Source organism: bacterium, from assembly GCA_028820935.1.
Lineage (GTDB): Bacteria > Actinomycetota > Acidimicrobiia > Spongiisociales > Spongiisociaceae > Spongiisocius.
This window is the reverse complement of the sequence record JAPPHZ010000031.1, coordinates 1-57671: the sequence shown is the minus strand read 5'-3', so window position 1 is coordinate 57671 and position 57671 is coordinate 1. Positions and strand designations below refer to the sequence as shown.

The 57671-nt window shown below is 65.7% G+C and carries 53 protein-coding genes and 1 riboswitch (1 of these 54 running past the window's edge); of the genes, 24 read left to right on the top strand and 29 right to left on the bottom strand.

Annotated features, from left to right (window positions below; all coding sequences use genetic code 11):
• Positions 1–361, top strand: the 3' end of a protein-coding gene (locus OXM57_08725) for a DEAD/DEAH box helicase (protein MDE0352763.1). Its footprint begins 956 nt before the window's first position; only the last 361 of its 1317 coding nucleotides appear in the window; the start codon falls outside the window, past its left edge; its stop codon occupies positions 359–361.
• Positions 362–432: 71 nt separating this feature from the next.
• On the opposite strand, the gene OXM57_08720 is transcribed toward OXM57_08725, so the two are convergent.
• The 7 genes from OXM57_08720 to OXM57_08690 form a co-directional block, all read right to left on the bottom strand.
• Positions 433–1437 (bottom strand): amidohydrolase family protein, encoded by a 1005-nt coding sequence (locus OXM57_08720; protein MDE0352762.1) that lies wholly within the window; start codon positions 1435–1437, stop codon positions 433–435.
• The gene (locus OXM57_08715) at positions 1434–2225 is read right to left on the bottom strand and encodes a nucleoside phosphorylase (protein ID MDE0352761.1); all 792 of its coding nucleotides are present in this window, start codon (positions 2223–2225) and stop codon (positions 1434–1436) included. The genes OXM57_08720 and OXM57_08715 overlap by 4 nt, the downstream gene beginning before the upstream one ends.
• Complete coding sequence (locus OXM57_08710; GenBank protein ID MDE0352760.1) at positions 2222–3031, bottom strand: ABC transporter ATP-binding protein; 810 nt, start codon at positions 3029–3031, stop codon at positions 2222–2224. The genes OXM57_08715 and OXM57_08710 overlap by 4 nt, the downstream gene beginning before the upstream one ends.
• Positions 3028–3936, bottom strand: a complete 909-nt coding sequence (locus OXM57_08705; GenBank protein MDE0352759.1) for an ABC transporter ATP-binding protein — start codon at positions 3934–3936, stop codon at positions 3028–3030. The genes OXM57_08710 and OXM57_08705 overlap by 4 nt, the downstream gene beginning before the upstream one ends.
• Positions 3933–4769, bottom strand: coding sequence for an energy-coupling factor transporter transmembrane component T (locus OXM57_08700; GenBank protein ID MDE0352758.1), 837 nt, complete (start codon positions 4767–4769; stop codon positions 3933–3935). The genes OXM57_08705 and OXM57_08700 overlap by 4 nt, the downstream gene beginning before the upstream one ends.
• An 86-nt stretch (positions 4770–4855) precedes the next feature.
• Positions 4856–5458 carry an ECF transporter S component gene (locus OXM57_08695; protein ID MDE0352757.1) on the bottom strand — a complete coding sequence of 201 codons (603 nt, stop codon included), beginning with the start codon at positions 5456–5458 and terminating at the stop codon, positions 4856–4858.
• A 100-nt stretch (positions 5459–5558) separates the two neighbouring features.
• Positions 5559–5873 (bottom strand): hypothetical protein, encoded by a 315-nt coding sequence (locus OXM57_08690; protein MDE0352756.1) that lies wholly within the window; start codon positions 5871–5873, stop codon positions 5559–5561.
• A gap of 122 nt (positions 5874–5995) precedes the next feature.
• Here OXM57_08690 and OXM57_08685 point away from each other — a divergent pair, with 122 nt between their 5' ends.
• The 4 genes from OXM57_08685 to OXM57_08670 all read left to right on the top strand — a co-directional run bounded on the left by OXM57_08685 (position 5996) and on the right by OXM57_08670 (position 9433).
• Complete coding sequence (locus OXM57_08685; protein ID MDE0352755.1) at positions 5996–7564, top strand: ABC transporter substrate-binding protein; 1569 nt, start codon at positions 5996–5998, stop codon at positions 7562–7564.
• Complete coding sequence (locus OXM57_08680; GenBank protein ID MDE0352754.1) at positions 7552–8343, top strand: ABC transporter substrate-binding protein; 792 nt, start codon at positions 7552–7554, stop codon at positions 8341–8343. Before OXM57_08685 ends, OXM57_08680 begins: the two co-directional genes overlap by 13 nt.
• A 270-nt stretch (positions 8344–8613) precedes the next feature.
• Positions 8614–8991 (top strand): hypothetical protein, encoded by a 378-nt coding sequence (locus OXM57_08675; GenBank protein ID MDE0352753.1) that lies wholly within the window; start codon positions 8614–8616, stop codon positions 8989–8991.
• 13 nt (positions 8992–9004) lie between these two features.
• Positions 9005–9433: a cupin domain-containing protein gene (locus OXM57_08670; protein ID MDE0352752.1), complete on the top strand. Its 429-nt coding sequence runs from the start codon at positions 9005–9007 to the stop codon at positions 9431–9433.
• Between the two features lie 95 nt (positions 9434–9528).
• On the opposite strand, the gene OXM57_08665 is transcribed toward OXM57_08670, so the two are convergent.
• From OXM57_08665 to OXM57_08655, 3 genes are all read right to left on the bottom strand, one after another.
• Complete coding sequence (locus OXM57_08665; protein MDE0352751.1) at positions 9529–10356, bottom strand: cyclase family protein; 828 nt, start codon at positions 10354–10356, stop codon at positions 9529–9531.
• 70 nt (positions 10357–10426) lie between these two features.
• On the bottom strand, positions 10427–11281 hold the full coding sequence (locus tag OXM57_08660) for a hydratase (protein MDE0352750.1): 855 nt from the start codon (positions 11279–11281) through the stop codon (positions 10427–10429).
• Between the two features lie 4 nt (positions 11282–11285).
• The gene (locus tag OXM57_08655; protein MDE0352749.1) at positions 11286–12128 is read right to left on the bottom strand and encodes a cupin domain-containing protein; all 843 of its coding nucleotides are present in this window, start codon (positions 12126–12128) and stop codon (positions 11286–11288) included.
• A gap of 118 nt (positions 12129–12246) precedes the next feature.
• Here OXM57_08655 and OXM57_08650 point away from each other — a divergent pair, with 118 nt between their 5' ends.
• The 9 genes from OXM57_08650 to OXM57_08610 all read left to right on the top strand — a co-directional run bounded on the left by OXM57_08650 (position 12247) and on the right by OXM57_08610 (position 22773).
• Positions 12247–12777 carry a carboxymuconolactone decarboxylase family protein gene (locus OXM57_08650; protein MDE0352748.1) on the top strand — a complete coding sequence of 177 codons (531 nt, stop codon included), beginning with the start codon at positions 12247–12249 and terminating at the stop codon, positions 12775–12777.
• A 159-nt stretch (positions 12778–12936) separates the two neighbouring features.
• On the top strand, positions 12937–14103 hold the full coding sequence (locus tag OXM57_08645) for a M24 family metallopeptidase (protein MDE0352747.1): 1167 nt from the start codon (positions 12937–12939) through the stop codon (positions 14101–14103).
• Between the two features lie 271 nt (positions 14104–14374).
• Entirely contained in the window at positions 14375–15307 is a 933-nt protein-coding gene (locus tag OXM57_08640; GenBank protein ID MDE0352746.1) for an NAD(P)-dependent oxidoreductase, read from the top strand.
• Between the two features lie 57 nt (positions 15308–15364).
• A complete protein-coding gene (locus OXM57_08635; GenBank protein MDE0352745.1) occupies positions 15365–16561 on the top strand; it encodes a pyridoxal phosphate-dependent aminotransferase in 1197 nt (398 codons plus the stop codon).
• The gene (locus tag OXM57_08630; GenBank protein MDE0352744.1) at positions 16558–17535 is read left to right on the top strand and encodes a hypothetical protein; all 978 of its coding nucleotides are present in this window, start codon (positions 16558–16560) and stop codon (positions 17533–17535) included. Before OXM57_08635 ends, OXM57_08630 begins: the two co-directional genes overlap by 4 nt.
• A complete protein-coding gene (locus OXM57_08625; protein MDE0352743.1) occupies positions 17532–18914 on the top strand; it encodes a hypothetical protein in 1383 nt (460 codons plus the stop codon). Before OXM57_08630 ends, OXM57_08625 begins: the two co-directional genes overlap by 4 nt.
• A 26-nt stretch (positions 18915–18940) precedes the next feature.
• Complete coding sequence (locus OXM57_08620) at positions 18941–20185, top strand: amidohydrolase family protein (protein ID MDE0352742.1); 1245 nt, start codon at positions 18941–18943, stop codon at positions 20183–20185.
• A gap of 44 nt (positions 20186–20229) precedes the next feature.
• The gene (locus OXM57_08615) at positions 20230–21615 is read left to right on the top strand and encodes a dihydroorotase family protein (protein ID MDE0352741.1); all 1386 of its coding nucleotides are present in this window, start codon (positions 20230–20232) and stop codon (positions 21613–21615) included.
• A 75-nt stretch (positions 21616–21690) separates the two neighbouring features.
• A complete protein-coding gene (locus tag OXM57_08610; protein MDE0352740.1) occupies positions 21691–22773 on the top strand; it encodes an adenosine deaminase in 1083 nt (360 codons plus the stop codon).
• Between the two features lie 297 nt (positions 22774–23070).
• Here OXM57_08610 and OXM57_08605 read toward each other — a convergent pair whose 3' ends face one another.
• The 13 genes from OXM57_08605 to OXM57_08545 all read right to left on the bottom strand — a co-directional run bounded on the left by OXM57_08605 (position 23071) and on the right by OXM57_08545 (position 39205).
• Positions 23071–24216 (bottom strand): M24 family metallopeptidase, encoded by a 1146-nt coding sequence (locus OXM57_08605; GenBank protein MDE0352739.1) that lies wholly within the window; start codon positions 24214–24216, stop codon positions 23071–23073.
• Between the two features lie 243 nt (positions 24217–24459).
• Complete coding sequence (bmt, locus tag OXM57_08600) at positions 24460–25485, bottom strand: betaine--homocysteine S-methyltransferase (GenBank protein MDE0352738.1); 1026 nt, start codon at positions 25483–25485, stop codon at positions 24460–24462.
• A 92-nt stretch (positions 25486–25577) separates the two neighbouring features.
• A riboswitch (SAM riboswitch) is annotated at positions 25578–25656 on the bottom strand.
• An 86-nt stretch (positions 25657–25742) separates the two neighbouring features.
• Entirely contained in the window at positions 25743–26942 is a 1200-nt protein-coding gene (locus OXM57_08595) for an amidohydrolase family protein (GenBank protein MDE0352737.1), read from the bottom strand.
• The gene (locus OXM57_08590; protein ID MDE0352736.1) at positions 26942–28573 is read right to left on the bottom strand and encodes a hydantoinase B/oxoprolinase family protein; all 1632 of its coding nucleotides are present in this window, start codon (positions 28571–28573) and stop codon (positions 26942–26944) included. The genes OXM57_08595 and OXM57_08590 overlap by 1 nt, the downstream gene beginning before the upstream one ends.
• 4 nt (positions 28574–28577) lie before the next feature.
• Positions 28578–29603, bottom strand: coding sequence for an ABC transporter ATP-binding protein (locus OXM57_08585; protein MDE0352735.1), 1026 nt, complete (start codon positions 29601–29603; stop codon positions 28578–28580).
• Positions 29588–30574 (bottom strand): ABC transporter ATP-binding protein, encoded by a 987-nt coding sequence (locus tag OXM57_08580; GenBank protein ID MDE0352734.1) that lies wholly within the window; start codon positions 30572–30574, stop codon positions 29588–29590. The genes OXM57_08585 and OXM57_08580 overlap by 16 nt, the downstream gene beginning before the upstream one ends.
• Positions 30571–31440, bottom strand: a complete 870-nt coding sequence (locus OXM57_08575) for an ABC transporter permease (GenBank protein MDE0352733.1) — start codon at positions 31438–31440, stop codon at positions 30571–30573. Before OXM57_08575 ends, OXM57_08580 begins: the two co-directional genes overlap by 4 nt.
• Positions 31437–32444 (bottom strand): ABC transporter permease, encoded by a 1008-nt coding sequence (locus OXM57_08570; protein ID MDE0352732.1) that lies wholly within the window; start codon positions 32442–32444, stop codon positions 31437–31439. The genes OXM57_08575 and OXM57_08570 overlap by 4 nt, the downstream gene beginning before the upstream one ends.
• Before the next feature lie 353 nt (positions 32445–32797).
• Entirely contained in the window at positions 32798–34528 is a 1731-nt protein-coding gene (locus OXM57_08565) for an ABC transporter substrate-binding protein (protein ID MDE0352731.1), read from the bottom strand.
• A 98-nt stretch (positions 34529–34626) separates the two neighbouring features.
• Positions 34627–35370, bottom strand: coding sequence for an aspartate/glutamate racemase family protein (locus OXM57_08560; GenBank protein MDE0352730.1), 744 nt, complete (start codon positions 35368–35370; stop codon positions 34627–34629).
• Positions 35371–35480: 110 nt separating this feature from the next.
• Complete coding sequence (locus OXM57_08555; GenBank protein ID MDE0352729.1) at positions 35481–37502, bottom strand: hydantoinase/oxoprolinase family protein; 2022 nt, start codon at positions 37500–37502, stop codon at positions 35481–35483.
• 169 nt (positions 37503–37671) lie between these two features.
• The gene (locus tag OXM57_08550; GenBank protein MDE0352728.1) at positions 37672–37890 is read right to left on the bottom strand and encodes a tautomerase family protein; all 219 of its coding nucleotides are present in this window, start codon (positions 37888–37890) and stop codon (positions 37672–37674) included.
• A 46-nt stretch (positions 37891–37936) separates the two neighbouring features.
• Positions 37937–39205, bottom strand: a complete 1269-nt coding sequence (locus OXM57_08545) for a hypothetical protein (protein ID MDE0352727.1) — start codon at positions 39203–39205, stop codon at positions 37937–37939.
• Positions 39206–39348: 143 nt separating this feature from the next.
• Here OXM57_08545 and OXM57_08540 point away from each other — a divergent pair, with 143 nt between their 5' ends.
• Positions 39349–39945 carry an XRE family transcriptional regulator gene (locus OXM57_08540; GenBank protein MDE0352726.1) on the top strand — a complete coding sequence of 199 codons (597 nt, stop codon included), beginning with the start codon at positions 39349–39351 and terminating at the stop codon, positions 39943–39945.
• A gap of 17 nt (positions 39946–39962) precedes the next feature.
• On the opposite strand, the gene OXM57_08535 is transcribed toward OXM57_08540, so the two are convergent.
• Positions 39963–41573: a VWA domain-containing protein gene (locus OXM57_08535; GenBank protein MDE0352725.1), complete on the bottom strand. Its 1611-nt coding sequence runs from the start codon at positions 41571–41573 to the stop codon at positions 39963–39965.
• A 140-nt stretch (positions 41574–41713) separates the two neighbouring features.
• Here OXM57_08535 and OXM57_08530 point away from each other — a divergent pair, with 140 nt between their 5' ends.
• Positions 41714–42505, top strand: a complete 792-nt coding sequence (locus OXM57_08530; protein ID MDE0352724.1) for an NUDIX domain-containing protein — start codon at positions 41714–41716, stop codon at positions 42503–42505.
• A gap of 180 nt (positions 42506–42685) precedes the next feature.
• Here OXM57_08530 and OXM57_08525 read toward each other — a convergent pair whose 3' ends face one another.
• Positions 42686–43489: an alpha/beta hydrolase gene (locus tag OXM57_08525; protein ID MDE0352723.1), complete on the bottom strand. Its 804-nt coding sequence runs from the start codon at positions 43487–43489 to the stop codon at positions 42686–42688.
• Between the two features lie 182 nt (positions 43490–43671).
• On the opposite strand from OXM57_08525, the gene OXM57_08520 reads away from it, so the two are divergent.
• The 3 genes from OXM57_08520 to OXM57_08510 are packed head-to-tail and all read left to right on the top strand — an operon-like array spanning position 43672 to position 46322.
• Complete coding sequence (locus OXM57_08520; protein ID MDE0352722.1) at positions 43672–44421, top strand: SDR family oxidoreductase; 750 nt, start codon at positions 43672–43674, stop codon at positions 44419–44421.
• A 37-nt stretch (positions 44422–44458) separates the two neighbouring features.
• Positions 44459–45511, top strand: coding sequence for an aromatic ring-hydroxylating dioxygenase subunit alpha (locus OXM57_08515; GenBank protein ID MDE0352721.1), 1053 nt, complete (start codon positions 44459–44461; stop codon positions 45509–45511).
• A 58-nt stretch (positions 45512–45569) separates the two neighbouring features.
• Positions 45570–46322: an SDR family oxidoreductase gene (locus OXM57_08510; protein MDE0352720.1), complete on the top strand. Its 753-nt coding sequence runs from the start codon at positions 45570–45572 to the stop codon at positions 46320–46322.
• Positions 46323–46356: 34 nt separating this feature from the next.
• Here OXM57_08510 and OXM57_08505 read toward each other — a convergent pair whose 3' ends face one another.
• Both OXM57_08505 and OXM57_08500 read right to left on the bottom strand, forming a co-directional pair.
• Positions 46357–47772: an amidohydrolase family protein gene (locus OXM57_08505; GenBank protein ID MDE0352719.1), complete on the bottom strand. Its 1416-nt coding sequence runs from the start codon at positions 47770–47772 to the stop codon at positions 46357–46359.
• A gap of 31 nt (positions 47773–47803) precedes the next feature.
• Positions 47804–49213: an amidohydrolase gene (locus OXM57_08500; protein ID MDE0352718.1), complete on the bottom strand. Its 1410-nt coding sequence runs from the start codon at positions 49211–49213 to the stop codon at positions 47804–47806.
• A 332-nt stretch (positions 49214–49545) separates the two neighbouring features.
• Here OXM57_08500 and OXM57_08495 point away from each other — a divergent pair, with 332 nt between their 5' ends.
• The gene (locus OXM57_08495) at positions 49546–50466 is read left to right on the top strand and encodes a BMP family ABC transporter substrate-binding protein (GenBank protein ID MDE0352717.1); all 921 of its coding nucleotides are present in this window, start codon (positions 49546–49548) and stop codon (positions 50464–50466) included.
• An 84-nt stretch (positions 50467–50550) separates the two neighbouring features.
• On the opposite strand, the gene OXM57_08490 is transcribed toward OXM57_08495, so the two are convergent.
• On the bottom strand, positions 50551–51441 hold the full coding sequence (locus OXM57_08490) for a peptidylprolyl isomerase (GenBank protein ID MDE0352716.1): 891 nt from the start codon (positions 51439–51441) through the stop codon (positions 50551–50553).
• A 97-nt stretch (positions 51442–51538) separates the two neighbouring features.
• A complete protein-coding gene (locus tag OXM57_08485) occupies positions 51539–51943 on the bottom strand; it encodes a hypothetical protein (GenBank protein MDE0352715.1) in 405 nt (134 codons plus the stop codon).
• A gap of 251 nt (positions 51944–52194) precedes the next feature.
• Here OXM57_08485 and OXM57_08480 point away from each other — a divergent pair, with 251 nt between their 5' ends.
• From OXM57_08480 to OXM57_08465, 4 genes are all read left to right on the top strand, one after another.
• Complete coding sequence (locus OXM57_08480) at positions 52195–53799, top strand: NAD(P)/FAD-dependent oxidoreductase (GenBank protein ID MDE0352714.1); 1605 nt, start codon at positions 52195–52197, stop codon at positions 53797–53799.
• Between the two features lie 164 nt (positions 53800–53963).
• Positions 53964–55151 (top strand): BMP family ABC transporter substrate-binding protein, encoded by a 1188-nt coding sequence (locus tag OXM57_08475; GenBank protein ID MDE0352713.1) that lies wholly within the window; start codon positions 53964–53966, stop codon positions 55149–55151.
• A gap of 45 nt (positions 55152–55196) precedes the next feature.
• The gene (locus tag OXM57_08470) at positions 55197–56723 is read left to right on the top strand and encodes an ABC transporter ATP-binding protein (GenBank protein ID MDE0352712.1); all 1527 of its coding nucleotides are present in this window, start codon (positions 55197–55199) and stop codon (positions 56721–56723) included.
• Positions 56720–57671: ABC transporter permease (locus OXM57_08465; GenBank protein MDE0352711.1), on the top strand; the 952-nt coding region annotated here is incomplete at its 3' end. The genes OXM57_08470 and OXM57_08465, both read left to right, overlap by 4 nt.

Sequence of the window (57671 nt, the reverse complement as noted above, 5' to 3'; positions counted from 1 at the left end):
CAAGGCCTACCTCCACAGGTCAGGCCGCACCGCCCGAGCCGGCAAGGACGGCGTCGTGGTCTCGCTCGTCCCACCCGATCAGGTCAGAGAACTCCGACACATGCAACGCCGGCTGGGACTGCGGCAGCCGGTCACCGATGTGGACCTCACCGCCATCCAGCCGCTCGACGGAAAGGTCCGCCGTCGCAAACCCCGCAGGGCCCCCGTCGATCCGAGCCGGCAACCCACGGCCCGCAGGAGGCAACACGGAGGTCCGGGACGTCCGACCAGCAAGAGCCGGTCTCGGCACCCGCGCAGCAACCGCAAACGGCGGGCATCCAAGAGTCGCAATAAGCGGGCACCAGCCAGGGCGAGAAGCTGACCTGAACCCGGCCAAGTCTTCGAAGCATGCCGAGGGTAGGTTAGGTGCCCGATTGGAACTTGCTTCGATCCTCAGGTCAGGGCGAAGAGAGCCGAGGCATTGCCGGCGAAGATCGAGTGGCGGGTCGTGCCGTCGACTGTTTCCATGGCGTCCATCGTGGCGCCGGCATCCTCGATCGAGAAGGGGTGATCGGTGCCGAACATGACCCGGTCGCTCCCGACCATGGCAATCGAAGCCTGGAACGGGCCGGCGGCGTACGTGATGGCGTCGATGTATAGGCGGGCGATTGACTTGGACGGGAGTTCCGGAAGTCTGGTCCGGCCGATCTCGTCCGATCGCCAGGCGGCGTCGAGGCGGCCTACCAGGGCCGACAGCGTTCCACCACCATGGGAGACGATGATCTTGAGATCGGGGTGGTTGTAGAGCACGCCGCCGAACACGAGCCGGCTCACCACCGCGGTGGTCTCCATCGGGAAGCCCACGCCGACGGGTAGCACGTGTCCGTAGCCCTCCAGGAGGTCGAGGGCGATGCCGTCCTGGGGGTGGAGCAGCAAGGGGAGTTGCCGGGACTCGAGTGCCGCCCAGACCGGTTCCAGTTCCGGGTCGTCAAGCCGGAAGTGGGCGATCCTCGGGCCCGTCACGATCCCGCGCAGGCTGGGGTGGGCGTCTATGGCCTCGATCTCGTTCAACACCTCCGGGACACCGGTGGCGGGAAGGGCGCCCAGGCCGACCAGCCGGCCCTCCGTCTTCTCCTCCAGCGTGCCCAACTCGTCGTTGACCACCCTCGTGAGCTCGACTCCGTGCTGTCCCTCGAAGGGCTCCATCCAGGGGTTGCCGAGCGAGATGACCGATCGTGAGATGGCGTTCTCGTCCATGAAGCCGACTTTGCCGGGGATCGTCCACCAGCCGTCCTCGATGGGGCGACCGATGCGCGGGTCGGCTTCCTCCTCCGGGAAGATCACGAAACGCCGGACCTCGCCGTCCCGGTAGACGCGCGGCATTTCACGTCGCTTCTCCAGGCCGGCCAGGTAGGACGTGGGGTAGAAGTGGGTGTGGACGTCGATTCGTGTGGTCATCGAGTGCTGCCTCCCGTGGCGTTCGATCGGTCGAGAACCAGAGCGTCGAGCGCGGCGGTCACCACCCTCTCGACCAGGCGCTCCGATTCTTCCGGCGTCAGCCGGGTGGAAGCGTCATGGGAGCTAGCCACCAGGCAGATGGATCCGGTCCTGACCCGGAGCATGGACCCGAGAACGAACAGGGTGGAGCTTTCCATCTCCGAAGCTAGCGCGCCACCCGCCTTCCAGGCCGCCCGCTTGCCCCGCATCTCCCGGGCCACCGGGAGCCGGTCAGGATCGCGGTGGGAGTAGAAGGAATCCTTCGAGTGGAGCACCCCCACCCGAACCGGCAGGCCCAGCGTCTCGGCCGCCGCCCGCAGGCAGTAGGTCAGGTCGAGGTCGGCCACGGCCGGGAACTCGATCGGGAGGTAGGACGTTCCGGTTCCTTCTTCCCGGATCGCGGCCGTACCGACGATCACCTCACCCGGCCCCACGTCGGGACTCATCGACCCGCTGGTCCCGGTTCGTATGAGGGTCTTGGCGCCCACGCTGGTGAGTTCTTCGATCGCGATGGCCGCAGACGGGCAGCCGATACCGGTAGACGTGACGGACACCGGCATGCCCCGGTAGGTCCCGGTGTAGGTGGTGTACTCTCGATTGGTGGCGACGTGGCGGGCATCGTCGAGAAGGCCCGCGATCAACTCGGCTCGCTTGGGATCGCCCGGCAGGAGTACCCGTTCGGCGACGTCACCGGGCAGGCAACGGATGTGGTGCTGGGACCTGTCGGTGCTCAGCGGATCATGCTTCATGGGGTCCGACCTCCTGCGCCTTCGAGATATTCTTCCAGTTCATCAACCCCGCGCGCCGGCGGGTCCAACCCGATGCCACCGGAGATCTGATGCATGGTGGAGGGCTCCACCCCGGCTCTGGACAGGAGCGGGTCCCCGAGCACCGACATCGGACTGCCCTCCAGGTGGATCTTGCCGTCCCGGAGCACCACGACCCGGTCGGCGCAGTCGAAAGCCAGATCCACATCATGGGTGACCACGACGCAGCCGTGGCCGCGGCGGCGCGTGTCGGAGATGAGGTCGGTGAGGACACGGGTCCCGTCTGCGTCCTGCCCGCCGGTGGGTTCGTCGAGCACCAGGATGGGAGTCCCCATGGCCACCACGGACGCGATGGCAACCCGCTTTCGCCACGAGAGCGTCAGGTCGTAGGGGTTGTGGTCCGCGACCGACTCGAGGTCGAGCAGGGCCATCGCTCGCTCGTGGCGCTCGGTAGCGTCGTCATCTCCCGAGCCGTTCTCGGCGCCGAAGGACACCTCTTCGGAGACCCGGTCCCGGAACAACTGCGCGTCAGGATTCTGGAACACCAGCCCCACGGTTCGCGAGAGTTGGGCGGGCCTCACCTCCCTCGTGTCGGTGCCGTCGACCGTGACCGTCCCCGAACCGGGCTTGAGCAGCCCGTTGAACAAGCGGAGCATCGTCGACTTGCCGGCCCCGTTATGGCCCAGGACGAACAGGGTCTCGCCCATGGACACGTCCAGGCTGATTCCCCGGATCGCCTCTGCTCCTCCCTTCGGGTACGTGTACCGGACTTCGCTCAGGTGGATCACGGAGTCGGCTCCCGCTCCCTACCAAGGCTCCGAAGGGAGCTGACCAGTTGGTCGGTGGTCAGCGGGGGAGTGTCGCCCAGGGCGATCCCGCGCCGGCGCAGGTCGGCCCAGACGGCGACGCAGCGGGGAACCAGGATCGTTCCCTCGAGGAGGTGAGGGTCGGCCAGCAGCGTTGCCGGATGCCCGTCGGCGGTCACCCGACCTTCATCCAGGATGACCAGCCGATCCGCCATCTCGAGCCAGTGGCCCAGGTCCTGCGCCACCAGGACGACTGTGGTGCCCGCATCCCGGAGCGTCCTGACCAGCGAGACGACCTCCTCCCTACCGGTGGGATCGAGTTGGGAAGTCGGGTCGTCAAGAACCAGGATCGGCTTCCTCTGGGCCAATGCGCAGGCAATGGCCAGCCGCTGTGATTGGCCACCCGACAGGCGGCGGGGGTGCCGACCGGTCATCTCGGCCAGTCCCACGCTCTCCAGGGCCTCCAGTGCTCTTGCCACGATCTCGTCCGGCGGGAGGCCCTCGTTCTCCAAGGCGTAGGCGACCTCGTCGAACGCCGTGCTCGTGGCGGCGGTGAGTTGATCGAACGGGTTGTCGAACACGACACCGACCGACTCGGTAAGCGCGTGTGGTGGAGCGCTCTCCACATCATGCCCCAGCACCTGTGCCGTACCCTCGAAATTCCCTCCGAGCGGTCGCGGGATGAACCCGGCCACAACCCGGGCCAGCGTCGACTTGCCACCTCCGGACGGCCCGGAGATCAGCGTGAGCTGATCAGCACGCAGTCCGAGAGTCAACCTCGTCAGTGTTGGCTCGGAGGCGGTGTCGTAGGTGAAGGTGACCTCCTCGAAGGAGGCGAAGGTGGAGGCGGTCAGGCTCGCGGATTCCGGCAGGCCGGCGCCGCTCACCAGATGACCGCCAGGACGAGCAGAGGGATCGAGGCCAGGAGCAGGCTCCTCTGGAGCAGCCTTCCCCTCTCCCGGACCGCGACCGCAGCGGTCCGCCGGCCGGGCAGGGAGAACCCGCGGGACTCCAGGGCGAGCGTCCTCATCTCGACCCCGATCAGCGAACTCACCAGCAGCGGTTTGAGCAATGCGAACAGAGTCCTGAGGCGCCTTGGCAGGCTCCCCTTCGTGTCGAAGCCGCGGGACTGCTGAGCCTCGAGAATCTGTGTGGCCCGAAGCCTCATCTCCGGGATCAACTCGGCTCCCGCCAGGTAGGCGTAGGCCAGCTTGTGCGACACGCCTCGCTGGATGAGAGCGGTGGCGAAGATCTTGGGGTGGACGGTCGCCATAGCGGCGGTCACTGCGATGACGAACACTGCTATCCGCGCCGCGGTCGTCCCGGCAAGGGCAAGGCCGCCGGCGTTGACCGAGATGGGGCCCCAAGCCACAAGAGGCTCCGTGTCGTACGGGCGGACTATCCCATGGATCACGACCAGGGCGAACGTCATGGGCGCCATCAGCCGGAGGGACTTGAGGGCGATGATGCCGAGGCGGGACACGACCAGGGTCAGCACCGCCGCCGCCAGGAGGATGGCCGGTACCAGTACGGTGTCCCCGGCAAAACCTGCCACCGACAGTGGAAGCACCGCGGCCAGCTTGGTCAGGGGATGCGCCCGGTGAAGCCAGGTGTTCCCGATCTCGTATAGCTCGGCGACCCGAGCCGGGGACCAGGTGGCCGTATCGGCTTCCACTACACCCGTGTCAGTGTCGTCGTAGCGGCCCGTCTGCAAGGACAACTCGGCGTGCTCTACTGGCCATCGGCGTCACTCGCGGCGTTCCGCCCCGAGTGACGCCGATGCATCACAGGCAGACCACTAGCGGGTCAGAACGGTATGACCTCTCGGCCGAACGGTGGCCGGTAGCGCTGGGGGACGCCCTTGATCAGAGCGAATGCCAGGAGCACTGTCAGCACCTTGTCGCCCGGTGTCGTGAGCAATTGCTGACCGAGCACCGACTCGACCATGTTCCTCCCGGAAGCCGCGAAGAAGCCGGTAACGGCATCGACGCCGGATCCTGAAACGCCTTCGAACACGAGAACCACGAGGGGCATGGCGGTGATGATGGTGATGGCGGTCAGGCAGAGCATCATCACGATGATCTTGCCCGTAGAGCGAAGGAAGCCATGTGCCGCCATAACGCCGGCCACGATTCCGATGGCCGCGTTCACGATCCCGAAGGGGATCGAAGTCGCCTCGAGCGTGAGTCCGATCACCAGGTTCGTGAGCACTCCGGCGACCGCCGCTACCCACGGCCCTGCCAGGAAGGCTGCCATGGTGGTGCCGATGGTGTCGAGGAACAAAGGCAGGTTCAAGGTCTGGGTGAAGAACCTTCCGATGAGGTTGATCCCGATAGCCACCGGGATGAGTACCCATGCCGTTGTCGTGAAAGCTGTCTTGAATCGGAGACCGTCTTTGATCGCGCTCATGCTCTATCGCCTCCCGTCTAGCGCTTCCCGTGGAAGCCTATTTGACGGGAGCACCCGCCGTCGGAGAAACCGGGTATTTTGTCCCCTCTTCACCCTCTATTCACTTGGCCCTGAGCGACCACGACACCTGATGAGGCCGGTGCGACGGCGCCTGGAACCGGACCAAGGCCAGGCGGACGCTGCGGGCCTGTTGGGTGTGGTCACGGGACGAGACGTGGAAGCCGACCCCTGACCGGTAGGACGCCGGCGGCCAGCACGGCCGGTGGCCCGGGACCGCACCATGTCGACGGTCGGCCGCCGGGCCAGCTTCGCCCATTGCTGCGACACCCCCGAACACCGAAAAGTCGGCCACCCCGGCGACAACACGACCCGACACCACCAGGACACCCAACCACCAAGCCGCCAAGCCCCGCACTAGCTCAGCACCCTCCTAGGCACCGTAGAGTGTCCGTGATATTCTGGTCCCCTACCCGACATCGATAGGGGGAGGGCGAATTGAGTCGCGTGGCATCCAGGCCTACGGTAGTTATTGCTATTATGGTGATTTTGGCATTGTTAATGGGGCAGACCAATCCGGCCGCTGCCCATACGACTCTGCCGGCGCATGTCAACTTTTCGGTAGTCGATGGGGATGAACCCGGGGAGGCTCTCATAACATGGGACGCAGTGCCGGGGGCCACCGGCTACAGCGTTCGCTGGATGAATGTGAACGCCGCCACGCTCCTCCAGCGCCTCGGAGGACCATGGCAGGACATTATTGAGTCCATCGACATCGCCGAACGCGGCGAGGATGGTTACACGCTGACGCTCAAGAACCTTGCGCCTGGCACCGTCTATGCGTTTGGCATCGGCAGCAAGTTTGGCCAATCGACTAGTCCTAGTTGGTCGGGGTGGACCACGTTGAAGTTGGCGGGTTCCGATGGCACCATGGACGTGTACGACATTGTCCAATTACAGTCCGCAGCCTTGTCCGTAGCGAACCATGCCTACTCGTTAAGCAGCATAGGGTCTGTACCGACTAATGCCGGGATGACACGGGAATCACTCACTCAAGACGGGGCGCTCATCGTACGGCACGGGACCTCCTCAGTTCAACAAGTGGGGATCCTCAACCAGAAAAGTAATAGTGACCGGGTTGAGCACATCACGTCCCTGGCCAATAGGCTCCTTACCAATGTCGAGTCGATTCAAAGTGGAAGGGGCCAGCTGTTACTCAGATTGCAGGCGGAGCAAAAGAGCCGAGCCGAGTTGACTCGTGCTAACTCTATTGCCCTGTTTCCGGCTGTCACCGCCAGTACGGACAGACAATTCTATGGCCTGGTGACTAACCTTCCTGAGGATAGAGGTACCGGTTCAACGGTACTCACTAGGCAGAACCTGCTGGATTACAGCGCCACCGATAGCCTAGCGAACAACACGGTCTTGGGACATACGCTTCTGCTGGTGGCAAGCCTTATGCAAGATCCCACACACGTAGCACGGCTTCAGGAGTCATTTGACTCGGTAGCCCACAGAATTGATCTTGACATCAACCACCTTCGCGCGTCTTCTTTCGCCGGACTGAACAATGTCGTCTTGAGTCTGGCCGAGAACCTGCGTGATGCTGGAACCGAAGAAGATGACTACTTCGAACGGCTGGAGGAGCGTCTTGAGCTGGTAGAGAAGGAACGTGCTCTGATTGAGGACAGCGAGAACGTTCTGAGGCAGCTCTTGACTCAGGTTGACGCTCTGGGTAAGGAAGCCCAGGGTTTGCGTGTGCCACCCATCCCAACGGCTCCAACGGTAAGCCCGGATGATCCCGGCATCTCCGACAGCGAGATACTGTTCGGTCAATCAGCGGCCCTCACCGGACCTTCCGCAGCGTTGGGCTTGGGTATGCAGCTGGGCATCCAGGCGGCGTTCAAAGAGGCGAACGATGCAGGAGGAGTGCACGGACGCCAGCTGAGGCTTGTAACCAGAGATGACCGATACGAGAGCGATGCAGCATTCGCGCAAACCCTTCGTCTGATCGAAAACGATCAGGTCTTCGGGTTGATCGAGCGGTGGGAACACCAACCTCTCGGGCAGCCTCCCCGCTGGCACGCGCCTCGGGCGTGCCGTTCGTAGCACCCTTCACCGGGGCGCAGCTGCTGCGCGTCGGCGAGCTGAGCAATGTTCTCAACATCCGTGCGTCATACCACCAGGAAACTCAGAAGATGGCGGAGCTTCTCGCCGCTGCCGGAAAGACGAGGGTGGCGGTGCTGTACCAGAACGACTCTTATGGTGTTGACGGCCTTACGGGAGTCGAGCAGGCGGTGGAGGCTCATGGCCTGGAGTTGGTAGCTTCCTGGTATTACCGGCGGAACACGGAGGCTGTCACGTCCGCGGCGTTCCGGATTGCCGACAAGCAGCCGGAAGCGGTCATCATTATCAGCGCGTACCGTCCGGCAGCGCGGCTGATCGAGAAGCTGCGCGAGGACCTGGGACCCGAAACGATCTTCATGGCCGTGTCGTTCGTCGGTAGTGAAGCTCTCGCGACCGAACTAGGTGCTGCCGGCGAGGGGGTCTACGTGACTCAGGTGGTGCCGTTGCCCGGCGGGGACGACGTCTCGGTCCTGGCCGAGTACCGCGCCGCACTGTCCGGCGTCGATCCGGATGCCGACCCGGGATTCGTCTCCCTCGAGGGCTATCTCGCCGGGCGGCTCGCCATCGAACGTCTGAGGGCTTGCGGCGCCGACGTCAGCCGGGCGTGCTTCCTGGATGTCACAGGTGCGTCCGGGTCCATAGACATAGGCGGGATCTCGCTCCAATTCGGACCAGGTGACAACCAGGGTTCTGATGCGGTCTACCTGACCGTGATCAACTCGGAGGGCGAATACGAGTTGGTCGACAGTATCCGGAGCTGACAAGATCCCCAACCGCGGGGCGTCCCGGCACGTTCTGACCACGGGACGCCCCCTGCGGGCCTTGCGGGTTGAGAGGTACGGGGTTAGCGGCTCACGACGGCGCGGGCAAGAGCGGCATCGCACAAGCCGGAGCCGTTCTCCCCTCGGCAATCGACGAGCTCGGTTCCGTCCGGGTAACCTCCGGATAGCCGTGGTTCTACTCTCGATTCCAACGCCGTGGGGATTGCTGCCCGATCCGGCCTCGCGCCTCCGACGCTGCGGAGGACAGGCGTGAAGGGACTGCGGGTGGCGATGGCCATCCTCGCTTCGCTGCATCTCGGGTGGTCGGCCCTGGTCGCCCTCGGGGCGAGCTTCGCCGATGGGGGATCCGTACCGGAGCGCTTGCTATTGAGCGCGGTACACCCGCTGGCGGCCATCCTGCTCCTCTACGTCGTAGTGTCCTCCGAGCGGATTACACCCCTCATCTGGCGCACCACCGTGGCGCTGCTGTCCGTGGGCATTGTCGGGGACATCCTGGCGGCCGTCCTGATCGGCCAGGGGACATTGCGCGGAGACTGGCCGCTGCCGCTGACGTTCACGGTGGTTCCGGTGATCGGCCTCGTCTACATCGTCCGGCGACGCCATGGCCGGCAGGCGGTTGACCGCTAGGCTTTACCTGAATATGGCCGGAGCGACAGGATGGCTGCTCTCCGATCTGGCCGAGGAGATCGAGAGGGCTCTGGCCGAGGGTGGCGCCGGTGACGGAAGGCTGGTGGAGGGCCGGGCAACCGCGGTCAAGGCTTCACCGGAACGGGGAAACTCCTCCAAGATCGTGATGGGTACCTCCTGCCTGCCGCCGCACTTCTCCACTGCCGCTCACTCTCATCAGGCCGAGGAGGTGTCGGTGGTTCTCTCCGGGGGCGGATGGATGGACATCGACGGGACCCCCCACACACTGCAACCCGGAGGGATTCTCCTCGTCCCTTCCAACCTCCCTCATCAGCCCCACTCGGGTCCCGACGGGCTCACCGTCCTCTGGCTGCTCGCGCCGCCAGGCTCGGAGGCGCGCTGGCTGGCGGAGCACGACGACCGGGCCGAGGCTTCGATGTAGCCGATTACCTGGAGACGGGGCGACCTCTTCGGTAGGAGTCCCGATCCGGATGCGAAGAGACCGGATGGGAGGTTCTTATCGGTACGGCCCGGGGATCAGACGGATTGGAACATCTCCTCCACGGTCAGGCTGCCGACATCGAAGAAGGCCATGATGCGGCACGGGCAGGACTCGCCACCCTCGAACTTCCACGGGAAGGCCCCGATGATGCATCGTTGGTTGAGCACCTTTTCGATGTCGCCGCCCACGTTCTCGGCATGGATGCAACCCTTGGGGAAGGCGAGATAGTGGAGGGGGAACAGGTCCTCGGTGATCTCCCGCCCGCTCCGATGGTGGGTGTAGGTGTACTCGCCGAAGTATTCCAGCACCGACATGCCCACTTTCTGCTCGAAACGCCTGGTCAGATCGGGCCGCATGTGGCGGATGGTGGTGTTCATGGGGTGATCGCCCGAGCCGGCGTCGATTCCCCACCACGCCAGCTCCATCTCCAGCATCCATTCGGCCAACTCCCTGGTCCCGCCGGGATGCATGCAGAAATAGCGGGTGAGATCCTGCTCGGGCTTCCCCTCGTAGTAGCGGTGATAGCCGGTGTGGATGATCAGGATGTCACCCTTCTTGACCTCTACCTTGGACGTGATCATCTCGGGGGTGATGATGCTCCAGTCGCTCACCTCGTCGGACACGTCGACGATGACCCCTTCGTGGATGAGCTTGGTGAGCGGGAGGGAGGCCATGTCGCCACCCCCGTCGGCCATGTGCATCGGGCCGTCGAGATGCGTCCCCACATGCAGCGACGACTCGATCCTCTGTGACACCACCCGGTTGGTCTGCAGGGTCTGGGTGTAATAAATCTTGGATCCGGGGTATCCGACCCAGCCCGGCGTGTGGATATTGATCGGGTGGGAGAGATCGACGATCTTCATTTCGGGTTGCCTCCGCTGTCGGTATGTGGGTGGATGGTAGAGGGCGGAAACACGGGTCCGGCCCGCCGGGCTAGTACCTCAGACCGTCTTCCCAGATCCCGTAGAGATCGGTGCGGCGGTCCGCCCGGGGAGCGATCAGTTCGCCCCGCACCTGGGCTCGCTTGGCTGCGCCCAGGTCGACCTCCGTGACGCTGATGGCGTCCTCCGAGCCGGGTAACGGCCCGGAGGCCAACTTGCCGTAGGGGTCGACCAGGATCGACGAGCCGAGAAAGTCGAACTTCCCGTGACGCCCGGCTTGGGAGGCGCAGGCGATGTAGACCTGGGAGAGGTTGGCCTGGAGGACCGCCCCCTTGCCCTGGGGACACATCCCGTCCGCATCCCAGCGTTCCTTGTCGTAACCGGGTAGCCATGCGGTCGGAACGCAGATCAGATCCGCGCCCTTCAGTGCCATCAGCCGTACCACCTCGACGAACCGGAGGTCGTAGCAGACGCACAACCCGATGGTTCCGAACCGGGTGTGGGCCACCGGGAAGCCGAGGTTGCCGTCGTGGAAAGCGATCTTCTCGTTGGCGAACAGGTGGGTCTTGCGGTAGTGGAGGATGGTTCCGTCGGGTCCTACCGCCACCGCCGTGTTGTACAGCGATTCGCCGTCGCGTTCGCAGAACCCGCCCACCACGTATCCGTTGGCCTCGGCCGCCAGGGCGGTCCATTGCTTGACGGTCGGCCCGTCCACCGGTTCGGCGTTCTCGGCCAGCGCCCGCCAGTCGAAGGCATAGCCGTGGATGATCATCTCGGGCAGCACCACGATGTCGGCGCCCTTGTTGAAGGCGCGCTCCGTCCACCGGACGGTGAGGTCGCGGTTCTCCTCGACCGCCAGGGGCTCGCCCCCGATCTGGACCAGACCTATCGAGACCTTGTTGACCATTGTGCTACTCCTGTCTTCTCTGGCCCAGCGGCCCGTCCGGCATGAGCCCTGCTATCCGAAGCATGTTCCAATCGGCCGGGCACGGGCCGCCCACGCTTTCGATGTGATCGTCACGGTCGCCCGATACCGCGTGCCAGATCCCGACCGGCACGTGAACCACGTCCCCGGCCTCGAACTCCAGCCGGAGACCGTTGGTCAGGTCCTCGATGCTGCCCTTGCCGTCGAGGATGTAGATGGTGTCCTCGGACTCGGCGTGGACATGGTCCTTGTTCCGCTCCCCGGCCTGCATGTCCACGTAGTTCATGTTGGCGTCGTAGGCCCCGACTCCGGCCCAGACGATCAGACGGGCATCCCTGGCGATCATCGGGACCATGGCGGTCGGCTGGTCACGGTGGAAGATCCGGATGCCACGGGCCGCCAACCGTCTGCCGCCCGCAGGCTGCGGCGGGCCCGGGCGCCGCTCGTATTCGAGGTGGGAGTAGAGCCGTTCGTCAGCCGGGCAGGGACCACCGATCAGTTCGGCGCCGTCCGGACCGGCCTCGAAAACGTATCGCGTGTCGGGTCCGATGTGCGCCATCGCCCCGGTCGGGAGGTCGAGCCGGTGGTCGAAGGAGTTGTCCGCCGCCGTCACTTCGCCGGACATGGCGTAGTAGACGGATTCCATCGGGTGCTCGAGCTGGACGGTTCGCCCGCCCGGCTCCAGGGCGATGTGGTGTATGGAGCGCAGATGGGCGTCCAGGCCCGGCCAGACCACCACCCAGGCTCGGCCGCCATGCTCGACGATGGGAAGTTCGGGAGCATCCTCCTCATCCCGGAGGATGCGGACGCGGTCGGTTTCAGCGACCATCTTGGGGGTTCGGTCCGTCCATCGGCGGCGAGTCTACCCGCCGGTCAACCGCCGCGAGGCTGCCCGATGAGGGCGCTACGGTCGGTCCGGCAACCGCTTACTAGGGCTCGGAGGGAAGATGGCACGGATCGAGCTGATCGACGGGAAGGATGGGCTCGACCGGGGCCAAGCTCGGCTGTTCGACTGGATCGTGGGGAGCAGGGGCGAGCTGGTGAGGCCCTTCCAGGTGCTGCTACATGTCCCCGAGCAGGCGGAGCACATCGCTCGGCTCGGGCACCTGGTCCGCTTCGAGTCGGGCCTGGACGGCGCCGACCGGGAACTGGCCATCCTCGCGACCGGCCGGGCGCACGGCTGTGACTACGTCTGGGACACGCACGTGGACCTGGCGCGCCGCGAAGGGACGAGCCCCGCGGCGATCGCCCACCTCGACGGCGAAGTGGGGGACCTGGCGCCGAGAGAGGCCGCCATCCTGGACATGGTCGGGGAGCTCTGCTCGGCGTCATCCTTGTCAGCGTCGGCGTTCGCCCGCGTGGAGTCCCACCTCGGTCCTGAGGGCGTGGTTGAGCTCAGCATCCTGGTCGGCTACTACACCCTGCTGGGCTACGCCATGGCATCGTTCGACGTGTGCGGCAGCCGTAGTGAAGCGTGACCGCGAGCCCGCTGGTCTATCCGGATTGATTCGACGGGTCCCAACCAGACACGCGGCTACCGGCAGCCGGCCACAAGAGTGGGCCTGCCGGTTTCGGCGCATTAGGAGCTACTAGTAGAGTCGAACGGTCAGCCCCTAAGGACGAAGGAGCCCCGTCAGATGACTCATGTCCCCGTAACCCACATCACCTCGGATGCCGAGCGCGCCCGCCGTTACGCCGCCCTTCGAGAGGCCATGGCCGGCGCCGGAATGGATGCGTTCGTTATCTGTAGCAGGGGCGACGAGTTCGTCAGGGGGCGGGTCCAGTATGTGAGCGACATCTTCCAGTGGGCCGGTCGCGGCTTCGTGGTCCTCCCGATGAAGGGCGAGGCCAGCTTCGTGGCGGATCCGCTGTGGGGGACCGGCTACGCCATGCAGGGCATGTGGCTGGACGACTACCGCCAGCCCGACGACGCCGGCACGGAGATCGGGGCGATCCTCTCCGACCATGGACTCGCCACCGGCACCATCGGGATCGTCGGTCTGGCCGACATCACCTCGGTGGCCGACTACAACAGCATGAGGAGCGCCCTCCCCAACGCCAACTGGGTTGATGCGACCGATCTCTTCGATGACGTACGGGCCATCAAGAGCCAGGAGGAGATCGACTCCACCATCGAGACCGGCAACATCATGCGCCGGGTGTTCAACGCGCTGGAGGCGGAGATCCGCCCGGGCGTCCAGGAGGTGGACGTGCTCTCCGAGGCCCACCGGCTGGCTCGCCAATTGGGCTGCATGGAGGGAATCGCTCTGATGGGACGTGCCCCCTTCCGCTGCTTCGGCCCCGGTACGCGTGGCGTGATCGAGAAGGACGACGTGATGGTCATCGACCTGGAGTGGGGCGGGCCGCTCGGCTACTGGGTCGAGGTTCGCCGGGTGTACAGCTTCAAGGCCCCCAACGATGAGCAGAAGGCCTTCTGGGAGATGCGGGTCGAGAGCTTCGAAGCGTGCGTGCAGGCGATGAAGGCGGGCGAGGACTCCGACACCGTCCTCGACGCCCGCGATCGGGTCTACGACAAGTACGGGTACGACGCCAGGGACGCCAACTCCTACACCGCACACGGTATCGGCATCGACTCGCTGGAGCCCCCGTGGGTGCCCGGCAAGCGCCGCATCATGGAAGAGAACATGATGATCAACCTCCACCCCGCCATCGGCGGCTTCTCGGACGCCGAGACGGGCGCCCGGTTGGGTGGCATCAGCATTGCCGACAACGTTCTGGTCGGTCCCGACGGCGGTACGCGCATGGTCGACCAGGCCGATGAATGGATCGTCCTCGACGCCTAGACAGACCACTAGGTGCGGCTTGTAGTTAGATCGAATGTCGGAGCAGGTCGGGTCACATCGTCCGGCCTGCGTCCTGCCTGGTGGCCGACCGGGGACGCCGCTCTCCGCGGCGTCGGATACGCAGCGGCGTATCCCCGGGTGGCTGGGTGGAGTCCAACTAACATCGTCAGGCCGCCCGAGTTCATTGGCATGACACCCGAGCCCGGGGGCAGACCGACAGCAACTGGATGAGCCTGCGCGCGAGCGCGGGAGAAGGGAACAGCAAGTCGAGATGAGAGTATTGATCACCGGCGCAGCCGGGTTCTTCGGACGGGCCCTGGTCCGGGCGTTCGCCCTGGGTGGCGAGCACGTGGTGGCGGCGGACATCCTCCCGCCCGGCGAGTTCGCTCCCCGGTCGGACACCCCGAATGACCGTTTCGAGTACGTGGTGCTCGACGTGGCCGATCCGGCCGCCTGGTCCACCGAGGTCACCGGGGAAGTCGACGCCATCGTCCACGCCGCCGCCCTCACCCCGAGCATCCAGGAGGCCAAGGAGGATCCGTCCAAGCTGGTGAATGTCAACCTCATCGGCACCCTCAATGCCCTGGAGTTCGCCCGCAGCCAGAACATGGGCAAGTTCCTGTTCATCTCCTCCGCCGGCGTGTACAACCAGTTCGACGAGGAGACGCTCACCGAGGCGGACGCGGACGGGGGCTTCTCTCTCTACGGCTCGGCCAAGCTGGCCGCCGAGATCATGCTGTTCCGGTATGCCGACATGTTCGGTTTCGATGCCGGTGCGATCCGACCCACCTCGATGTACGGCCCGGCGGAGGAGTTCCGCGACACGCGTCCGTTCGTCACCCAGGCCAAGCAGCTGGCCGACGCCGCCCTGGACGGCGTGCCGGTGCGGGTCATCGGGGCCGAAGACCGGTGCGACTGGGTGTTCGTGGACGACGTCGCCGAGGGCGCCCATCGTTTCTTCTCCGGCGGTATGAACAGCCGCGCCTTCGCCTTTTCCTCCGGCGACCCGATCCCGTTTCAGAACGTGCTGGATGCGGCGGTGGCCGCCTTCGGCGTGGTGGTGGACGCCAGCGCCGAGATGCTGGTCGACGCCACTCCCGACCGGGCCACCACCATCTCCTGTGACAAGGCCCGTTCCGAGCTGGGATGGAACCCGATGGGAATCGAAGAAGGCATGCGCCGCTACGCCGAACTGGGTGGCTGAGGACCGCTTGCCCGCTGAATTCCCGAACGAACCGATAGCCTCAGATATGGAGTCCCTATGAGCCAGAGCACACTGAGACAAAGGCTGGCGGAGCGCACCCTGCGGATCCGGGGTGGCCACGAGTCGCCCTACTTCCAGATCATGCGGAGGGTCGAAGGCCGTGACGACATCATCCGCCTGGTGCGGGGGGAGCCGGATATTCCGACCCCTCAGCACATTATCGACGCCGCCAAACGATGTCTGGACACCGGACATGTCGGCTACACGCCTCCGGGCGGGATGATCGAGCTCCGGGAAGCCATCGCCCGCAAGTTCAAGGAGGACAATAACCTCGAGTACGACGCCGCTTCCGAGGTCCTGGTGACCGCCGGGGCGCAGGAATCCATGGCGGTCAGCCTCCAGACGCTCCTGGATCCCGGCGACGAGGTCCTGCTCGCTACCCCCCATTACATGGCCTACCCGGCCAACATCATCATGGCGGGCGGGCGCATCGTCTACGTGGACACGGTCGAGGAGGAGGACTTCGAGCTCAAGCCCGAGGCCATCGAGGCAGCGATCACCGAGCGCACCAAGCTGCTGGTGCTCGTGACCCCCAACAATCCCACCGCCGGCGTGATCACCGCCGAGACGCTTTCGGCGATCGCCGACGTGGTGCGGGCCCATCCCGGCCTGGTAGTGATCTCGGACGAGCTCTACGAGAAGGTGGTGTACGACGGGTTCGAGCACATCTCCTTCGCCACCCTGCCGGACATGTGGGACCGGACCATCACCATCAACGGCTTCTCCAAGGCCTACAGCATGACCGGCTTCCGGGTGGGTTACATGGCGGGTCCGGCCGACTACATCCTGGCCGCGACGGAGCCGCGCCACTCCCTCAGCATCTCGACCTCCCTCCCTTCCCAGCACGGCGCCCTGGCCGCGCTGGAGGGGCCACAGGACTTCATGGCCGAGATGATGGAGGAGTACCACGTGCGCCGGGCGATGATGCGGGACGCCTTCGACGAGTTGGGCGTCACCTACGGGGAGCCCAAGGGCGGCTTCTACTTCTTCGCCAACATCTCCGGCTCGGGGCTGGACGCGGTCGAGTTCGCCGACAAGGCGGTGGACTACGGGATCCTTTTCTCACCGGGCAACGTATTCGCCGAGGGCGCACGTAAGTACATCCGGATCTCCTACCTGGCGCCGAGGGATCAGCTGGCCGAGGCTCTCGAGCGCTTCGGGCGGCTCTGGAACGACTGCCGGAGCGGCCGATGAACGGCCCGAACGTAGCCGTCGTAGAGGAGTTCACGGCTGCCCAGGTAGAGGCCCTCCGGAGGGCCCTTCCCGACGGCGCCACGGTGCTCACCGACGCCCTCGGTTCTGGAACCATCGGGCAGGCCGACTACCTGGTGCTCCGGGAGGCGAGCATCGAAGAAGACCGCCTCGCCGCCCTCTCTTCCCTCCGGGGAGTGGTGACCATCGAGTCAGGGGGCGCGGCCGTCTCGGGAGAGACCTGCGAGTCCATGGGAGCCTGGACCGAAGCCGTCACGTCCCCAGGGCCGACCAGCGTGGCGGAACACGCCGTGATGCTCATCCTGGCGCTCTTCAAGCGGCTTCCGACCGCCCACCAACGTCTTATGGACGGGGTGGTCGTGGACGGGATGGAGCCGTTCGTCACCGACCAGCTCAACTACTCGTACAACTGGGTGGGCCTGGACCTGTTCGAGGCGATGCTGGGCAAGACGGTGGGGCTGGTCGGGGTCGGCCAGATCGGACGGGTCGCGGCCAAGCTGCTGGTTGCGTTCGGGGTGGATGTCGTCTACTACAAGCGCAATCGGTTCTCGCCCGAAGAGGAGCAGGAGTTGGGTGTCCGCTACCTCCCCTTCGACGAGCTGCTGGCCGAGTCGCACTGCGTCTCGCTACACAACAAGTTCACCCCAGAGACCGAGAAGATGATGGGCGCCCGCGAGTTCGCCCTCATGCCCGAGGGGTCGTTCTTCGTGAATACCGCCCGGGGCCGGCTGGTCGATGAGGACGCCCTGATGGAGGCCTTGAACAGCGGCCATCTGGCCGGCGCAGCTCTGGATGTCTTCTGGTGGGAGCCGATCCTGCCCGACAGTCCTCTCCGCGACACGCCCAACCTGCTGATGACCCCCCACACCGCCGGAACACCCGCCGGCGACAACGTGGCCCTGGAACTGGGCTCCGCCGGAAGGGTCATCCGCCGGCGGAACGGAGTCACGACATGAGCGACCGGACATTCGTAGGCATGCAGGTGGGTGGCATCAGCTTCATCGACGAGGGCATCGAGGAGACGCTCGACATCTTCGCGGATAAGGCCGGCGTCAACGCCATCTTCATCTCCGCCCTGTCCTGGGCTAGGGGAAACGCGGGGCGTTCCGGCAGCAACGACTTCCCCGACCATGGTGGGCAGGAGCCCGACCACCTGCAGGGCGGAGCCTTCTTCCCCCCCGATCCCAGGTACTACCACGGCACCTCGATCAAGGACTTCACCGCCCCGGACCCGCTCTACGAGGGGTTCGACATCCTGGGTGACGTGATCCCCGCCGCCCGGGAGCGGGGGATGGAAGTGTTCCCGTACTACTGCGAGACATCTCACAAGAACCCCAAGCCGCTCTGGCAGCCGGGGTTCGCCCAGGTCATCGAGGTGGACGCGTGGGGCCGGCGGGCCAGCCGCCCCTGCCTCTACAACCCCGATTACCGGAACTGGTGGTTCGGGGTTATCGACAACTGGCTCAACGAGTACGACCTGAACGGCATCATGTGGGGCATCGAGCGGGAGGATCCGCTCTCCTCCATGATCGTCAGCAACGAGGTCCCCACCTGCTTCTGCGTCCACTGCCGGACCGAGGGTCACCGGCGTGATATCGATGCCGGGCGCGCGGCCGAGGGCTATCGGACGATCTACGACTACCTGGCCTCGGTGCGGGGCGGTTACCAGCCTCCTGACGGCAAGCTGATCACCTTCCTCCGCCACCTCTTCGAGTACCCCGAGGTCTCCCAGTGGCAGAAGCTCTGGTGGGACGGCCACAAGGACCTCTATCGAGAGATATCAGGGACGGTGCGTTACTTCGGAGACAGCTACCAGGTGGGCCTGGGGATCTGGCAGATGATCAACACCTTCAATCCCTTGCTACGGGCCGCCCACGATCCGGCCGAGTACAAGCTGTACGCCGACTGGCTCAAGCCGGTGTTCTACAACGCTCCGGGCGGGGCGCGGTTCGCCAAGTTCGTGACCAACTTGTGCCAGACCATTCTCGGCGACGCCAGTCCGTCGGAGTGGACCCCCATCCTGTACAAGATCCTCGGCTTGGACGAGGCCGCCTTTGAAGACCTGCCTCCGGCGGGATTCAGCCCGCAGTACGTGGCCGACTTCACCCGTCGCTACGTGGATGCGGTCGGTCCCGAAGTGGCCGTCTACCCCGGCATAGGCCTCGGTGTCGAGACGGTGGCCCGAGACATCTCTCCCGCAGACTGCGAAGCGATGGTGGAAGCCTCGTTCGACGGGGGAGCGGGCGGCGTGATGATCTCCCGCAACTACTCGGAATTGACCCTCACCAACCTGGCCGCGGTGGGCAATGCCCTGCGCCGGCTCGGCAAGATCTGATCGGAACCCAGGAAAGGAAACCAACCGTGCGCACAATTCTCAAAGGCGGAGTGGTCGTCAACCTCGACGGCGGGCCCTCCACGCAACAGGACCTGGTCATCGAAGGCGAGCAGATCACCTCGGTGGGCGCCGCCGCGGCCGCGAACGGCGACAGCGTGGTTGATGTCTCCGGCATGCACCTGCTGCCCGGGCTGGTGAACTGCCATGTTCACCTGGGGTGGGACGGCACCCACGACCTGGAAATGCAGGCCAACGAGTCGCCGGCCGTCAACGCCATGAAGGCGGTGATGAACATCCATCGCCATCTGTCTGCGGGCGTGACCACCATCCGCGACCTGGGCATGAACCACGCCAACATCGACGCCAAGACGGCCATCGACAACGGGTGGGCGCCTTGGATCCGTCTGTTCCCCAACGGTCGGGCGATCTGCACCACCGGTGGCCACACCTGGTGGTGCTGCCGGGAGGCCGACGGTATCTACGGAGTGCGCAAGGCCATCCGGGAGCAGTTCAAGGCGGGCGCCACCTGGATCAAGATCATGGGTTCCCACGAAGAGGTCCAGTTCACGATGGACGAGTTGAGGGCCATGGTGGAGGAGGCGCACCAGAACGGCATGATGGTGACCGCCCACGCCACATTCGACGAGGCCATCTCACGGGTGGTGGACGCCGGGGTGGACTGCGTTGAGCACGGCGGGTCGATGACGCCGGAGACCATCGACAAGCTGGTCGAGAAGGGGGTTCCCATCGTCACCACCTTCTCCCCGCTGGTGCAGCAAGTGAAGTTCGGTCGGGACTTCGGGATGACCGAGTCCGACGTGGAGCGCCGCAAGGATCAGATGGCCGACAAGAGCCGCTTCGCCGGCAACGTGGCCGCGGCCCGGGCGGGGATCCCGATCGTGTTCGGCACCGACGCCGGAAGCCCCGTGGTGCCGCATTACGCCATCGCCGAGGAACTCAAGTTCATGGTCGAGATCGGGGTCTGCCCGGACAATCTCGACGCGCTGAACTCGATCACACGCCGCGGCATCAAGCTGCTCGGTCTCGAGGACGAGTTGGGAAGTCTCGAAGCCGGCAAGACCGCCGATGTGGTGGCCGTCGGAGGCGATCCGCTGGCGTCGCTGGACCACATGAAGGATGTCAGGCGGGTCTTCGTGCGCGGGCAGATGGCGTTTTCGTCCGAGGGTGGCTACACCCAGGTCGGTCGGGACATCGAGGGCATGGGCACTCGCTGGGGTCCCGGACCCGAGATCGGTTACCGCAGGGCCTAGTGGCAGACCGCCAAAGGGATACCTCGACGGCCGGGAGCTGACCGATGCTCGATCTGAGGATCGTCGGCGGCGTCGTGGTGAGCGACGGGCACTCCCGTCCGGCCGACGTCGGCCTGGAGGGGGATCGCATCATTGAGGTCGCCCCCCAGGGCGGCCTCGGCCCCGCTCGCGGGGAGATGGACGCCTCGGGTCTGCTGGTCATTCCCGGTGCGGTGGATGCCCACTTCCACTGCCGGGCGCCCAGCCATCCCGAGCGGGCCACCTTCGGGTCCGAGTCCCGGGCGGCGGCAGCCTCCGGGGTGACCACCCTGTTCGAGATGCCGATCTCCAACCCGCCATGCAGCACTCCAGAGGCCTTCGAGATGCGCCGTGAACTGGGGGAGGCCGAGAGCCTGATCGATTTCGCCCTCTACTCGGGTGCAGGATTCAGCGACCCGGCCCGGGCGGAGGCGATGGCCGAGTGCGGGGCGATCGCGTTCAAACTGTTCACCCACCATCCGCCTCCGGAGCGGGTAGACGAGTTCGAGGGTCTTTGCGCAGGAGCGCCCGAGTTCATCCTCGAGTGTCTCCGCGCGGTGGCGGGCACCGGACTGAGGTGTGCCGTTCACTCTGAAAGCCAGCAGATGATCGAACTCTTCCGGGAGGAGTTGGACCGGTACGGACACCCGTCCCGCCCGCCCCTGGTCGAGGCTGTAGCGGTTGGCCTGGTGGCAACCATCGCCAGGGAGTTGGGGGCGCCCGCCCACATCGTTCATATCACCTCCCGCCTGGCCATGGAAGAGGTCCAGGCGGCCCAGGCGCTGGGAGCCGACCTTTCCGCCGAGTCGTGCCCCCACTACCTGCTGCTCGACGAGTCGGCGATTCCGGAGTTTGGCAACTTCGTGAAGGTAGCCCCTCCCCTCCGCCCGTTGGAGGATCTCGACTATTTGTGGGAGGCGCTGGCAGACGGATCGCTCTCGGTGGTGGCGTCGGACCATGCTCCGTTCACGCCGGAAGAGAAGGCTGCCGCCGCCTATGCGAACTCCGGACAGGGGATTCCCTCCCTGGAGATGCTGGTTCCCGCGATGCTGGATGCCGGCCTGACCGGGCGTATCCCGCTCGCCCGAGCGGTGGACGTGATGACCGCCAACCCGGCCAAGCTGTACGGCATCTATCCCCGCAAGGGCACCGTCTCAGTGGGATCGGAGGCCGACCTGGTGCTGGTGGATCCCGAGGCCAGCCGCACCGTCCGTTCATCCGAGTTCCTGGCCCGCTCGGGCAAGAGCGCCCTGGCCTACGACGGGATGGAACTCAGGGGCAAGGTGCTCACCACCCTCTCACGGGGACGTACCGTGTTCGAGGCCGGCCGGGTGATAGGGGAAAGCGGGGGGCGGTTGGTCAGGCCGGACGGCCCTCCCCAACACGTCCGCGAGGTCCAGGGCGCCGGTTAGCCCCTGGCTGCCGGGCGGTCGGCCCGGAGTGGCGCCGGAAACCGGAGCAGACGGTGCGACCGGTATTCTCGCCGGATGTCCCCGGAGCAGTCTCGACCTGTCAGTAGTCCGACCTTCGACCGGCTGCGGCAGGCGCCGAAGGTGGTACTCCATGACCATCTCGACGGCGGCCTGCGGCCTTCCACCATCGTCGAGCTGGCGAGGGAGACCGGCTATCGGGGCCTTCCCACCCACGACCCGGGGGAGCTGGCGGCTCTGATCCAGGAAGGCGCCCGCCGCCGAAGCCTGGAGCTCTACCTGGAGATGTTCCGCCACACCCTCGGTGTCATGCAGACGGGTCGGGCTGTTTACCGGGTGGCGGCCGAGTGCGCCCAGGACCTGGCCAGCGACAACGTGGTGTACGCCGAGGTCAGGTTCGCTCCCGAGTTGAACACGGAGGGTGGTCTGTCTCTCGACCGGGTGGTCGAGGCCGCGCTGGCCGGATTCCGAGACGGGAGCGAGGGTCGGGGCATCCGGATCGGCCTGCTCCTCTGCACCATGAGGACCGCTTCCCGCAGTCTCGAGATCGCCGAGTTGGTGTTGAAGTATCGGGATAGGGGAGTGGCGGGGTTCGACATCGCCGGTGCCGAGGCCGGTCATCCGCCCTCCGATCACCTGCCCGCCTTCGATCTGCTGCGCCGGGCGGGAATGCCCTACACCATCCACGCGGGTGAAGCGGACGGCCTCGACTCGATACGGGAGGCTGTTCGCACCTGCGGGGCCCGGCGGATCGGCCATGGAATCAGGATCCTGGACGACATCGGAGAGGATGGTGCCCCGGGTTCGCTCGCCGCCGAACTGCGCGACCGGAAGATGCCGCTCGAGCAATGCCCGACTTCCAACGTTCACATCGGCGCCGTCCCGTCGATCACGGCCCATCCGATCGGCCGGCTCCTCGACCTGGGCTTCCGCGTGACCGTGAACACGGACAACCGGCTGATGAGCGGGGTCTCGCTGACGGGCGAGTTCGACCGTTGCTGCCAGGCCTTCGGCTGGTCCTGGCCCGAGGTGCACCGGCTGACCACCAACGCCATGGAGGGCGCCTTCCTCCCGGCTGACCAGCACCGGGAGATCATCAGTCAAGTCATCGACCCCTGGTACGCCACCCCGCCCGACTAAACACCACACCTCGTGGACGGTGGCTCGTCGGATCTACCTTGCGCGCCTAAGCAACGAGCGTCGAGACCGGATAGGCAAGAACCTTCCGGTCGCCGGTTACCAGCGTGAGATCCTCGGAAAGGGCTTGGGCTACAAGAAGCCATGGAGGATTGACAGGGCGATGGAGCGCAAGGGACTGGGGTAATCGGCACACGCGGACGTGACCATGTGCCTTGAGGATGTGGCAGGTGCGAGCGGCAGAGGTGGATTGGCCTCCGCCTTGTCGCCGTGTCGGTTGGCAGGATGGAACCGACCGGGTTAGTCGCGGACCGCCATGGTGGTGGGGTGCTCGTTGAGCTTGACGCCGCCTTCCTCGGTGCAGAGGATGATGTCCTCGACGCGGACTCCAACCCGGCCCGGCCAGAAGACCGACGGCTCGATGGTGAAGGTCATGCCGGCTTCGAGGGGGGTGTCGTCCTCCGGTGAGATGAAGGGCTCCTCGTGGACGTCGAGGCCGATGCAGTGGCCGGTCCGGTGCCGGAACCAGTCCCCGTACCCGGCGTCCACGATCACCTGCCGGGTGGCCCGATGGACCTCGGAGGCCTTGGTGCCTGGCCGGGCGGCTTTCATGCCGGCCTGCTGGGCGGCCATGACCACCTCGTAGACGTGGCGGTACTCGTCGTCGGGTTCGCCGATCCGGATGGTACGGCCGAAGTCCGAGCAGTAGCCCTGGACCACCGCGCCGAAGTCGAAGGACAACCCCACGCCCGGGCGTACCTCCTGCTGGGAGAGCCGGACGTTCGCATCCCGGTCGTCGCCGGGACCCATTCCCCACACCGCGGTGTCGAACGACCAGGTACGGGAGCCGAGGCGGAGCAGGTGGTAGTTGACCTCCTCGGCGAGTTCCAGTTCGGTGACGCCGCTAGAGATACGGGCCTTGGTCTCCTCCATCGCTCCGTCCGCCACGTGACAGGCCCGGCGCAACAACTCCAGTTCCTCGGTGCTCTTGATCCGCCGCAGACGGTTGACCAGGCGGCTGGCGTTGGACAACTGCGGGTTTCGCAACTCCTCGAGGAGGTTCATCGTGGCTGAGGCCCAGGTGCGCGCGCCGACAGCCAGCGTTCGCGGTGAAGGGAAGGACCGGGCCACCCGCGAGAACAAGGCGTGCCCATCGTCCATCTCGCTCACGCTCACCACCTCGCCCGGAACCCCTTCCGGCAGGTCGAACTCGACGTAGTTGCGAGGGAGGATGAAGGCGGGATCCCGACCGGGCGCCAGGAAGGCCCCGGCCACCCAGCCGTGGGCGTAGTTGACGTCACCGAAGGTGGGTACCCGCCGCTGGATGCCGGTCAGGTACTCGAGGTCGGCGCCGATAGGGAGCCAGACCAGATCGACCCCTGCCTCGTCGAGCACGGCGTCAAGGGCGAGACGCCGGGCGCGGTGGTCGAATGCGTTCGTGCTCATGCAGGCCGCCAGTCTAGGGGACAAAGGCGCCCCCTCCACCAGCCACCGCCTAGCGGAACGTACGCCTGATGGTGGCCCCGACCCTGCGGATCTCGCGCTCGATGTCCTCGCCCCAGGCAAGCCGAGAGAGCAGAGCCGACTCCATGAGCGGTGACCCATCCTGCCACCAGTTTGTGGCACAACGCCGGCGATCGTCTGCGGTTCGCGCGTCCTCTTCCAGCCCGGGTCGTGACCGCCGGCGGCTCAGGTCCTGGTGACCCGGCGGCGGCGCTCGCGATGGGCCGTGGCGGGACGGGACGGGCGTGGTGCGTGGGGAAGGCGCCGAGCGATCTCCTCGCGGGTGACCCTTCGGGTGGGACGCGTGCAATCGACCGCCTCCCTGATGGCGGCTATGTGTCCGGGTCCGCTTCCGCAACAGGCGCCGATCAACCGCGCTCCCGCCCGGATGGCCAGCTCGACGTAGGTAGGCATGATCTCGGGGCCATGGGGATAGGACAGGTTTCCCTCGGTGTAGGCGGGCAGGCCGCAGTTGGCCTTGGCCACGATGGCCGTTCCCGGGTCCGCCTTGGCCAACTCGCTCACGGCAAGCACCACGTCGCCGGCGCCCACGCCGCAGTTGGCCCCCACCGCTGCCGGAAGGACGGCCTGGGCGCGGCTCCAGGCGGCCAGTTGCTCGGGACGAAAACCCATCATGGTCCGGCCGTGGGTGTCGAAGCTCATCGTGGTCACGACCGGCGCCCGGAACGACCGGGCCGCCTCGTAGGCCGCTTCCAGTTCCTCCCGGCTCGACATGGTCTCTATCCAGACCACGTCGACGCCACCGCGCACGAGAGCGTCGATCTGCTCTCCGAAAACCTCGACGGCGGCGCCATGCTCCAGCGGGCCGAGGGGTGCTAGCAGATCACCCGTGGGTCCGACGCTCCCTGCCACCGCGACGGGTCGCCCGCGACGGCCCGCCAGCCGCCGGAGCAGCGCCACGGCAGCCAGGTTGAGCTCAGCAACCCGGTCCTGGAGTCCATGCAAGGTGAGCCGTCGCCGGTTGGCTCCGAACGTGTTGGTGAGGACGATGTCGCATCCCGCCTCGAGGAAGCCCGAGTGTGCCTCCATCACCATCTCCGGACACTCCACGTTCAGCAACTCGGGACAGGCGCCCGGCGGCATTCCTAACGCGAACAGGCTGGTGCCCAGGCCCCCGTCGGCCACCAGGATGGGCGCCTCCGAGAGCAATCGATCGAGCGATGTGTTCGCAATGTGGTTCGATGAGGACACGGCCTCCTCCGCTTCCGCCAGGATGCCGATGCCCTGAAGGGCTCCTTCACGAGAAAGGGGCCGCCCAGCTTCTGCGGCCCCATGAGCTGTTCCTGTGGAAACGCCCGGTCGCTTTAGCTGGTTTTCTAGAGCGCCCGCAAGCTGACTGATCAAATCGGCGCTGTCTTTGGAGAGAGTGTACCACGCCGGCCGAACCCGTGCCGGCAGTCACGCCGGCGGCAGCGCAGCCGGATGTTCGAGCGGGAGGATCCTGGGAGTCAGCGCTGGTAGACCATCCGGCCGTGGGCGATCACGACAACCGGCTCTCTCAGCGTCTCCAGCGACGACATCGGGTTCTCTTCCACCAGGATCAGGTCGGCTACCGCACCCGGATCGGGTGTCGAGCAGTGGCCGAGTCCGTTGAGCGCCCGGCCGCCCACAGAAGCAGCGTGGAGCACGGACCGCCTGTCCATGCCGGCCCTCTCCAGCATCTCGAGCTCCCGGTGGAAGCGTGGCCCGATCGGGTTCAGGTCGGCGCCGACGGCAACCTGAACACCCGCCTCGATGCACGCCTGGAGGGCGGCGGCGTGGACGGGCATCAGCTCCCGGGACCGGTTGGCGGCGTGCTCCGGCCAGCCCTGGCTCTGGATGTATTCCTGGTCGTGGGTCACGCCGATGGTGGGTACCAGCCAGGTGCCGTTCCGGGCCATCACCACGGCGGCTTGCTCGTCGAGCATGTAACCGTGCTCGATGGAGCGCCCGCCCAACTCCGAGAAGGCGATGGCGGGTTCGTTGCCCCCGCAGTGGGCCGCCACCGGTATGTGGCGCTGGTTGGCCACCTCCATCAGGGTCGCCAACTCGGCGTCGGTGAACTGGCCCTCGTCGGCCGCTTCGAAGGGGCTGTACAAACCGCCGGTCAGCATGATCTTGATCCAGTGCGCGCCTCGCTCAACCTGGCGCCGGACCGCCCGGGCCATCGCATCCGGTCCGTCGACCACCAGTTCGGCGCCCATCTGGGTGTAGACCCGCGGGAAGGCGGTGCCGTGGCCGCCCGTGGTGCGGATGCCTCGCCCGGCGCCGGTCACCCGGGGTCCGAGCGTGGTGCCGGCGGCGTAGGCACGGCCCCAGGCCAGGTCCAGGTCATCGGCCTCGTCTACGCACCGCACCCCGGTGACGCCCATTTCCGCAGCCCGGCGGAAGTTCTCTCCGGCGCGGATGGTCCGATCGGGGGCCGCCTCGAAGTAGCCGGTGGCGTCCGGGTCGTACATCAGCCCGCCGGCGTGGGCGTGGCAATCCCACAAGCCGAACATGGCATGCAGGCCCGAGCCGTCCACGGTTCTCCCCGCGCCGCTGTCTCCGGCCAGGATGGTCCCGTCCTGGACAAACAGGTCACGCGCCTGTGACTCGCCGGTGGCGGTGTCGAGCCAGGACACGCCCCGGATCCGGAGCGGAGGGGTCGGGGCGTGGGCGCCGGACATTATCCGGTCGCGTAGCCGTCGATGGCATCCTGGGAGGCCAGCTCGGGATCCCGCTCGTCCGGGAGGCCGTAGCCCCCACCTCCGCCGGTAGCCACATGCAGGCGCGATCCCATCGGCGCAGGTATCTGGTTGGCCTTGAGCAGCGGGACCGTCTCCCCTTCCACGGTCAGCGTCACGTCGGTGGCTGCACCGTCCTCGCCGCCGAACAATCCCCAGGCGGGCGTTCTGGTGCGCTCGAACCAGGTCGACACGGTTATGTCGTCGGCTAGGACCTCGTAGTCCCGCAGCACACCCAGGCCGCCGCGCCACCTGCCCCGGCCGCCCGAATCGGGCCATACCGAGTACTGGTGGACCCGGATCGGGTAGCGGGACTCCATCACCTCGACCGGGATGTTCTTCAGGTCGCCGCCGCCGTAGTTGATGAGCCCGTTGGTGCCGTCGCCGCCCTGGTAGGCGCCCCAGCCGACCGCGGTGGCCTCTCCAACCACGAAGTCCTCGCCGGTCCGGGGGTTGGGGCCGCTGAACAGGACGTTCATCGGGTCGGCGGCCTGGCCGGCCACCACCCGGTCGGGGACCGCGGGCGCCAGCGCCCGGATGAACAGGTCGATCATCATCCCGAGGTGCGGGTAGTAGTACTGGCAGGCGGCCGGCTCCCGGGCGTCGAACACGGAAGCCTCCGGAGCGCTCAGCGTGAGGTTGCGGAAAGTGCCTGCTGTGACCGGGACGTCGGAGTTGATCAGCATCTTGAAGGCCAGGTTGGCCGCCGCCTCGGTCTGCGCCAGCCCGCAGTTCATGCAACCGGGCGTCATCGGCGCCGACCCGTCCAGGTCGACCCGGATCTCCTCGCCCTCCACCGTCACCACCACCTTGACGTACACCGGATCGCCGCCCGGACCCCAACTGTCCATCTCGCCGTCGGTCTCGTACACCCCGTCAGAGATGGACGCCACCGCCTCGCGATCGAGGCGTTCGCACTGGTCGAAGATCACCTCGGCGGCGGCGGTCACGGTGTCCAGCCCGAAGCGGTCAATCAGTTCGGCAAGCCCACGCTCGCCGGTCCGGCAGGCGGCGATCTGGGCGTGCATGTCACCCCAGATCGAGCGGGGCAGGCGGCTGTTGCGGGTCAGGAAGTCGAGCATCCCCCGTTCGGGCTTGCCCTCCCGGTAGAGGTGGACCGGCGCGATCCGGTAGCCCTCCTGGTAGATGGAGGTGGAGTCCATCGCCTGGCCGGGATCCTTGGCGCCGATGTCCAGCCAGTGGGCCTTGGTGGCGCCGAACCCGACCAGTTCCCCGCTGTGGAAGATGGGCGAGATCACGTTGACGTCGTTGAGGTGGCTGCCGACCATGTAGCTGTCGTTGACCGCGTAGACATCACCCGGCCGGCAGCTCTCCGGGCCGCCCATATGCTCGAGAGTGACGTCGATGGCGGCTTCCAGACTCCCGAGGAAGATGGGCAGCCCGGGCGCCTGCCCGAGCAGGTTCCCGCGGGCGTCGAAGAGGCCGACCGAGCAGTCCTTCATCTCGTAGATGATGGGGGTGTAGGCGGAACGGGCCAGGTTGTTGTTCATCTGGGACGCGATCGAGATGAAGGCGTTGCGGATCACCTCGACGGTTACCGGATCTACGTGCATGTTCCTAACTCCTATCGCCCGGCGAGGGCGGCTCGGGTAATCCTATGGATACGGGTGCTTCGACCGCCTTCCAGCACCGGACCAGCTGACCGGCTGTGGTCTCGCGCAGCGGCTGAGGTTCGGCACACTTCGACTCCGAGAAAGGACATCTCGGCATGAGGCGGCATCCGGGCGAGCCGAGATGGTCGGTGCTGATCTCGCCCGACAGGCGTACCGGCTCCCCGATGTGTCCCGGTTCCTCGAGTTGCGCGGCTTCCAGCAGCCCGCGGGTGTACGGGTGGGCGGCCTGGCGGTAGACCTGATCCCGCGTACCGATCTCGACGAACTGGCCGAGGTACATCACCGCCACCCGGTGGGCCATGGCGTATACCACCCTGAGGTCGTGGGCCACCAGCAGGTAGGCCAGGTGGTCCGTTTCCTGGAGGCCGGTGAGCAGGTTGACGATCTGGCCCCTGATGGACACGTCCAGCGAGGACGTGGGCTCGTCCAGGAAGAGCAACCTGGGCTCGACCAGCAGGGAGCGGGCGACGCTCAACCTCTGTAGCTGGCCTCCGCTGACCTCGGCCGGGCGCCGGTCGGCGATCTCGGGTGACAGTCCCACATTGTTGATGGCTTCATCGATGCCCTGGTCTTGCTGGGAGGGCGTGCGCTCCCCGCCGAACTCGGCGAACTCGCGGAGGCTGGACCGGATGGTCGCTCGCGGGTCGAAGGCTGCCAGCGGATCCTGGAACACCATCTGCAGGTTTGTCCTCATGGGCCGGAACTGCTTCTCGCGCAGATCCAGGATGTCCTCGCCCAGGAGGGACACGTGACCCTCGGTGGCTTCGGTCAGCTTGAGGATCACCCTGCCGACCGTCGACTTGCCCGAGCCCGACTCGCCCACGATGGCGAAGGTCTCGGACGGCCAGACCTCGAAGCTGACGCCGTCCACAGCTCGCACCACCCGCTGGCGGAGCTTGGCGTCACGGGATATGTAGTCCTTCACCAGGTCGCGAACCTCGAGGATGGGGGACGTCATGCTCTCACGCATGCCACCTCCCGGTCTTCGATGGCCCGGAGTTCCGGCACGCCGTCGCGGCACTCCTCGCCGACCTCCGGGCAGCGGTTGGCGAAGGGACACTCGGCAAGCGGGCGCAGCAGGGTGGGAACGGTCCCGGGGATGGCGTACATCCGACCCTCGTCCACGGTGGCGAAGGCCCGTAGCAATGCTGTGGTGTAGGGATTGGCGGGGGAGGAGGTGACCGACTCGGTCGGTCCGCTCTCCATGACCCTTCCCGCGTACATCACCGCGATGCGTTCGCAGGTCTGGCGGGCGATGGCGATGTCATGGGTGATCAGGAGCAGCGAGGCGCCCCGGTTCGACACCTGCTCCACCACCAACTCGAGTACCTGTTCCTGGAGGGTGGCGTCGAGCCCGGTGGTGGGCTCGTCCGCGATGAGGAGATCGGGTTGGCATGACAGAGCCATGGCAAGGGCGGCCCGCTGCGCCATCCCTCCCGAGTACTGGTGGACATAGTCACCGGCCCGCCGGCGGGCGTCGGGAACCCCCATCTGGTCGAGCAGATCGATGGCCTGGCGATGGCTCTCGCGGCGCCCGGCATCTGAGTGAGTGCGGATGACCTCGGCGATCTGGCCCCCGACGGTCAGCACCGGGTTGAGCGAGGCTCTGGGGTTCTGGAACATGATGGCGATCTGCCGACCGCGCAAGTCACGCATGCGACGCTTCGCGGCGCCGATCAGGTCTTCTCCGTCCAGCCGGATCGAGCCTCCCAGGATCTCAGCCCCTTCCGGCAGCATCCCGATCACGGCGGACGCGGTGAGGCTCTTGCCCGATCCGGACTCCCCGACCAGCGACATGCGGCTGGCGCGTGGTACCCGCAGGTTCACGCCCTGGAGCGGCATGGACGCGTCCTCCCTGCCGGTGTGGAACCCGACCGTCAGGTTCTCGATGTTGAGCAGCGGAGGGGTCTCGGTCACCGGGGAGGCGGGGTTACCGGTCATCGGTTCCCGATCGAGTCGCGCTCACCGTGCCTGATCTCGTCGGACAGGTAGTTGAGGGTCAGGACGGTGGCCAGGATGGCCAGCCCCGGGAAGAGAGAGATCCACCACTGCCCGTAATACATGTAGTCGATGCCGTCCCTCACCATGGCGCCCCATTCGGCGGTCGGGAGCTTGACACCGAGCCCGACGAAGCTCAGTGCTGCCAGAATCTGGATTGCCCACGCCACGTTCACCGAAAACTGGGCGAACACGATCTCCGACACGTTGGGCAGGATGTGGCGCCGCAGGATGGCGGCCTGGCTCTTGCCCGCGCACCGCGCCGCAAGCACGAAGTCCGAGTCGACCAGCGGCTTCACTGCGCTCCGGGTGAGGCGGAGATACACGGGGATGTTCACCATGGCGATGACCATGATCAGGATGGGAATGCTGGGACCTAGCGCGGCCACGATCCCGAGGGCCAGCAGCAGGGTGGGGAAGGCCTGGAACGACTCCGAGACTCGCAGCAGCAGTGCGTCGAAGGCACCTCCCCGGTAGGCGCCCAGGGCGCCCAGGGGCATCCCGACGACGACTGCTAGCGCAGCCGCGATCAGGCCCACCCAGAGGTCGAGGCGGGCGGCGTGAACCACCCGGGCGAAGATATCCCTGCCGAACTGGTCGGTCCCGAACCAGAACTCGGCCGAAGGGGCGGTCAGCGTGCCGCCATGGAAACCCAGCGGGTCCCTGACGAGGAAAGGTCCGACGAGCGCGACCAGCACGATGATCGCCATGGCCAGGTAGGCCGGCGTCCGGAGCACCTTGCGGACCAACCCTCCAATCCGGCCGCGCTCCGCGGGCGTCCTGCGGTCCGGCAGTGCCCGGGCGGTCATGTCCTGGTCCTCGGGTCGATCACGAAGTGCAGGATGTCCATGATCAGGTACACCAGCAGGTAAGAGAGAGCGCTCAGTAGTACGGCAGCCAGCACCGGGGCGAAGTCGGACTCGCTGATGGAGTCGATGGCGTACTTGCCGATGCCCGGTCGGGCGAACACGAATTCAACGAGCACCGTCCCGCCCAGCAGGTAGCCGTACATGATCGCCCCCATCGTGGAGACGGGAAGCAGCACGTTGGGGAGCGCGTGGCGGAGCACGATCGATCGTTCCGGCACGCCCAGCGCTCGGGCGGATCGGATGTGATGGGAGGCCATCGTCTCGCGCATGAACCCGCGGGTGACCCTGACCATGGGCGCTCCCACCGTCACCGCCAGCGTCACCGCGGGCAGGATCATCTGTACTGCGGCTGCTTTGAACGCCTCCCAGTCACCGGCCAGGATGGCGTCGACCGTGTAGAAACCGGTTGTGTGGGGCGGGACGTCCCCCAGCGTCCGTCCGAGCGCGGGGGGCGCCCATTCCAGCGTTGCGAAGAACACCAGCAGGAGGATCATGCCGAGGAAGAACTCGGGTATAGACACTCCGAAGCCCGACAATGCGTTGGCCAGGCGATCGGAGAAGGAACGCCTCCGCAACGCCGAAACGATCCCCAAGGGAATCGACCACGCCAGAGCAAGGATCAGCGCCGCGCTGCCGAGCTCGATGGTGGCCGGCCAGCGGGCCCCGATGTCGGTGGTGACCGGATTGCGGGTCCGCCAGCTGTCGCCCAGGTCGCCGGACGCCAGCTGCTGGATGTAGCGGAAGTACTGCTCGTGAATCGGGAGGTTGAGGCCGAGCCGCTCGGTGACCGCTATCACCGTGGATTCGTCGGCCATGACCCCCACGATCATGTAAGCGGGGTTACCAGGTAGCAACCTGGTAACCACGAAGGCGACCAGCGACACGCCGAATAGCGCCACCAGCATGTAAGCCAGCCGGCGGAGCACGTAAACGGCGAGGTGCATACCCTCTCCTAGGAGAGTACTGAAAAATGTCCAGCTGGCCCTATAGCCGGATGCAAAACCCCAGCTAGACGCATCGCGGGCCAAGCCGTCCCCATCTTTTTCAGCACCCTCCTCGGTTGGTTCCTCTTTCTGGTCCTCAGAGGGTGCGCGGATGGGTATCCGCGCACCCTCCTAGTGGTCTGTCTGCGAAACAGCCTGGCGTGCTCTGGCTGCCATCGGTGTCCCGTCGCTGCGTTCCGCTTCCTCAACGTACCGCTGCGGGTACGCCTTCGTCAGCGGGCCTTGCGAGGAACACCGCTGCCGACGCCATACCACACCGCCACTCCACAGACAGACCACTTACTGATCCTCGATCAGCCTGCCGGGTAAAGGTCGGCGAAGCGAGGTATGGCGTTCGGATACAGCACGAACCCGTCCACATCCTCACGCATGGCGAACTTGAAGTCCGGCTGCGCCAGGAAGACCCACGGAGCATCCTCGGAGATGAGCCTCTGGGCTTCCTCGAAGATCGCTCTACGGGCGGCGGGGTCTTGCTCCGCCCAGCCGTCCGTGATGATCTCGTCGACCCGGGCGTTCGAGTAATCGGCGTAGTTGCCGAACACTCCCGACTCCAGGGTCAGGGACAGCTGGTAGTTCGGGTCGTCGATCCAGGCCAGCAACTCGTCCACGAACATCTGGAGCTGCTTGCCCACCTTACGCTCCGCGAACACGGGGGACTGGAGGGTCTCGATCTCGACGTCCATGCCGATCTCGCGCAGCGCCGACTGGACGCGGACCGCGATCAGCTGGTGCTCCGCCTTGGCGGAGTCGATCGACAGGGTCACCGTGCCTCCGTCGTAGCTGCTGGAGGCGAGAAGCTCCTGCGCCTTGGCGGTGTCCTGGAAGTATCCGACCTCGGCGCCCAGCGAGACCGCCGAGCCGTTGGGGATGGCCCCGTGGAGGCGGCGGGCGTCGCCCTTGTAGACGTTCTCAAGGATGTCGTCATAGTCGACGCCGTAGGAGACTGCCTGGCGGACCGCCACGTCGTCGAACGGGGCGATCGAGTTGTTCATGCCCACGTAGGCCATGTTCTTGGAAGGCGCCCGGACGACCTTCACGCCCTCGGATCCGTCCAGTGCGTTGAACTCCTCGGTCCCGAGACCGACCGCTAGGTCGATCACTCCGGCCCTGAGCAGCTGGACGCGCTCGGCGGGTGACGGGATGATCTTCCAAACGATCTTGTCGTAGGCGGGACGGCCACCCCAATAGTTGTCCCTGGCCTCGAACACGACCTCTTCGTCGGGCGTCCGGCTGACCAGGCGGTAAGGACCGCTGGGGTTGTCGGCGTTGCGCGCCATGTACTCGGTCGCCCAGGGGTCATCATCGGTGGCGTTGGCGGCCACCACGGCGGGATCGACCGCTGCCGAACTGGACATGTAGAAGGACTGCATCACCATCGGGCTGCGCCGGTCCGACACCAGCTCCAAGGTGTACTCGTCGATCACGGTCGGCGGCTTGGTCACGAAGGCGATGTTGGTGAGCAACCACGCGCCACCGCCGGGGGTGTTGAGGTTGCGGTCGATCATGAACCGAACGGTCTCGGCGGTGATCGGAGTGCCGTCGTCGAACGTCATGCCTTGCCGCACCTTGATGGTGAAGGTAAGGCCGTCGTCATGCTCGACCCACGACTCGAAGTAGCGGGGCAGCAAGTTGTCCGCATCTCCGAGCATGGCGCCGTTCTGCTCCACGATGGGGTGGATCACCGGAACGTCGTAGACCATCAGCAGCGCCTCGTGGGCCCTGATGAAGTTGGCGCAACACGGGTCGAGAGTCTCGATGTCGCCGGGAACTCCGATGGTGAGCACCCGCTCCTCCATCATCGTTTCTTCGGCCGGCGCCTCCTCGGCGGTCTCTTCCATCGTTTCTTCGGCCGGCGCCTCTTCGGTCATGGCTGCCGCCGTCGTGGCCGTAGTGGCCTGTGCGGCTGTGGTGGCAGGCGCGCTCTCCGGCTCGGCATCGTCCGAGCCGCAGGCCGCTACTACCAGCGCCAGCGCGGCGAAGACGGCAATCAGGCGGAGCCGGACAGCCGATCTCGTTCTGTTCATTTGTTTTCCTCCCTAGTTGGGTTTGTTACTCGACCGCTCCAACCGTTCGGCGAATTAACGACGCTCGGGGCTCGAGAAGCGGCCGGTTGTCTTGCTTGTCAGTTACTCCCGGTCCTGGCCAGCATCTCCGCGTAGAGAACGGGAGTGATGAGCGGATCGAGCACCCGCACCGGGACCTGTTCGCGGATGGGGCCCAGCAGGCCCGACCACAGGGTGCAGGCAAAGAAGATAACTTCCGCGTCGAGGTCGTGGTAGGCCCGCTCCGCCGCTTCCAGCGCGGTAGTAGTGGCCGAGACTTCCATCTCGGCCCGGACCGCGGCTCGCAGCCCCGGCGGATCCTCGGCCAGCAGCCGGTTCACCTCGTCTGCGGGGGGATGGCCGCTGGGTGCTGAGATCACCCCGGCGAAGATGGACTCGGCGCCGTACCGATGGATCAGCCGGCGTACCCAGTTGGCGTTCTGGGGAAGGTTCTCACCCTCGCCGCTCTCGATGCGGGGGCAGACGACCGCCAGATGGCCGAAGGCGCGACCGGTCGCCACTGCCGCCTCCATCGGTCCCGTCACCGGGATGTCGACCAGGTCCTTGGCGTCCTCCACGCCAGGGTCGGCGGCGCAGGCGATCACGACCGCGTCGAACCCGTCCCGCTCCGCCGTCTCGACCTGGGTGAGCAACTGGTTCATCATGAGCGAGTGGGCCGGAAGGAAGGCGGTGGCCGGGACCCCGGTGCCCATCAGCGAACGGACCTCGACCTTCGTGTCGGGCGCAGTGGCTCTTGCGATGGCCTCTTCGACCATCGGGTTGTACACGTCAACCCCCATCGGGTTGATGACCTGGATTCTCATGGCTTCCGTACCTCCAAGACTGGACTGCTCGTGTGCGGATACCCGGTTCCGCTTCGGACGGGGTCGGGGTGTGACTTCATCGTAGATTGAACTGCATTGGCATGATCACCTCACGACCGATTCAGGACGAGGTGCCCGTGGCCCGATACGGTGGCGGTCCAGTTCGGCGGCACGAGGGTGGTGCAGGCGTCCTCCAGGACGATCACCGGTCCGGCTAGTTCAGCGGCCCTGGGTAGCTCCGAGCGCTGGTAGACCGGCGTCTCGAACCAGGAGTCTCCGAACCAGGTTCGTTCCATGCCGGTCGGAGACGGCACATCGCCGGTCGGGAGGGCTTGGGGGCGAGGGCGGGTCATGCCACCGAAGGCGGCCATCCGGAGGTTGACGAACTCCACCGCCTCCCCGGGATTGCTGTGCCCGTAGCGGACGTTGTGGGCCTCGGCGAACTGGTCCGGTATGCCTTCGATCAAGGTCGCCATGCCCTGGCTCGTATCGAGCGGGAGTGTGACCGTGTACTCCTGGCCCGAGTAGCGCAGATCGGCGGACGGCTCCAGCGTGATCGCCTGGTCGTCGAAGCCGTCTTCCTTCACCATCATCCGGGCCCGCTCCTCCAGATCCGACAGGGCGGCCTCGAGGGCTTCATCCGAGAGGTCGGCCGCCCGCACATAGAAACTCTGGACGGCGTCGTGGCGGGTGTCGGTCTGGAGCATTCCATAGGCGGAGAGGACGCCGGGATTGACCGGTACCACCACCGTATCGAGGTCGAGCTCGTCCGCCAGCGACGTGGCATGGAGCGGGCCGGCTCCTCCGAAAGCCACCAGGATGAAGTCGCGGGGATCGATCCCACGCATCACCGTGATCTCGCGGATGGCGTTGGCCATGGTCGAGTCGGCCACCGCGACCATGCCGGCGGCCAGCTCCAACTCATCCATCCCCAGGGACTCCGCCACCGCCGTCAGGGATTGTTCGGCGGCTGCCCTGTCGAGAGCCATACCACCGGCCAGGCGGGTGCTACTCGGTAGCCGTCCAAGGTGGAGATTGGCATCGGTGATGGTCGGTTCCGTTCCTCCCGATCCGTAACAGGCGGGTCCGGGGACGGCTCCGGCCGAACGCGGGCCCACGCGGAGCCCACCGCCCGCGGTGTGGCCGACACTTCCCCCACCGGCGCCGATGGTGTGGATCGCGACGGTGGGCGCCAGCACCGGGTGCCGTTGGAGCTCCGATTCGAGTTCGACGTCAGCCCGTCCATCCACCACCAGGCTCATGTCGAAGGACGTCCCGCCCATGTCCACGCATATCAGCCGGCTCGCAGCCGCTTCCTCGATCAGGTCGTCCGCCACCGAGAGGCAGGCCATGGTGCCCCCGACGGGTCCGGAGAACAGGGTCTGGATAGGCTTGCGTCGGGCAGACCCGGCGGACATGACGCCCCCGTTGGACTGCATCACCCGCAACGATCCCCGCATGCCCCGCTCGGCGGTGCGTATCTCCAGTTCCTCGAGATAGCTACCCACGATGGGTGCCACGTAGGCGGCGATGGCCGTGGTGCTGGTCCGTTCGTACTCGCGCCACTCGGGGGCCACGTCGGAGGAGCACACGACCGAGAGCGAGCGGTCCACCGAGCGGAGCAACTCGGCTACCCGGTGCTCGTGGGCGGGGTTGGCGTAGGAGTGGAGGAAACAGATGGCCACTGCGTCATAGTCATCGGCCAGCCGGGGCGCCATCTCGCGGATCGCCTCCTCCTGCAAGGCCAGGACCACCGATCCGTCCGGTGCCATCCTCTCGTCCACCTCGTAGATGGACCGGCGAGGCACCAGCGGGGTAGGGGGTCGGTAGCGGACGTTGTACATGTCCGGCCGGTTGGCTCGGCCCAGCTCGTAGACATCCCGGAACCCGCGGGTGGTGAGAAGGGCGACCCGGGCGCCGCGGCGCTCGAGGAAGGCGTTCAGCCCGGCGGTGGTGCCGTTGGTAATCGAGTCGAGTTGGGTCCAATCGATGCCGAGCTGGTCGAGTGCTGAGAGAACACCGTCGTAAAGCTGGCTCGGGGTGGTGAGTGCCTTGGCTGTACGAGTGTTGCCATCGTCGTCGATGACCACAGCGTCGGTAAAGGTACCGCCTATGTCCACCGCTACGCGCATGGGCTCCCCGGAGATGGCTGATAGCTACATACGAACAACGCGCCTGCACACGGGCCGACCCGTTGAGAGGGTTATGCTGATCGGGTTCTTCCGCCCGCTACCGCAGCAGCCGGGCGTACCGAATAGGCATCCTACGATGCGGGAAGGGCTGGTGCAACCTGGGCGAAGGTCAGGGGTTCCGGTCGTTGAAGAGGGTGCCGCCGGCAGCCCAGTCGTCGGCGCCGATGTCATGGAAAACCACGGTTACCAGGTCCTTGGGCGAGCCCTGGTGATGGTGAACCACGTTGCGGGCAATGCTGTCCGCCACCTCGTCCGCGAGCTTGCGTTTCGCCTCCTGAAGGTCACCCTCTACGAGGTCATACATGAAGTGAATGTGAGCGAGCGGCATCAAGACCTCCTCACTGGCAAACGGGCAACCACCCGACTATCGCACGTTACCCGGCTGAGGATAAGCCGGTGCGCATACCGGGAGGCGAAAGATCCAGAGGGAGATCATCCGGTTGCGCTATGGCCGAGTCCGCCGCCGTCTTGATCCGGCTGTAAGCGGTTACAACGTACACGATCCCTCCAACCGTAACGAGAACCGGAGCGGCCGTGGCAAGAGCGGGGCCGCCGCCCAGGGCCACGACGACCGTCATGCCAGCCCCGCCGATGGCAGCCCCCTTACCCTTGGTCAGCATGTCTTTCAGAACCCTTCGACCTGCCTGTCGGTACGTCATCTCGTCCTTGTAGACGTAAATAAGGTTCTCGGTCACGCTGACCACTCCTTCGAGGGCCATCCCGATGCATCCGGCGACCGCCGCGGTCTGGAGCGCCTCGGCTGCGACGATCCCAGTGGCATGGAGGGCGTTCAGCGTGTTGGCCTTTGCCAATTCGAGGGGGGTCATGTCGGCATTGCCGCGGGCCAAATTGTCACGGGCAGCCTCCCAAACAATGTTGGCATTATCCATCATCCGTCCAGGCATATTGCTAACCGCTTTAATATGACTGGCATGCTTCCCGTCGATGAAGGCGAGCACCGCGTCCTCTCCAAGATTCCTGATGGGGAACGGAATGCTCGACTCGTAGAAGGAACTCGCGAGATGGACCGGTCTCCAGGCACCGTGCATGCCCGCCAACGCGAGCTTTGTCTTGAGCAATGGAGAGAGGTCGTTGAAGGTTGGAACCGCTGCCTGAAGGCTCACAAGAGCTCCCCAGGCTCCCGCCGCGGCTGCCTGTGCCCACTCGTCCGTGTTATCTCCGCCTTTCCTCGCACCGGTCTTGAGTGGCTCGAAGGACTCCTGGCACTTCTTCCGGAAGACCCGGCCGTGCTCTAGAACACCGGCAGCGGCCACGCCCATTGCGTTACCGACGTCTGAAGCCGTCGTTCCCGCTAGTGCCCGGGCCTTGCCGGCCGCCGCAGTGCCGGCTTCTCCGACTTCGGTAGCCGTGGTTTGGATGAGTTCGGTGGTCTTGCCGGCAGCAGTGGTGGTGGCCCTTCCGATCTGGGCCGCTGCGGTCCCGGCGACATCACTGATCGTCGCTTGCGCGGAAGCCGTAATCGCTTGTGCCAACTCAGCGGGCTTGGCATGAAACCGCATGTCTGCCTTTTTGACATCTCGAACCGTCGCGTTGGTGTACCGATAGGCGACGCGGCTAGCTTTGCCCACCACTAGTGCCGCCCCTTGTGGAGCCTTGGCGACCTTCGAACGTACCGACTTCAATTGCCGTGCCTTGCTGTCCTCTCCGGAGCGTAGGGCTTCTTCGCTTGGGTTCATGACCATGTAGGCGGGTCCCTCCCGAGGATGAAGATGCATACACACTAACGAGGGCACGGGGCCGCCGGGTGGGGCGGTAGCATCGGGCCATGACCACTGCAGCGGAGGCCGGCAATGATGCTCGACCGGTCGACGGGGACGCTGTGGCCGCCTCCTTGGGTGCTGCGCTTAGGAGACTTCGCAAGGCACAGGGGCTGACGCTGCAGCAACTGGCCTCCCGCTGTGGTTTGTCCCAACCGTTTCTCAGCCAGCTGGAGAACGGGAAGGCCATGCCCAGCCTGATGGCTCTTCACTACGTTGCCCAGGCTCTGGATACCACAGCTCACAGCCTTCTCCAGCCTCAGGAGCGGTTGGATACCAGCCTGGTCCGTCATGGCGAAGGTGAGACCTACCAACTCGTGGAAGGTGCCTCGGTGCGGTTCCTGACCCGGGGAGGCTCCCACCTCATGGAGCCGAACGAGGTGGAGTTCGACCCCGGCGTCGGCACGGTCAACACCGGCCACGAGGGTGAGGAGGTCATCTACGTGCTGGAGGGTTGCCTGCGGGTGGAGCTGCAGGGCTCGGCGCCGGTCGAGTTGACCCGAGGCGATGTGTACACCTATCCGGCCACGATCCCGCACACGATCACGGCAGCCGGTCAGGCCGGCTGCCGTTTCCTGGTGGTCTCGTCCCCACCCTCGTTCTAAGCAAGGGCCACTGGCCTTCAGCCGATCATGAACGCGGACGCGTGGACCACGGCGCCTTGGTGGATGAGGGCCTGGCCCACCGTCCTCCGGTCGTTCACGTGCAGCTCTGTGCCGAGGCCGACGCCTCGGTTCGCCACTGCCGCCGCTCCGGCGAAGCGTCCGATCCTGTGAAGGGCCAGGGTTGCCGAGGGATGTCCGTTGGCGGTCGGTCGTTCCAGCAGGTGGGATCGGACCAAACCTTCCCAGTGGGGGAGGAGCAGGTCGCGGTTGCCGAACACTTCGATCGCCACCACGCGCCTCCCGTGGGCGACCACCACGCCGCACTGGCCCGGCAGCGGCCCTCGCCTGGCGAGGCGCCGGATCACGTGAGCACGTTGCCGGTCGCGGCGGAGGAACTGCTCGGCGTCCCGGACGGCCCGGGTACCGGAGTCGACCCCAAGATGGGCCAGTTCCTGGTCGATAACGTTCCAGACAGCGGCCTGGTCGCTCCGCCGAGATCCTTCCCGGCGGACCGAGTCGGCAACCGACGCGTTCTTCGCCCGCCGCGTCCGTCTTGGTGCGAATGCCCGTCCGTGGCCGAAATCACGACGATCGCCCCACCTGCCCTGCTCGAGGCACGACACGGGTATGTCGAGGTGGGTGGACGGAGCCACCAGGACGCTCGTGTTGAGCACCCGGTCCTGGAGGCCGCCGATCAACTGTTCCCCCTCCGGGATCAGTACGGGGTGGGTTGTCGGATTCGTCACTTCGAGCGATGGCACCCTCGAAGCGCGTAGCTCCTCGATGACCAGACCTGCGTCCGGTCCCGTGGCGATCTCGGGCAGGTCGTTCCCAGGCAAGTAGACGGGGAACAGGGATATCCCCAGCCGGGTGATGGGCCGGCCAACCGCCGCCCGTTCCAGGTTCGGGATGCCCCGGCGCCGCCTAGGGCCCCTCGCGGGCCCGCCCCCGGGCCTCATCACGTCCTCCGCCTCGCGGGTGCCGCCGAAGAAGGTCCCGGAGTCTCTCGTCCGTTCGACCCTGGTCTTTCCCCGAAACTCTCGGGTGGCTCGCGAGATCGACTGGAACGCCGCTGAGGTACCCACCGCGGTGGCGGCATAGTTGGAGGTGCTCTCCCGGGAGACTCCGATGCGGCCCGCTTCCAGGTAGCTGTCCTGGTTGGCGCCCATGAACACGAACTCCCAACGGTCTTCCTGCCTGCGGCTGACCAGCTCCGCCACCCGCGCCCGGGTGTACCGGCTGGAGGCGTTCTCCAAGCCGTCGCTGAAGATCACCACCAACTGGTCCTCCGCGGGTCGATCGTCCCGGGATCTGGCATCGATGCGCCGGTCGGCGTGCTCGATGAGGTCACCGATCGCGTCCAGCAGGGGGGTCATCCCTCGCGGCCGGTAGATCTCGGTGGTGAGCTCCGGTACGTCCTCGACCCGCACCGCATCGTGGATGATCTCGAACGGCGCCTGGCTGTCGAACTGTACGAGGGTGAGATGCGCGGTTCCGGGTGCCCGGGCCTGGTCGGCGATGAACGTGTTGAACCCTCCGATCACATCCTGGGCTACAGCGCCCATCGATCCCGAACGGTCGAGAAGGAACCAGAGCTTGGTCGGCTCGGTAACGGTCGCGTCAGTCAATATATTTCTCCTTCGGTCTGGGCTGCCCGGGCGTTCTGCATCTAGGTAAGACACCGAGACTCACCGAGTTATTCCGTTTTGACAATAACCCTAGCTCCGGGTTCTTGTCCTGTCAACACAAACTTGATATCATCGTAACGATGGGGTGTGACACGAAGCCTCCCGACGGGTACGACCCGCGGGCGTTCCCACCGGTCGCCGTCACCGTGGACGTGGTCACCTTCACCATCGTCGGCAACGAACTTCAGATCCTCCTGATCCGGCGCGGGCAAAACCCAGGCAAGGGGCGTTGGGCGCTGCCGGGCGGCTTCGTGCGTCCCAACGAGGGTCTAGAGGAGGCCGCACTGCGCGAACTCCACGAGGAAACAGGGGTTAGAGCCCAGCCGCGCCATCTCGAGCAACTAGGCACGTACGGAACGCCTGACCGCGACCCGCGGATGCGGGTGGTCACAGTCGCCTACTGGGCCATCCTCGCCAATCTTCCCGAGCCGCGGGGAGGTGGAGACGCGGCCGACGCCAGCCTCTTCTCCGTCGTGATGGTCGAAGCCGATGCCCTCAAGTTGGCTTTCGACCACGGCACGATCATCAAGGAGGCGGTGGAAAGGGTGCGCTCGAAGCTCGAATACACCACCCTCGCCGCGCAATTCTGCCCACCCGAGTTCACTATCAGCCAGTTGCGGCGGGTCTACGAGGTGGTGTGGAACGCCCGCATCGACCCGGCCAACTTCCACCGCAAGGTCACGACCAGCCCCGACTTTCTCCGCTCCACCGGCGCCCAAACAGGTCCTCGTGCCAGAGGAGGGCGTCCAGCCAAGATCTATAGCCCAGGCAAGGCAATGTACATTTCCTCACCGCTCATGAGATCCCCCAGTCCAACCGATAGCGAAGACCACCCCTCGGAGGAGCCTCCGGATCGTGAGGGGGCCGACTGAGCGGCCGCACTCCTCCCAGCATGTGTTGGCGAACAATCGGGAGTCACGGGGAAGTCACGGGAAGTCACCAGTGGACTTCCCGGTAGAACTACCAGAGAGTTCACGGTAGGCCGCCGGAGCCGCTCCGTTAGGCGGTAGGGCCCCTGGTATCAGAGTGCCGGCGAGCATCTCGGACAACGACTACAGGAAGGGCAGGAGGACCTCCAGCAGGCCGTCGGGGTTGTCGACCGGCACGACGTGGGTGCTGTTCTCGACCTGGACCAGGGTTGCGTTGGTCATGCGGCTGGCCATGTCGGCCATGACATCGTGGTTCACGAAGCTGTCGGCGGCATGAACCAGTAGGGCCGGGGTCGCCATGCCATCCAGCCGTTCCCAGTGGTCGTCGGAGCGGAAGGGCCAGCGTTCGAAGAAGTAGGGGTCGTGCTTGGGTGCCAGCCGCCCGCCGTCGACCGGTCCGAAGCTGGTCAGCGCGGTCAGCTCCAGCATCTCCTCGGGGGCGTTGGGGAAGGCGAATCCGAGCCCCGTGCGCACCTCGCCATGGTCGGCTTGGCTGGTGGGTCGGGGGAAGAGGTCGGTCTCGCTCTGGGCGAATGAGGCCTCCACGTCCACCACCACGATGCTTCCGACCCGGTCGGGGTTCTCCGCCGCGTACTGGATGGCCACCAGGGCGCCCCAGGAGGAACCCATCAGGTCAACGCTCTCCTCACCAAGAGCTTCGATCAGGGCTCCCAGGTCCGCCACATGGTCGGAGGTCGTGTAGCTATGGTCCGCCGACCACTGGCTCTCGCCGTAGCCGCGGAAGTCGAGGGCCACCACCCGCCGCCGGTCACCGATACCGGCCGCTACGGCCTTCCAGTTCCAGGCGTTGCCGATCACTCCGTGCATGCATATCAGGGTCGTCCCCTCGCCTCCGTAGTCCAGGTAGTGCAGGCGGTTGCCTTGGGAACCGGTCGTGTATCCATGCCGGACGCTCGGCGTCTCCATGTGTCTCCTCCTCAACGTGTGGCTGACGGGTTCGGTTGCTCGCTCCGTGAGTTTGATCATATCTATTGCAATCCGTGGGCCATGGCAAGCCACGCGGCCCGAACCCCCGCCAGATTATTACCACCACCAATATCAATTCGGCTAGTGTTGGACCATAGACCGGCATCGAGAAGGTGGTCCGTATGGGAGTGCTAGACGGCAAGGTGGTCATAATCACCGGCGGGGCTCGTGGAATCGGCCGCGCCTATGCCCTCGGCGTGGCCGCTGAGGGAGCCAGGGTCGTGATCGCCGACCTGTTGGACGGCTCGCCGGTGGTGGAGGAACTGGCCGACTCCGGCTCCGAGGCCCTGTCCGTCACCACCGACGTGAGCGACGAGGCATCCACGGCGGCCATGGCGGAAGCGGCCATGGACAGGTTCGGGCGGATCGACGTGCTCATCAACAATGCCGCCATGTTCTCGGAGACCACCAGGGGGCCCTTCACGGACCTGACCGTGGCCGAGTGGGATCGCACCTTCGAGGTCAACGTCCGGGGGGTCTGGCTGTGTACCAAGGCGGTATACCCGCACATGGCGGCCCAAGGCTCGGGCAAGATCATCAACATCGCTTCCAATACCTGTTACAAGGGGACGCTCGGCTTCCCCCACTACGTGGCCAGCAAGTCGGCCTTGCTGGGCCTCACCAGGTGTCTGGCCAACGAACTGGGTCCCGAGGGCATCACGGTCAACACGGTTTCGCCGGATCTGATCCCCAATCCGGATCTCCGTCCTACCGACGCCACCAGCGACCCGTTCGTGGTGTCGGGCCGGGCCATCCGGCGCACCCAGGAGGCTGACGACATGGTGGGAACGATCATCTACCTCAGCTCCCCGGCGTCCGATTTCGTCACCGGCCAGAGCCTGCTGGTCAACGGCGGCGCCTTCTTCCTCTGAACGTGTACCCAGGATCCGGACCGGAAGGCAGGTGAGAATGGCCAAGCCGAGCATGCAGGACCTAGCCGATCCGTTCGTACCCGAGCGCGACTCCAAGTGGTACCGCGCCATGTGGCACTTCTGGCATCCGGTCGCCTACAGCGGCGATGTGGTCGAGGGCGAGATGTTGCAGGGCCAACTCCTCGGCGAACGCATCCTCCTAGTCCGCCATGAGGGGACGGTCCGAGCGTTCATGGACGTCTGCAGGCACAAGGGAGCGGCGCCCTCGCTCGGCTGGATCGAGAACGGCTGCATCAACTGCCCCTACCACGGTTGGTCCTACGACATGGAGGGCAACCTGGTCAACATCCCCTCCCGTCCGGAGCTCAACGGAATACTGAAGGTCAATCTGGAGCGTTACTTGTGCCGGGAGGGCGCGGGGCTGATCTGGGTCTCGCTGGTCGATGAGCCATGGGGCGATCCTCCCGGCCTGGCCGAGTGGGACGACCCCGACATGCACTGGCAGTCACCCGCCTACTACGACTGGAAGACCAGCGCGCCACGCCGTCTCGAGAACTTCGTCGACTTCTCGCACTTCCCGTTCGTCCACGAGAACATTCTTGGAACCAGGGACAAGGCCGAGGTGGAGGACCACGAGGTCTGGCGGGAAGGTCAGATGCTCCGCTTCGACCGCTACGTGGTGGAACCCAACGACGACACTATGAAGGGGATCCTCGGGATATCCGACGACATCGTCACGGTGCTCAACCGCTACTACCTGAGCCTGCCGGGCACGATCTATCTCCTACGGATCTTCCCCAACGGCAAGCGCTACGGGCTCTACATGGTTTCGGCGCCCACCGGGCCGGCCACCTGCCGCAACTTCTGGCACATCGGCTCGGATTTCGCGCAGACCGATGAGGACCTGGCCTTCCTCATCGATTTCGAACTGATGGTGCTGGATCAGGATCAGCCCGTGGTCGAGTCCCAGTGGCCCGAGCATTTGCCTGACCTGCTCAGCGCCGAGATGTACATCAAGGTGGCCGACGACGTCACCCTCGCCTACCGCTCATGGCTGTTCGAGTTGGCAGCCGACTTCATGAACGAGTAGCCGGGAGGGGAGAGGACGCCGGCGGAGCGCCTAGCCGCACGAAAGGAATGGAGGGCTCATGGGCACGCTCGACGGCCAAGTCGTAATAGTGACCGGCGGCGCCGGCGGAATAGGGAGCGCCTACTGCCGAGGTCTGGCCGCGGAAGGCGCATCTCTGGTAGTGGCGGATCTCGCCGACGGCTCGGAGATGGTGGCTGAGGCCGAGGAGATGGGCGCCCGAGCCATCTCGGTACAGGTCGACGTGAGCGACGTCGCCTCGACCGAGGCGATGGCGGCCGCCACCGTGGACGCCTTCGGGAAGATCGACGCGCTGGTGAACAACGCCGCCTTCTACCTGACGCTCACCCAAGGCCCGATGGAGGAGATCTCGCCCGAGGAGTGGGATCGCTGCTTCGAGGTGAACGTCAAGGGGCCCTGGCTCTGTGCCCGGGCGGTTGCGCCCACGATGAGGGCACAGGGGAGCGGGAAGATCGTCAACATCGCCTCGATGACGGTCAACGACGGTACCCCCGGGTTCCTTCACTACGTCGCGTCGAAGGCGGCCATCTGGGGTCTGACCAGATCCCTGGCTCGGGAACTGGGCGACGACGGGATCTCCGTCAACACCCTGACGCCCGACTACATCCCCCACGATGCCGACTACGCCGCTAAGCAGCCGCACGTTGATGGCCTCATCATCGGTCGCCGCGCCTTCAAGCGATCCCAGGTGCCCGACGACATGGTCGGCACCCTCCTCTACCTGGTGAGCCCCTGGTCCGACTTCGTGACCGGTCAGAACATCTGGGTCAACGGAGGCTCCGGCTTCCACTAAGGCAGGCTGGTGGCCGGCGCCACCAAGCGACCGGTCAGCGGTTCTCGTAGTCGGGGTACTTCCTCACGGTCACCGGTTGTCCGGAGGCCTTGCGGCTCCGGTACCAGGACTCGAACCGGATCATCCACTGATCGGAGCGGGCGATGATGGCCTCCTCGTCAAGGAAGGTGAACTCCCCGTCCCGCATCAGGAACGTGCCATCGACCATGGTGTCCGCGGCGAGCGTGCCCGCGCACTTGGTGACGATCCAGTAGAGGAGATTCCCCGCGTTGAGGGGGTAGAGGGTCGTGTTCCGTTGCAGGTCCACCGTGATGATGTCGGCGCGCTTTCCGGCCTCGAGCGTCCCGATCTTGTCCCCGAGCCGCAGCGCCTGGGCGCCCCCGATCGTGGCCATCTCGATGGGCACCCACGGTTCGAACTGCGCCTCCTGGTCCAACGGGACGACGGCGTTGACGAGATAGGCCGTGTAGATGTTGTCGAAGATGTTGCCTGCCGGCATGTCCGTTCCCATGCCCAGCGTGACGCCGGCCTCCCGCAGCGTGGGCACGTCGGCGACGCACCCGTGGTAGGTGGCGTTTGATTGCGGGTTGTGCGAGATCGCAACTCCAGCCTCCGCGAATACCTCCGCTTCCCGGCGGTTCACCTGGTCGCAGTGGAAGAAGAGGGTCCGTTCCTGAAGCAAGTCCTTGGCCTGGAGATAGGCGACCGTCCCTCCCCAGGCGGCGTACTGGGCGTCCGACATCTCACGGTCCTCGGGACAATTGAGCAGGTGGGTGGCGAACCCGACGTCGTATTGCTCGGCCAGTTCCATGCAGCCGAGGAGAAGCCGCTCCGTACACGAGTAGGTGCAGTGGGGGTGGGTCGCGACCTGGATCCTCCCGTCTTCGGCGTTGTGGTAGTTCCGGATCGTTTCTTCGGTCTGGGCGAGGTACCCGTCATCGTCGAGGCCGTCGCCGAGGAGGACGTTGCTGACGGTCTGGGGATGGATGATGAGCCGCATCCTCGACTTGACCCCTGCTCGATACGTGTCGTCCGGAAACGGGAAGGCGCTCGTGATGGTGGTGGTGCCGTGCTTGATGGCATTGCACATCGACAGCAGGGTCAGGTCATAGGTGCTCTCCCCTGATACCCAGGTGTAGGCGGGCCAGATGAACTTCTCCAGGCACTCGGATATCCCGGCGTATTCCAGCGATGATGGATCGATACCGGGAAGCAGGTTGAGGGCGTAGTTGGCCAGGTGGTTGTGCGTGTCGATCAGCCCGGGCATGACGAGCTTGCCGCTGCAGTCCATGACCTCGCCCCCCTGCGTCGTGACCTCGGCACGAGGAGAGTCCGTGGGCCCACCGACGGCCTTGATAACGGGCCCGTCGACGAGTACCCAACCGTCCTCGATCACACCCTCAGGGTTCGGTTCGGCGATCAGGAACCGGCAATTGTCGAACAGGATCACGTCAAGGCCTCCCTCCGAGACCGGGTCACGCTCAACCCGGATGCAGTCTCCATGGCTTGAGGAGGCCCGTTATGCCGGCCCGTTCGATCAGTTCCGCGGACCGGGCCCGGGCCTCGGCGATCACCTCGGCCTCGTCAACCTTCGTGGAGGCGCCGTTCTCGTAGATCACTACACCACCCACGATCGTCATTACGACGTCGGAACCGCGGCCGGCGTAGACGAGCGTGGAGATCGTCCGGTTGAGAGGTTGGAGGTGGACCCGCTCGAGGTCCACGACCGCGATGTCGGCCAGCTTGCCCGGCGCCAGAACGCCCGCGTCGATGCCCAGGTAGCGGGCGCCCTCCCGGGTAGCCAGTTCCAGCGCATCCTCGGATCGGAGAGACGTGGGCTCGAGGGTGTGCAATCGCTGCACGAATATGGCCTGTTTCATCTGCTCGAACATGTCCTGGCGATGGTCACAGGCCGATCCGTCGGTACCCAGAGACACGACCGCCCCCGCCGATCTGAGGTCGTTCATGCGGATGGCGCCGTCCGCCATGTAGCAGTTGGATGTCGGACAGTGGGCCACTCCGGCGCCTGCTTCACCAAGGGACGCCACCTCGTCGTCATCGAACCAGACGCCGTGGGCGATAGCGGCCCTCTCGTCGAGGATGCCGGCGCGTTGCATCCAGTGGACGGGCCGTTCGCCGTAGCAGGAAATGTATGCATCAGGGTCCGTCTCGGGCGCCGAGCAATGGATGTGCCACCGGGTGTCGAGTTCGTGCGCCAGTGCGACCGAGTCGAGGATGAGGCTCCGTTCGATGAAGTTCCCGTCCGGCGCCGGCCAGACTCCCACCTTCCGGCCGGACGTCGCCTCGATGGCGGCCCGGGTTATCTCGAGTTCCTCTTCCGGTGGTATCGCGAAGAGGTAGTCAGGGATGTCGTAGTGCCGTGTCACCTCGGCCGGTGACCCGAAGATGCCCCGCGTCACGGTGCCGCGCAGACCTACCTCCTCGATGGTCCGCGCCACGCCTACTGTCGTCTCGACGTCCGTGGGGGCGTAGTGATCGTCGACCACCGCGGTGGTGCCGGCCCGGGCGGCCTCTAGCGCGGTCAACCTGACCCCGGCCCAGGCTTCCTCCCTGCTGATGACCTGTGCGTACGGCCACATGAAGTCGGTGAGCCAGGGGTAGAGCGGCATCCCCTCGCCCAGGCCTCGCCCGAGGCTCTGGAACATGTGGGTATGGGTATCGACGAAACCGGGGAGGACCGCCTTGCCGGTGCAATCGATCACCCTCGCGGCGCGGTATCGATCGAGATCACTCGGTGTGCCGACGGCGAGAATCCGGTCGCCCTGGATTGCCACCGCTCCCGGTTCGAGGACCCGCCGTTCGTCATCCACCGTGATCACCGATCCGTTGGTGAGTAGCAGATCACAAACCGTGTCTCGTCCGGCATTCATTTGGTGCCTCACTCCTACGCGCGTTCGGACTGGAGTGTATTATTGCCGAGAGTGATATTGCTGAGAGTGATATCGCGAGCGGAAGACAGCGGCCGGTGCGACCGGACGCCGGACTCCACGGACGCACCCGCTTCCGGACCAGGGAGGGACCAAAGATGAGACTGCTAAGAACCCCGTTATTCAGCCTTACCCTTGTTCTCGCTGTCGTTGGCGCGGCGTGTGGAGCGGACGACGCGCCGACCACGACGGCGGCGCCTGCGACGACGGCGGCACCCGCGACCACTGCTGCACCTACTACAACCGCCGCGCCCGAGCCGGAGGCGCCATCGGTGATGCGGGTGGCCTTCATCGCGCCGGGCCCAATCGACGACCCGTGGTACCAGTCGATGCTGCACTCGCTGGAACGTCTCGCCGAGAAGGCGCCCTACGGCCTGGAGATCTCGACCGAATGGTTCGAGAACATCGAGTACGGCGACAGCGAGCGGATCTTCCGCGATCTGGCCGCCAGCGGCAATTACGAGATGATCTTGGGTAGCAGCACGTACAGCGACGCGGTCTCAGCAGTGATGGACGACCACCCGGACATCCTCTTCGTCTATGCGGGGTCCGGCAATGATCCGCTGGGCGGCAACGCATTCTGGATCGACACCTTCATCCACGAACCCGCCTACCTGACGGGGGTCGCGGCGGGTATGATGACCGAGACCGACAAGATCGGCGTCGTCGCCAACTTCCCGTTCCCCAACGTCAACGCCCCCATCAACGGGTATCTTGCCGGTGCGCGGTCGGTCAACCCCGATGTGGACTTCGAGGTCACGTTCATCGAGAGCTGGTGGGATCCCGCCACCGCCAAGGAGGCCGCCGCGGCCCAGATCGCGGCGGGCGCCGACGTGCTCTACGCCATCGTCTTCGGTGTCTTCGAGGCTGCCGAGGAGGCGGGTGTCTACGGGGTGGGCGACCTCGTCGACGTTCAGTTCCTTGCGCCCGACGTGGTGCTCACCAGCACTGTGGCCAAGTGGGACCAGGCCATCGAGGTGACGATCGACGGCTGGTGGGACCAGATGGCCAACGGCGTTCCGATGAACGCGCCGATGGAGCGGATCATGTTCCACATGCCGCAAGGCGGCGGCGACATCGCTCCTCTCAACGAGGCGCTGGTGCCCGCAGACGTGCACGACAAGGTGCTCGAGGCCCGGGACCAGATACTGTCCGGCGACCTGGTGGTGGACCTCAACGACGCTCCACCCGAGTAACCGGGGTTTCACAGAGAGTTTCTCGACCGGGGAGGCGGTGGTAACCGTCCCCCCGGCATCGAGTGCATCGTCCGGCGCCGGGGTTCACTCGATGGCAACGGAGTAGACCACCACGTCTCTCGAGGGTGCTCCGCCCATATCGCCGGTGGCCACATGGAGATCCATGATCGAGCGCGCCACCTCCAGCCCGGTCGCGTCGGTGGTCCCGAACACCACGTAGACACCCTGACTGTCGAGCAGGGCGGCGTTGGGGCCGGTGGTTATGAAGAACTGGGCGCCCCCTGAGTCGAAGCCCGCCGATCGAGCCATGACCAACTGACCGGGCTGGTAACTGTACGGACCGACGGGCCGGCCGGTGTCCGGATCCAGCGCGAACGGCGGCTCATCCGGGATGGTGTAGCCCGGTCCCGGATCGGATGGGCTGTTGGTGTGTGGGGAACCGCCCTGGATGATGTCGATCGACGGGTCGGTCCGGAATAGAAGGGTGCCGTCGTAATAGCCCCAGCGGGCAAGGGTGACGAAATTGTTGACCGTTTGGGGCGTGTCGGCCGGTGTCAACTCGAAACGCATCTCCCCTTCGCTGGTGTGGAACACCGCGGTGTAGCCCGCCGCGGGATCAATACACATCGGTGGTGGGCCGTCGAAGTCGAGCCTTGGCCCGTCGCTTCCGTCCGGCGCCGGGCAGCCCTCCGGAACGGCGCCGGCACCGGAAGGTCCATCCTCGGCGCGAACATCCGCCACCGTGCCTTCGGCCGCGTCGAGCACGGTGGCTCCGGTCGTGTCGACTGCTACCGATGTCTCGCCGTCCGGCGCTGCTTGAAGGATCAGGAACAGAGCCGCCAGCGCGACGACCACCAAAGCGCCCGTCCCGATCGCGACATTTCTGCGCCGCCCGCCGCGCCGTTGCTCGGCCGCCTTGACCTCCTCGAGCCGGCGCAGGCGATTCTCCTGCTTGCGGCGTTGGGCCCTACCCATGACGTTCCTTGAGGTCGTCTGGACCGGCCGCCTGCCGGTCGGTGCGCTTGATTACGAAACGGGGTACCACGGTGGCAGGCTAACCCCATCCGGTCTTTCAGCCCCTCTCTACCGCGCAGTTCACTTCGTACTCATCCACCAGCTTCAGCATGCGCTCCACGTAGGACCGTACGTCATGCCGATCGGTGGTGATCTGGTAGTCCTCCATGCCGCCGTGATGGAAATGGATGTGGAGCTTCTCAGCGGCGGTGAACCCGGTGGACAGGAACGGGTCCTCATATTCCTTGGCCAACTGCCGGGCGGCGTTCTTGTTGGCTCGATGGGAGTTGTAGTCCCAGCCGCGCTGGATGGACGCGGCCATGACAGCCTGGACGGACGCGCCGTAGAGCTTCTCGGCGCCCTGGCGGGTGTCGCCCACCGCGAACTCGGCCTCCGCCTGATCCATGAACTCCAGCGCCTGAGCCACTCGCTCCGTGACGGTGGTCTCTTGCATGACAGTCATAGCGGGGGACCTCACTCTGTGCTGGCTCGTCCGGCATGGTCCCGCGAGCCGGAAGCAGCCACCGAGCGCCTTATCGTATCTGTGCGGTCAACGTATCCGCTCGGGCAGTGGCGGTCAAGACCCTTGATCGCGACCAACCCCGCTCCTTCGGGAACCATCCTGTCGAGGCAAGGGCCATGGACCGGGCCGTTTGACAGATCAATATAGATGGCACCAATATTCAGTTACTCGACCAGGGGAATGGAGGAGTTGTGGCGGACGGGACCTTTGACGGCATCATCATCGGTGGCGGCTACAACGGACTGACCCTGGGCGGATACATGGCGCGCCAGGGCCTGCGCACACTTGTTCTCGAGCGGAGGCTGGCGTACGGCGGTGCGACCATCACCGAGGAGGTCACCAAGCCCGGCTACTACCACAACCTGCATGCTAACTTCATCTGGTCCTACGGGCCTCCCCACCAGGACTTCGAGCTACATCGCTACGGACTCAAGCTGATGCGCGGCGAGGTGGAGCGGGCCTACCTGTTCGAGGACGGCGCCGAGCTCCTGACCTATACCGACGACCCGCAGCGGACCTACCGCCAGTTCAAGGACGTCATTCCCAAGGCGGACCTGGACACGATGGAGGACATCTACCACCGCTTCCTCACCAAGGTGGAGGAGGAGTTCTACGCCCCGCCGAGACCTACTCCGGAGCGTGGTCGGGGACTGGACGGCGCCGATCGGGCGGAATACCAGAAGATGTGCGACATGAGCGGCCGCGAGTTGCTCGACTACCTCTACGAGAGCGATCGCCTCAAGACCTGGATCGCCATGAACGCCTGCGTGCGGGGGATGCCCGACTTCGCCACCGGGGTGGGGGACTTCTTCATGCGCTACGCCGCCTCGCCCCGCCTGAGCATCGTGAGGGGCGGGACTCACCAGATCGCCCAGTCCCTGGCCGCGTTCTTCCATGCCAACGGCGGTGTCATCCTCACCGGGGAGCATGTGGACAAGATCATCATCGAGGGAGGCCGGGCGGTGGGCGTCCGCACCTCCGAAGGGAAGACTTTCCGTGCCGAGAAGTTCGTGGCCTCGGCCGTGGACCCGCCGGCCACCTTCCTGCAGATGGTGGGGGAGGAGCACCTCTCTTCCGACATCGTCGAACGCTGCCGGGAGTGGGAGATCGAGTACCACACCGCGCTCTTCGGTTTCCACGCCGCCTCGGCGGTTGCGCCCGACTACTCCACCAAGTACTCGGAGGAGGCCAACAAGGGCCTGGCCATCTTCTTCGGGGTGAACACCCTCGAGGAACTCGACCGGCACTGGGAGGAGATCGGCAACGGTCGGATACCTTCGGCGCTGGGCGGAGACGCCTGCTGCCACACCGTGATCGACCCTTCCTACGCGCCCGCGGGCGGCCACACCCTGCTGTTCTGGCAGTTCGGCCCCCCGGCCGACAAGCTGGAGAACGGCGCCAAGACGTACGACGACATCAAGGACGAGCTGCTGGAGAGGATGCGGGCCCGCTGGGCCGAGTACGCGCCCAACCTCACCAGGGACAACATGCTGGCGACCTACGCCTACACCCCCGACGACATCCAGAACCGGATCATCAACATGGTCGGCGGGGGATGCCGCCAGGGCGCTTACACCAACGACCAGTGGGGCATCAACCGGCCCTTCCCCGAAGCCAGTGGCTACCGCACCCCTATAGAGGGCCTCTACATGTGCGGTTCGGCCTGCCATCCGGGCGGTTCGATCCACTTCGGTCCCGGCTACAACGCGGCCAACGTCATCGTCGACGATCTCGGCATGGAACGCTGGTGGCCTCCGTACCGGATCCTCGGAAAGCCGGTTCTCTCCCGCAACTGAACAAACGACATGATGATCTGCGGGCCGCTCGCTATCCTTCGATGAGTCACGCTTCGTGATCCGAGGGCCAGGGTGCCCAATAGTTGCCAACCCGGAGGAGCCTCGGGCGGAGAGAAGATCGCACTCCTGGTGAGAAGCGACCGAAAAAGAGGAGGATAGTCCTTATGAGGAAGCTCATGGACCGCCGGGTCTTGACCCTGGTGACGATGCTGACCGCCCTGGCTCTGGTGGCGGGTGCCTGCGGCGGGGACGACGAACCTGCCGCAACCACTGCGGCGCCCACCACTACGGCTGCTCCGACCACTACGGCCGCCCCGACCACTACGGCCGCCCCGACCACTACGGCTGCGGCGCCCGCTACGACCGAGGCCGAGATGACGGAGCCCGACGAAGAAGCGCCGATGGGTCCGACCGAGTTGGACGTCGCCATGATCATGCTGGGCACCAAGGAAGAAGGCTGGTACGCCACCTTCATAGACTCGGTCCACCGGGTGGCCGAGGAGATGCCCCACGGGTTGACCATTACCCTGGAGCAGATCGAGGAGATCCCCTACGCTGACGGTGAGCGGGTGATCCGGGACCTGGCCCAGACCGGTGATTACGAGATCATCGTCGGTCACAGCACCTACTCGGACGCGGTCGCCGCGGTCAAGGATGACTTCCCGGACATCCTGTTCGCCTTCTCCGGATCCGGCAACGAGCCGACCGGCGGTAACGGTTACTGGATCGACGTGTTCATCCACGAGCCCGCCTACCTGGCCGGGATCATCGCCGGGGCCATGACCCAAACCAACCACGTCAGCGGGGTGGCGGCTTTCCCGTTCCCCAACGTCAACGGCCCGCTCAACGCGTTCATAGACGGCGCCAGGTTCGTGGCCCAGCAGATGGGCAAGGGTGAGATCACGTTCGATGTGGCCTACATCGAGAGCTGGTTCGACCCCGCCACGGCCCAGGAGGCGGCTGCCGCCCAGATCGCGGCCGGTTCCGACATGATCTATGCCGAGCGCTTCGGCCCCTTCGCTGCCATCGAGGAGGCGGACGGTGTGTTCGGCTTCGGACACTTCACCGATCAGCTCGGGCTGTCGCCGGTGGTGCTGACCAGCGCGGTCGCCCGCTGGGACACCGCCTTCATGGACCTGGTTGACGCCTGGTACGCCTACACGACCGAGGGCGTTCCGTACGATGCCCCGATGGAGCGGATCGTCTACACCTCGATGGTCGATGGTGGGTCGTCGCTCGGAGAGATCAGCGACCTGGTTCCGGCTGAGGTCCAAGACGGTGTTGCCCAGGCCGAAGCGGCCATACTGGGCGGGCTCCTGAGGGTGGAACTGAAGACGGATCCGCCCGAGTAGGGCCCTATCACCCGATGAATCCGATACCTCAGGGGAGCGAATTCGGTGACTGAGACGATCCTGGCTGTGGATCGGGTCACGAAGCGCTTCCCTGGGGTGGTCGCCAACGACGCGGTGAGCGTCGACATCCGCCGCGGCGAGATCCACTGCCTGCTCGGCGAGAACGGCGCCGGCAAGACCACCCTGGCCGACATTCTCTACGGGGTCTACCGGCCCGACGAGGGGTCGGTCACCTTCAGGGGCGAGACGCTCGAGCTGCATACGCCTAGAGACGCCATCGCCGCCGGTATCGGCATGGTGCACCAGCACTTCGAACTGGTCCCCCCGATGTCGGTGGTGGAGAACGTGGTCATCGGGACCTCGGCCAACCAGTGGCTCGATCTATCGGAGGTAAAGGACCGGCTCAACGAGTTCTTCCAAAACTATGACGTGGAGATAGATCCCGACGCCGAGGTGGGCCGGTTGTCCGTAGGGGAGCAGCAATGGGTCGAGATATTCAAGACCCTCTACTTCGGCGTGGAAGTCCTGATCCTCGATGAACCGACCGCGGTTCTCACCCCCCAAGGGGTCCAGGAGCTCTTCCGGATCCTTCGCCGGATGCGGGACGAGGGCCTGACCATCATCCTGATCACCCACAAGCTCAAAGAGGTCATGGAACTGTCCGACCGCGTGACCGTCTTGCGTCTCGGCAAGGTGGTCGGAACCGTAGATACAGCCGATGTCGAGATGCGGGATCTGGCCCAGATGATGGTGGGCCGGGAGGTGCTGTTCCAGTTCGACAAGGAGCGGTCGCGTCCCGGCGAGGTGGTCCTCGAAGTGGACGGGATCCATCTCGCCAGCGTCACCGGGCGTGGCTCTCTGAAGGGTCTCTCCCTCAGCGTCCATGCCGGGGAGGTGGTCGGCCTCGCCGGTGTCTCCGGCAACGGTCAGAACGCACTCTTCGACGCGCTGGTAGGGGTCGAGAAGCCCTCCGCCGGCGCCATCCGGATAGGCGGGGTGGGCATCGCCGAGATGTCCGCCAACCGGATCGGGCAGCTGGGGATGGCCAGCGTGCCGGCCGATCGTATCGCACAGGGACTCCTGATGGACTTCAAGGTCAAGGAGAACCTCGTGTTGGGCCGTCACCGCTCAAGGCCCTTCTCCAGGGGTGGGGTGCTCAACCGGGGCGCCATCGACGGCTTCGCCGCCGAGTCGATAGAGGGGTTCGACATCAGGACTCCCTCTGCGTCCCAACTCACCCGGACCCTATCGGGCGGCAATCTGCAAAAGGTGATCATGGCCCGTGAGCTGTCCGGGGAGCCGCGGCTGCTGGTGGCTCACCAGCCCACCCGCGGGCTGGACATCTCCGCCAGCGAGTACGTCAGGCGCAGGTTGCTCGAGGAGCGGGAGCGTGGCTCAGCGGTGCTGTTGATGTCCGAGGACTTGGACGAGATCTTCCAACTCTCCGACCGGATCGCGGTGATCTACGACGGCCGGATCGTCTCGGAGACCACCCCGGAGCAGGCCGACCTCCAGTCCCTCGGCCTGAGCATGGCCGGCGCCGATACCGTCGAGGCGGGATCAGCTGCATGACCGATCAAGCCCCTTCCGAGCTCCAGACGCCGGACGGCGGCGGCCGCCGGGATCCGCTGTCGATGTTGTTCCATCCCGGCGCTTGGCGGATCGAGAAGAGGCTCATAGTCCGCCCTTGGCACGAGGTCCTCGCACTGATCGCCGCTCTCGCGGCGGCGGTGGCCATCATTGCCGGCCTGGTGCTGTTCATCGGAAAGAGTCCGGCCGATTCGTTCGCCGCCCTGTACAACGGCGCCTTCGGCACCCGGGAGTCCACCCTGGAGACCCTGGTACAGGCGACACCGCTGATCCTCACGGGCTTGGCGGCTGCGATCGCCTTCCGGGCCGGGGTCTGGAACATCGGCGGCGAGGGACAGTTCTTCGCCGGTGTTATGGGTACCTGGTTCGTCTACGACCTTTGGGGAGGGCTACCGGCACCGCTGCTCTTCGTGTTGATGTTCATCTTCGCCGCCATCGCGGGCGCCGCCTGGGCATCGGTGGCCAGCGGGCTGCTGGTTCGGTACGGGACCAACGAGATCCTTACCACGGTCATGCTCAACTTCGTGATCCTTTACATCCTCTCCTACCTGCTGGCCGGACCCTGGCAGTCGCCCGACACCTTCTACTACCAGACCGTACGGATGGCGGACACCACCTACCTGCCCCGTTTCGTCACCGGCAGCCGCCTTCACTGGGGGTTCGCCATCGCGCTGATCGCCGCGCTGGTGGTCTACTGGCTCATCAGGCGCACCACCCTGGGATACGAGATAAGGGGGATCGGCTCCAACGTGGTCGCCTCCCGCTACAAGGGCATCAGGGTGGGTACCGTGACCCTCGCCACCATGGCCATCTCGGGAGCTCTGGCCGGCATTGCCGGCGCCGGGGAGTTGCTGGGGCTCCACCATCGTGTCCAGCTCGACATCGCCGAGGGCATCGGTTTCACGGGCATCATCATCGCCCTGGTGGCCC

Excerpts from the sequence above, each read along its gene's own strand:
- OXM57_08515 (MDE0352721.1), top strand. The coding sequence starts at position 44,459 with ATGGCCAAGCCGAGCATGCAGGACCTAGCCGATCCGTTCGTACCCGAG.
- OXM57_08530 (MDE0352724.1), top strand. The coding sequence starts at position 41,714 with ATGGGGTGTGACACGAAGCCTCCCGACGGGTACGACCCGCGGGCGTTC.
- OXM57_08610 (MDE0352740.1), top strand. The coding sequence starts at position 21,691 with ATGTCCCCGGAGCAGTCTCGACCTGTCAGTAGTCCGACCTTCGACCGG.
- OXM57_08625 (MDE0352743.1), top strand. The coding sequence starts at position 17,532 with ATGAGCGACCGGACATTCGTAGGCATGCAGGTGGGTGGCATCAGCTTC.
- OXM57_08550 (MDE0352728.1), bottom strand. The coding sequence starts at position 37,890 with ATGCCGCTCGCTCACATTCACTTCATGTATGACCTCGTAGAGGGTGAC.
- OXM57_08685 (MDE0352755.1), top strand. The coding sequence starts at position 5,996 with ATGGTGATTTTGGCATTGTTAATGGGGCAGACCAATCCGGCCGCTGCC.
- OXM57_08640 (MDE0352746.1), top strand. The coding sequence starts at position 14,375 with ATGAGAGTATTGATCACCGGCGCAGCCGGGTTCTTCGGACGGGCCCTG.
- OXM57_08570 (MDE0352732.1), bottom strand. The coding sequence starts at position 32,444 with ATGCACCTCGCCGTTTACGTGCTCCGCCGGCTGGCTTACATGCTGGTG.
- OXM57_08540 (MDE0352726.1), top strand. The coding sequence starts at position 39,349 with ATGACCACTGCAGCGGAGGCCGGCAATGATGCTCGACCGGTCGACGGG.
- OXM57_08525 (MDE0352723.1), bottom strand. The coding sequence starts at position 43,489 with ATGGAGACGCCGAGCGTCCGGCATGGATACACGACCGGTTCCCAAGGC.
- OXM57_08635 (MDE0352745.1), top strand. The coding sequence starts at position 15,365 with ATGAGCCAGAGCACACTGAGACAAAGGCTGGCGGAGCGCACCCTGCGG.
- OXM57_08520 (MDE0352722.1), top strand. The coding sequence starts at position 43,672 with ATGGGAGTGCTAGACGGCAAGGTGGTCATAATCACCGGCGGGGCTCGT.
- OXM57_08485 (MDE0352715.1), bottom strand. The coding sequence starts at position 51,943 with ATGACTGTCATGCAAGAGACCACCGTCACGGAGCGAGTGGCTCAGGCG.
- OXM57_08645 (MDE0352747.1), top strand. The coding sequence starts at position 12,937 with ATGACTCATGTCCCCGTAACCCACATCACCTCGGATGCCGAGCGCGCC.
- OXM57_08585 (MDE0352735.1), bottom strand. The coding sequence starts at position 29,603 with ATGCGTGAGAGCATGACGTCCCCCATCCTCGAGGTTCGCGACCTGGTG.
- OXM57_08500 (MDE0352718.1), bottom strand. The coding sequence starts at position 49,213 with ATGAATGCCGGACGAGACACGGTTTGTGATCTGCTACTCACCAACGGA.
- OXM57_08665 (MDE0352751.1), bottom strand. The coding sequence starts at position 10,356 with ATGAAGATCGTCGATCTCTCCCACCCGATCAATATCCACACGCCGGGC.
- OXM57_08695 (MDE0352757.1), bottom strand. The coding sequence starts at position 5,458 with ATGAGCGCGATCAAAGACGGTCTCCGATTCAAGACAGCTTTCACGACA.
- OXM57_08630 (MDE0352744.1), top strand. The coding sequence starts at position 16,558 with ATGAACGGCCCGAACGTAGCCGTCGTAGAGGAGTTCACGGCTGCCCAG.
- OXM57_08475 (MDE0352713.1), top strand. The coding sequence starts at position 53,964 with ATGAGGAAGCTCATGGACCGCCGGGTCTTGACCCTGGTGACGATGCTG.
- OXM57_08715 (MDE0352761.1), bottom strand. The coding sequence starts at position 2,225 with ATGAAGCATGATCCGCTGAGCACCGACAGGTCCCAGCACCACATCCGT.
- OXM57_08655 (MDE0352749.1), bottom strand. The coding sequence starts at position 12,128 with ATGGTCGCTGAAACCGACCGCGTCCGCATCCTCCGGGATGAGGAGGAT.
- OXM57_08565 (MDE0352731.1), bottom strand. The coding sequence starts at position 34,528 with ATGAACAGAACGAGATCGGCTGTCCGGCTCCGCCTGATTGCCGTCTTC.
- OXM57_08510 (MDE0352720.1), top strand. The coding sequence starts at position 45,570 with ATGGGCACGCTCGACGGCCAAGTCGTAATAGTGACCGGCGGCGCCGGC.
- OXM57_08555 (MDE0352729.1), bottom strand. The coding sequence starts at position 37,502 with ATGCGCGTAGCGGTGGACATAGGCGGTACCTTTACCGACGCTGTGGTC.
- OXM57_08660 (MDE0352750.1), bottom strand. The coding sequence starts at position 11,281 with ATGGTCAACAAGGTCTCGATAGGTCTGGTCCAGATCGGGGGCGAGCCC.
- OXM57_08590 (MDE0352736.1), bottom strand. The coding sequence starts at position 28,573 with ATGCACGTAGATCCGGTAACCGTCGAGGTGATCCGCAACGCCTTCATC.
- OXM57_08575 (MDE0352733.1), bottom strand. The coding sequence starts at position 31,440 with ATGACCGCCCGGGCACTGCCGGACCGCAGGACGCCCGCGGAGCGCGGC.
- OXM57_08650 (MDE0352748.1), top strand. The coding sequence starts at position 12,247 with ATGGCACGGATCGAGCTGATCGACGGGAAGGATGGGCTCGACCGGGGC.
- OXM57_08490 (MDE0352716.1), bottom strand. The coding sequence starts at position 51,441 with ATGGGTAGGGCCCAACGCCGCAAGCAGGAGAATCGCCTGCGCCGGCTC.
- OXM57_08605 (MDE0352739.1), bottom strand. The coding sequence starts at position 24,216 with ATGAGCACGAACGCATTCGACCACCGCGCCCGGCGTCTCGCCCTTGAC.
- OXM57_08560 (MDE0352730.1), bottom strand. The coding sequence starts at position 35,370 with ATGAGAATCCAGGTCATCAACCCGATGGGGGTTGACGTGTACAACCCG.
- OXM57_08615 (MDE0352741.1), top strand. The coding sequence starts at position 20,230 with ATGCTCGATCTGAGGATCGTCGGCGGCGTCGTGGTGAGCGACGGGCAC.
- OXM57_08595 (MDE0352737.1), bottom strand. The coding sequence starts at position 26,942 with ATGTCCGGCGCCCACGCCCCGACCCCTCCGCTCCGGATCCGGGGCGTG.
- OXM57_08720 (MDE0352762.1), bottom strand. The coding sequence starts at position 1,437 with ATGACCACACGAATCGACGTCCACACCCACTTCTACCCCACGTCCTAC.
- OXM57_08495 (MDE0352717.1), top strand. The coding sequence starts at position 49,546 with ATGCGGGTGGCCTTCATCGCGCCGGGCCCAATCGACGACCCGTGGTAC.
- OXM57_08670 (MDE0352752.1), top strand. The coding sequence starts at position 9,005 with ATGGCCGGAGCGACAGGATGGCTGCTCTCCGATCTGGCCGAGGAGATC.
- OXM57_08580 (MDE0352734.1), bottom strand. The coding sequence starts at position 30,574 with ATGACCGGTAACCCCGCCTCCCCGGTGACCGAGACCCCTCCGCTGCTC.